Origin of the sequence: Salmonella sp. SAL00653 (assembly GCF_046552515.1) — a bacterium.
Classification (GTDB): Bacteria; Pseudomonadota; Gammaproteobacteria; order Enterobacterales; family Enterobacteriaceae; genus Salmonella; species Salmonella enterica.
This window is the reverse complement of sequence record NZ_JBGDTY010000006.1, coordinates 172,388-229,607: the sequence shown is the minus strand read 5'-3', so window position 1 is coordinate 229,607 and position 57,220 is coordinate 172,388. Positions and strand designations below refer to the sequence as shown.

The 57,220-nt window shown below is 52.8% G+C and carries 47 protein-coding genes, 2 tRNA genes, 1 pseudogene and 1 CRISPR repeat array (1 of these 51 only partly in view); of the genes and pseudogenes, 25 read left to right on the top strand and 25 right to left on the bottom strand.

The features are described from left to right. Window positions 1-184: 184 nt before the first annotated feature. Window positions 185-579: direct repeats of the CRISPR family, unit length 29 nt; unit sequence CGGTTTATCCCCGCTGGCGCGGGGAACAC. 296 nt (window positions 580-875) lie between these two features. From queE to mazG, 4 genes are all read right to left on the bottom strand, one after another. Next, window positions 876-1,547 carry a 7-carboxy-7-deazaguanine synthase QueE gene (gene queE / locus ACLJRU_RS09955; RefSeq protein WP_001540812.1) on the bottom strand — a complete coding sequence of 224 codons (672 nt, stop codon included), beginning with the start codon at window positions 1,545-1,547 and terminating at the stop codon, window positions 876-878. Window positions 1,548-1,682: 135 nt separating this feature from the next. Further along, window positions 1,683-2,981, bottom strand: a complete 1,299-nt coding sequence (gene eno, locus ACLJRU_RS09950; RefSeq protein WP_000036734.1) for a phosphopyruvate hydratase — start codon at window positions 2,979-2,981, stop codon at window positions 1,683-1,685. A gap of 82 nt (window positions 2,982-3,063) precedes the next feature. Next, window positions 3,064-4,701: a glutamine hydrolyzing CTP synthase gene (gene pyrG / locus ACLJRU_RS09945; protein WP_000210863.1), complete on the bottom strand. Its 1,638-nt coding sequence runs from the start codon at window positions 4,699-4,701 to the stop codon at window positions 3,064-3,066. A 227-nt stretch (window positions 4,702-4,928) separates the two neighbouring features. Beyond that, window positions 4,929-5,729 carry a nucleoside triphosphate pyrophosphohydrolase gene (mazG, locus tag ACLJRU_RS09940; protein ID WP_000210451.1) on the bottom strand — a complete coding sequence of 267 codons (801 nt, stop codon included), beginning with the start codon at window positions 5,727-5,729 and terminating at the stop codon, window positions 4,929-4,931. Between the two features lie 607 nt (window positions 5,730-6,336). Between mazG and ACLJRU_RS09935 the strand changes: the two genes are divergently transcribed. From ACLJRU_RS09935 to ACLJRU_RS09905, 7 genes are all read left to right on the top strand, one after another. Then, window positions 6,337-6,924 carry a fimbrial protein gene (locus ACLJRU_RS09935; protein WP_000842512.1) on the top strand — a complete coding sequence of 196 codons (588 nt, stop codon included), beginning with the start codon at window positions 6,337-6,339 and terminating at the stop codon, window positions 6,922-6,924. An 82-nt stretch (window positions 6,925-7,006) separates the two neighbouring features. Further along, complete coding sequence (locus tag ACLJRU_RS09930) at window positions 7,007-9,703, top strand: fimbrial biogenesis outer membrane usher protein (protein ID WP_071841894.1); 2,697 nt, start codon at window positions 7,007-7,009, stop codon at window positions 9,701-9,703. A gap of 12 nt (window positions 9,704-9,715) precedes the next feature. After that, the gene (locus ACLJRU_RS09925) at window positions 9,716-10,489 is read left to right on the top strand and encodes a fimbria/pilus periplasmic chaperone (RefSeq protein ID WP_001044459.1); all 774 of its coding nucleotides are present in this window, start codon (window positions 9,716-9,718) and stop codon (window positions 10,487-10,489) included. A gap of 19 nt (window positions 10,490-10,508) precedes the next feature. Then, window positions 10,509-11,015 carry a fimbrial protein gene (locus ACLJRU_RS09920; protein ID WP_023235211.1) on the top strand — a complete coding sequence of 169 codons (507 nt, stop codon included), beginning with the start codon at window positions 10,509-10,511 and terminating at the stop codon, window positions 11,013-11,015. Window positions 11,016-11,029: 14 nt separating this feature from the next. Further along, window positions 11,030-11,500, top strand: a complete 471-nt coding sequence (locus ACLJRU_RS09915; protein WP_000832396.1) for a fimbrial protein — start codon at window positions 11,030-11,032, stop codon at window positions 11,498-11,500. Continuing rightward, the gene (locus ACLJRU_RS09910) at window positions 11,497-12,033 is read left to right on the top strand and encodes a fimbrial protein (protein ID WP_001079644.1); all 537 of its coding nucleotides are present in this window, start codon (window positions 11,497-11,499) and stop codon (window positions 12,031-12,033) included. Before ACLJRU_RS09915 ends, ACLJRU_RS09910 begins: the two co-directional genes overlap by 4 nt. Window positions 12,034-12,087: 54 nt before the next feature. Then, complete coding sequence (locus tag ACLJRU_RS09905) at window positions 12,088-12,912, top strand: hypothetical protein (RefSeq protein WP_001540817.1); 825 nt, start codon at window positions 12,088-12,090, stop codon at window positions 12,910-12,912. Between the two features lie 556 nt (window positions 12,913-13,468). On the opposite strand, the gene relA is transcribed toward ACLJRU_RS09905, so the two are convergent. Continuing rightward, the gene (relA, locus tag ACLJRU_RS09900) at window positions 13,469-15,703 is read right to left on the bottom strand and encodes a GTP diphosphokinase (RefSeq protein ID WP_000226842.1); all 2,235 of its coding nucleotides are present in this window, start codon (window positions 15,701-15,703) and stop codon (window positions 13,469-13,471) included. A gap of 51 nt (window positions 15,704-15,754) precedes the next feature. Further along, on the bottom strand, window positions 15,755-17,050 hold the full coding sequence (rlmD, locus tag ACLJRU_RS09895; protein ID WP_000046845.1) for a 23S rRNA (uracil(1939)-C(5))-methyltransferase RlmD: 1,296 nt from the start codon (window positions 17,048-17,050) through the stop codon (window positions 15,755-15,757). A 56-nt stretch (window positions 17,051-17,106) separates the two neighbouring features. Here rlmD and barA point away from each other — a divergent pair, with 56 nt between their 5' ends. Next, window positions 17,107-19,863: a two-component sensor histidine kinase BarA gene (gene barA / locus ACLJRU_RS09890; protein ID WP_001540818.1), complete on the top strand. Its 2,757-nt coding sequence runs from the start codon at window positions 17,107-17,109 to the stop codon at window positions 19,861-19,863. A gap of 43 nt (window positions 19,864-19,906) precedes the next feature. Here the strand turns inward: barA and ACLJRU_RS09885 are convergent, their stop codons facing one another. The 4 genes and pseudogenes from ACLJRU_RS09885 to gudP form a co-directional block, all read right to left on the bottom strand. Then, window positions 19,907-21,049, bottom strand: coding sequence for a glycerate kinase (locus tag ACLJRU_RS09885; RefSeq protein WP_000706484.1), 1,143 nt, complete (start codon window positions 21,047-21,049; stop codon window positions 19,907-19,909). Window positions 21,050-21,126: 77 nt separating this feature from the next. Further along, window positions 21,127-22,467, bottom strand: coding sequence for a glucarate dehydratase (gene gudD / locus ACLJRU_RS09880; RefSeq protein ID WP_000107113.1), 1,341 nt, complete (start codon window positions 22,465-22,467; stop codon window positions 21,127-21,129). Between the two features lie 20 nt (window positions 22,468-22,487). Then, a pseudogene (locus ACLJRU_RS09875) lies at window positions 22,488-23,828 on the bottom strand (enolase C-terminal domain-like protein). Beyond that, a complete protein-coding gene (gene gudP / locus ACLJRU_RS09870; protein WP_038394039.1) occupies window positions 23,825-25,183 on the bottom strand; it encodes a galactarate/glucarate/glycerate transporter GudP in 1,359 nt (452 codons plus the stop codon). Before gudP ends, ACLJRU_RS09875 begins: the two are co-directional and overlap by 4 nt. A gap of 79 nt (window positions 25,184-25,262) precedes the next feature. Here gudP and ACLJRU_RS09865 point away from each other — a divergent pair, with 79 nt between their 5' ends. Next, window positions 25,263-25,514 carry a hypothetical protein gene (locus tag ACLJRU_RS09865; RefSeq protein ID WP_001540820.1) on the top strand — a complete coding sequence of 84 codons (252 nt, stop codon included), beginning with the start codon at window positions 25,263-25,265 and terminating at the stop codon, window positions 25,512-25,514. Between the two features lie 149 nt (window positions 25,515-25,663). Here the strand turns inward: ACLJRU_RS09865 and ACLJRU_RS09860 are convergent, their stop codons facing one another. The 4 genes from ACLJRU_RS09860 to syd all read right to left on the bottom strand — a co-directional run bounded on the left by ACLJRU_RS09860 (window position 25,664) and on the right by syd (window position 28,400). Next, window positions 25,664-26,113, bottom strand: a complete 450-nt coding sequence (locus ACLJRU_RS09860; protein WP_000807739.1) for a flavodoxin — start codon at window positions 26,111-26,113, stop codon at window positions 25,664-25,666. A gap of 18 nt (window positions 26,114-26,131) precedes the next feature. Next, window positions 26,132-26,914: a tRNA pseudouridine(65) synthase TruC gene (gene truC / locus ACLJRU_RS09855; protein WP_000890028.1), complete on the bottom strand. Its 783-nt coding sequence runs from the start codon at window positions 26,912-26,914 to the stop codon at window positions 26,132-26,134. Next, entirely contained in the window at window positions 26,914-27,243 is a 330-nt protein-coding gene (locus tag ACLJRU_RS09850; protein ID WP_001522911.1) for a YqcC family protein, read from the bottom strand. The genes truC and ACLJRU_RS09850 overlap by 1 nt, the downstream gene beginning before the upstream one ends. 611 nt (window positions 27,244-27,854) lie before the next feature. Next, entirely contained in the window at window positions 27,855-28,400 is a 546-nt protein-coding gene (syd, locus tag ACLJRU_RS09845; protein ID WP_023235213.1) for a SecY-interacting protein, read from the bottom strand. Between the two features lie 68 nt (window positions 28,401-28,468). Between syd and queF the strand changes: the two genes are divergently transcribed. From queF to xni, 5 genes are all read left to right on the top strand, one after another. After that, complete coding sequence (gene queF, locus ACLJRU_RS09840) at window positions 28,469-29,317, top strand: NADPH-dependent 7-cyano-7-deazaguanine reductase QueF (RefSeq protein ID WP_000100463.1); 849 nt, start codon at window positions 28,469-28,471, stop codon at window positions 29,315-29,317. 112 nt (window positions 29,318-29,429) lie between these two features. Then, complete coding sequence (gene ppnN, locus ACLJRU_RS09835) at window positions 29,430-30,794, top strand: nucleotide 5'-monophosphate nucleosidase PpnN (protein ID WP_000627973.1); 1,365 nt, start codon at window positions 29,430-29,432, stop codon at window positions 30,792-30,794. Window positions 30,795-31,358: 564 nt separating this feature from the next. After that, complete coding sequence (gene sdaC / locus ACLJRU_RS09830) at window positions 31,359-32,648, top strand: HAAAP family serine/threonine permease SdaC (protein ID WP_001540822.1); 1,290 nt, start codon at window positions 31,359-31,361, stop codon at window positions 32,646-32,648. 58 nt (window positions 32,649-32,706) lie between these two features. After that, window positions 32,707-34,074, top strand: a complete 1,368-nt coding sequence (sdaB, locus tag ACLJRU_RS09825; RefSeq protein ID WP_000626384.1) for an L-serine ammonia-lyase II — start codon at window positions 32,707-32,709, stop codon at window positions 34,072-34,074. A gap of 170 nt (window positions 34,075-34,244) precedes the next feature. Beyond that, entirely contained in the window at window positions 34,245-35,000 is a 756-nt protein-coding gene (gene xni / locus ACLJRU_RS09820) for a flap endonuclease Xni (protein WP_023235214.1), read from the top strand. 91 nt (window positions 35,001-35,091) lie between these two features. Here xni and fucO read toward each other — a convergent pair whose 3' ends face one another. Both fucO and fucA read right to left on the bottom strand, forming a co-directional pair. Further along, entirely contained in the window at window positions 35,092-36,234 is a 1,143-nt protein-coding gene (gene fucO, locus ACLJRU_RS09815; RefSeq protein WP_001540823.1) for a lactaldehyde reductase, read from the bottom strand. A gap of 16 nt (window positions 36,235-36,250) precedes the next feature. Beyond that, entirely contained in the window at window positions 36,251-36,898 is a 648-nt protein-coding gene (fucA, locus tag ACLJRU_RS09810) for an L-fuculose-phosphate aldolase (RefSeq protein WP_000440819.1), read from the bottom strand. 555 nt (window positions 36,899-37,453) lie between these two features. On the opposite strand from fucA, the gene fucP reads away from it, so the two are divergent. The 5 genes from fucP (at window position 37,454) to fucR (ending at window position 43,288) form a co-directional block, all read left to right on the top strand. Continuing rightward, on the top strand, window positions 37,454-38,770 hold the full coding sequence (gene fucP / locus ACLJRU_RS09805; protein WP_000528622.1) for an L-fucose:H+ symporter permease: 1,317 nt from the start codon (window positions 37,454-37,456) through the stop codon (window positions 38,768-38,770). A 31-nt stretch (window positions 38,771-38,801) separates the two neighbouring features. After that, window positions 38,802-40,577, top strand: coding sequence for an L-fucose isomerase (fucI, locus tag ACLJRU_RS09800; RefSeq protein WP_187790641.1), 1,776 nt, complete (start codon window positions 38,802-38,804; stop codon window positions 40,575-40,577). 100 nt (window positions 40,578-40,677) lie between these two features. Continuing rightward, the gene (gene fucK / locus ACLJRU_RS09795; protein ID WP_000806780.1) at window positions 40,678-42,096 is read left to right on the top strand and encodes an L-fuculokinase; all 1,419 of its coding nucleotides are present in this window, start codon (window positions 40,678-40,680) and stop codon (window positions 42,094-42,096) included. Between the two features lies 1 nt (window position 42,097). Further along, the gene (gene fucU, locus ACLJRU_RS09790) at window positions 42,098-42,520 is read left to right on the top strand and encodes an L-fucose mutarotase (RefSeq protein ID WP_000920848.1); all 423 of its coding nucleotides are present in this window, start codon (window positions 42,098-42,100) and stop codon (window positions 42,518-42,520) included. Between the two features lie 57 nt (window positions 42,521-42,577). Beyond that, window positions 42,578-43,288: an L-fucose operon activator gene (gene fucR / locus ACLJRU_RS09785; RefSeq protein WP_023235216.1), complete on the top strand. Its 711-nt coding sequence runs from the start codon at window positions 42,578-42,580 to the stop codon at window positions 43,286-43,288. A 58-nt stretch (window positions 43,289-43,346) separates the two neighbouring features. Here fucR and rlmM read toward each other — a convergent pair whose 3' ends face one another. From rlmM to ACLJRU_RS09765, 4 genes are all read right to left on the bottom strand, one after another. After that, window positions 43,347-44,447, bottom strand: coding sequence for a 23S rRNA (cytidine(2498)-2'-O)-methyltransferase RlmM (rlmM, locus tag ACLJRU_RS09780; RefSeq protein ID WP_001045498.1), 1,101 nt, complete (start codon window positions 44,445-44,447; stop codon window positions 43,347-43,349). Beyond that, a complete protein-coding gene (locus tag ACLJRU_RS09775) occupies window positions 44,440-44,835 on the bottom strand; it encodes a DUF423 domain-containing protein (RefSeq protein WP_000203913.1) in 396 nt (131 codons plus the stop codon). The genes rlmM and ACLJRU_RS09775 overlap by 8 nt, the downstream gene beginning before the upstream one ends. An 18-nt stretch (window positions 44,836-44,853) precedes the next feature. After that, on the bottom strand, window positions 44,854-45,771 hold the full coding sequence (gcvA, locus tag ACLJRU_RS09770) for a glycine cleavage system transcriptional regulator GcvA (protein ID WP_000044409.1): 918 nt from the start codon (window positions 45,769-45,771) through the stop codon (window positions 44,854-44,856). 338 nt (window positions 45,772-46,109) lie between these two features. Beyond that, window positions 46,110-46,337 (bottom strand): YgdI/YgdR family lipoprotein, encoded by a 228-nt coding sequence (locus tag ACLJRU_RS09765; protein ID WP_000750393.1) that lies wholly within the window; start codon window positions 46,335-46,337, stop codon window positions 46,110-46,112. Between the two features lie 192 nt (window positions 46,338-46,529). Between ACLJRU_RS09765 and csdA the strand changes: the two genes are divergently transcribed. From csdA to rarD, 3 genes are all read left to right on the top strand, one after another. Next, window positions 46,530-47,735: a cysteine desulfurase CsdA gene (gene csdA / locus ACLJRU_RS09760; RefSeq protein WP_000991056.1), complete on the top strand. Its 1,206-nt coding sequence runs from the start codon at window positions 46,530-46,532 to the stop codon at window positions 47,733-47,735. Beyond that, window positions 47,735-48,178, top strand: a complete 444-nt coding sequence (gene csdE, locus ACLJRU_RS09755; protein WP_000184198.1) for a cysteine desulfurase sulfur acceptor subunit CsdE — start codon at window positions 47,735-47,737, stop codon at window positions 48,176-48,178. The genes csdA and csdE overlap by 1 nt, the downstream gene beginning before the upstream one ends. A gap of 299 nt (window positions 48,179-48,477) precedes the next feature. Next, the gene (gene rarD / locus ACLJRU_RS09750) at window positions 48,478-49,365 is read left to right on the top strand and encodes an EamA family transporter RarD (protein WP_077905930.1); all 888 of its coding nucleotides are present in this window, start codon (window positions 48,478-48,480) and stop codon (window positions 49,363-49,365) included. Between the two features lie 51 nt (window positions 49,366-49,416). On the opposite strand, the gene tcdA is transcribed toward rarD, so the two are convergent. Then, window positions 49,417-50,223: a tRNA cyclic N6-threonylcarbamoyladenosine(37) synthase TcdA gene (tcdA, locus tag ACLJRU_RS09745; protein ID WP_000117748.1), complete on the bottom strand. Its 807-nt coding sequence runs from the start codon at window positions 50,221-50,223 to the stop codon at window positions 49,417-49,419. Between the two features lie 109 nt (window positions 50,224-50,332). Then, window positions 50,333-51,430, bottom strand: coding sequence for a murein transglycosylase A (gene mltA / locus ACLJRU_RS09740; RefSeq protein ID WP_000678621.1), 1,098 nt, complete (start codon window positions 51,428-51,430; stop codon window positions 50,333-50,335). 207 nt (window positions 51,431-51,637) lie between these two features. Here mltA and ACLJRU_RS09735 point away from each other — a divergent pair. Then, window positions 51,638-51,714: transfer RNA gene (locus tag ACLJRU_RS09735), tRNA-Met, on the top strand. Window positions 51,715-51,743: 29 nt separating this feature from the next. After that, window positions 51,744-51,820, top strand: a tRNA-Met gene (locus ACLJRU_RS09730). 109 nt (window positions 51,821-51,929) lie between these two features. Here the strand turns inward: ACLJRU_RS09730 and amiC are convergent. Beyond that, window positions 51,930-53,183, bottom strand: a complete 1,254-nt coding sequence (amiC, locus tag ACLJRU_RS09725; RefSeq protein ID WP_000011919.1) for an N-acetylmuramoyl-L-alanine amidase AmiC — start codon at window positions 53,181-53,183, stop codon at window positions 51,930-51,932. A gap of 232 nt (window positions 53,184-53,415) precedes the next feature. Here amiC and argA point away from each other — a divergent pair, with 232 nt between their 5' ends. Then, a complete protein-coding gene (gene argA / locus ACLJRU_RS09720) occupies window positions 53,416-54,747 on the top strand; it encodes an amino-acid N-acetyltransferase (protein WP_000588964.1) in 1,332 nt (443 codons plus the stop codon). Window positions 54,748-54,849: 102 nt separating this feature from the next. On the opposite strand, the gene recD is transcribed toward argA, so the two are convergent. Next, complete coding sequence (gene recD, locus ACLJRU_RS09715) at window positions 54,850-56,685, bottom strand: exodeoxyribonuclease V subunit alpha (protein WP_001540836.1); 1,836 nt, start codon at window positions 56,683-56,685, stop codon at window positions 54,850-54,852. After that, window positions 56,682-57,220, bottom strand: partial view of an exodeoxyribonuclease V subunit beta gene (gene recB / locus ACLJRU_RS09710; protein ID WP_023235217.1) — the final stretch only. 3,007 nt of this gene lie beyond the right edge of the window; 539 of the gene's 3,546 nt are visible here — the last part of the coding sequence; its start codon lies off the right edge, out of view; it ends in the stop codon at window positions 56,682-56,684. The genes recD and recB overlap by 4 nt, the downstream gene beginning before the upstream one ends.

Below are 57,220 nucleotides of genomic sequence, written 5' to 3'. Positions count from 1 at the left end.
TGAAATACAAAACGCCCGATGATGTTCATCAGGCGTTTTACAGACAAAAAACTGTCAACCTATATCAGGACTAGTCAACAGGTTTGTAGCAGCCATTACTGGTACACAGATTATGATTATGCAACGGCTATCCTTGTTGGCGCGGGGAACACGGCTACACGCAAAAATTCCAGTCGTTGGCGCACGGTTTATCCCCGCTGGCGCGGGGAACACGGCTTTGGCTTCTTCACTCATATTTATTTGACCGGTTTATCCCCGCTAGCGCGGGGAACACACCCGATGACGACAGCAGCTATATCTCCAGTGCGGTTTATCCCCGCTAGCGCGGGGAACACCTCAGCAGGCTGGAGGAGATGATCAAAAATGGCGGTTTATCCCCGCTGGCGCGGGGAACACTATGCCGCCCCGGCGTACAGCGACAGGCGGGCCGGTTTATCCCCGCTGGTGCGGGGAACACGGCCGTCTGCATTGAGCGCAGTTTTAACGCGTCGGTTTATCCCCGCTGGCGCGGGGAACACTGCGCCACGCCTATACCATCCGAGTTTTGAGCCGGTTTATCCCCGCTGGCGCGGGGAACACACTAAACGTATGTCATTGTTTATAAACTACTTTTTATCAGCACCACATTCTACCAACATAATCGCAACAATTTAAATTATTAAAGAACAGCTAATTTGCTGATTTTGATGCAAAAAAGTTCATAGAATGATTTTTTCTTTAAATTTACCAAAATAGCGTGATCCGTGCATCGCTATGGAAAAATTTATCAGCGCTTTTATACACTCATCGAAATTCACATAGAGAAAATAAACAATGCAAGGTAATGGATGAGTCACAGACGGCATCGGCAGGCCGTCTGTAAGATTAGTAATGCATCAGGCAATATTTAAATATTTATGCGTTTGCATAGACAGCCGCCAGTTACGTGCAATACACGTTTCAATACACAGACGCGTCGCGTCTTCTTTCTGGCTAATGGGCTGCAAAGCAATCACGCGCGGTTTATCATCGCTCAACGTGGCTAACAGTTCACCCAGCGCCTCAATATCACGAACTCGCCCAACGGGATGCTTGATTTCATTGGCGCGCTCCAGCGCCTGGGAAAGCACGTCATATCCCCCGCGCATATTCACTTTTGGTGAAACCGTGACCCAGGTGTTAGGCGTACAGCGCACTTCGTGCGTCCCGCTGGTCTCAATCTGACAACTAAAACCACTCTTTTCAAGCAGATCGGTGAGCGGCATGAGGTCGTGAATACAGGGTTCTCCACCGGTGATGACAACGTGACGCGCGGTATAGCCCTGACGATTAATTACTGCCAGCAAGTCTTCACTGCTCGCAGCACCCCATTTGTCGCTCTCTTTGGTTTTTGCCAGAATGCTGAACAGAGACACTTCCCGATCGCTCAGTTTATCCCAGGTGTGTTTGGTATCGCACCAGGCACAGCCGACCGGACATCCCTGTAAACGAATAAAAATAGCGGGGACGCCGGTAAAATAACCCTCGCCTTGTAGGGTCTGGAACATCTCGTTAATCGGGTACTGCATAGCGTTCTCTATTAAGGGGATAATCGTTAATTATTGCAGATTTCGTCTGCCCGGTCATGCACAGCGGCTGCGCTATTGAACAGATACAAAAAAACCCGCCGAAGCGGGTTTTTACATTAAGAGGTAAAAGCAAGATTACGCCTGGCCTTTGATCTCTTTACGACCGTTGTACGGTGCTTTTTCGCCCAGAGCTTCTTCGATACGAATCAGCTGGTTGTATTTAGCAACACGGTCAGAACGGCTCATAGAACCGGTTTTGATCTGGCCTGCAGCGGTACCAACAGCCAGGTCAGCGATGGTAGCATCTTCAGTTTCGCCAGAACGGTGAGAGATGACAGCAGTGTAGCCAGCGTCTTTCGCCATCTTGATTGCAGCCAGAGTTTCGGTCAGAGAACCGATCTGGTTGAATTTGATCAGGATGGAGTTAGCGATGCCTTTCTCGATGCCTTCTTTCAGGATTTTGGTGTTGGTTACGAACAGGTCGTCACCAACCAGCTGGATTTTGTCGCCCAGTACTTTGGTCTGGTATGCAAAACCGTCCCAGTCAGACTCGTCCAGACCATCTTCGATGGAAACGATCGGGTACTGTTTGGTCAGTTCTTCCAGGAAGTGGGTGAATTCTTCGGAGGTGAACGCTTTGTTGCCTTCGCCAGCCAGAACGTATTTACCGTCTTTGTAGAATTCAGATGCTGCACAGTCCATCGCCAAGGTGATGTCTTTACCCAGCTCGTAACCAGCCGCTTTAACCGCTTCAGCGATAACAGCCAGCGCTTCTGCGTTGGAACCCAGGTTCGGCGCATAGCCGCCTTCGTCACCCACAGCGGTATTCATGCCTTTGCCTTTCAGCACTTTTGCCAGGTGATGGAAAACTTCAGAACCCATACGGATGGCTTCTTTAACCGTTTTCGCGCCAACCGGCTGGATCATGAATTCCTGGATGTCGACGTTGTTGTCAGCGTGCTCGCCGCCGTTGATGATGTTCATCATCGGAACCGGCATGGAGTATTTGCCCGGCGTGCCGTTCAGTTCAGCAATGTGCTCGTACAGCGGCATACCTTTAGCGGCAGCAGCAGCTTTGGCGTTAGCCAGAGAGACAGCCAGAATGGCGTTTGCACCGAAGTTAGATTTGTTTTCAGTACCGTCCAGGTCGATCATGATTTTGTCGATGCCAGCCTGGTCTTTAGCGTCTTTGCCAAGAATAGCCTGAGCGATCGGGCCGTTAACCGCGCCAACAGCTTTGGTTACGCCTTTACCCAGGAAACGGGATTTGTCGCCATCGCGCAGTTCCAGCGCTTCGCGGGAACCAGTAGAAGCACCTGACGGAGCCGCCGCCATACCTACGAAACCACCTTCCAGGTGTACTTCAGCTTCAACAGTCGGGTTACCACGGGAGTCGATGATTTCACGACCGATGACTTTAACGATTTTGGACATTAGGTTTTCCTCAAGTCACTAGTTAAACTAAAACTTCAGACAAACGGTGCACCGCTGAGGGTGCACCGCCGTTCTAACTTTTTTACTTCGCCTGACGTTTCTGATGCTCGTTGGCGGCTTTAACAAAGCCAGCGAACAACGGATGTCCATCACGCGGCGTGGAAGTAAATTCCGGATGGAACTGACAGGCCACGAACCACGGATGATTCGGTACCTCAATGATCTCGACTAACTGATCATCACCGGAACGGCCTGCGACACGCAGACCCGCTGCTTCAATTTGTTTCAACAACATATTGTTGACTTCGTAACGATGGCGATGACGTTCAACAATCGTCGACGCGCCGTACAACTGACGTACCAGACTGTCATCGCTAAGCTGGCACTGCTGCGCGCCCAGGCGCATGGTGCCGCCCAGATCGCTTTTCTCGCTACGGACTTCAACGTTACCGTCTTCATCGCGCCACTCGGTAATTAACGCCACAACCGGGTACTTACAGTCTGGCACAAATTCCGTTGAGTTGGCGTTGTCCATGCCGGCCACGTTACGAGCGAACTCAATCAACGCAACCTGCATCCCCAGGCAAATGCCCAGATAAGGAATATTGTTTTCACGCGCATAGCGCGCAGTGGCGATTTTACCTTCAACGCCACGATAGCCGAAGCCGCCGGGGATCAGGATAGCGTCCAAATCTTTCAGAATTTCGACGCCGCGCGTTTCAACATCTTGCGAATCGATCAATTTGATGTTGACGGTAACGCGGTTTTTCAGACCACCGTGTTTCAGCGCTTCGATCACCGACTTATAGGCATCCGGCAGTTCAATATATTTGCCGACCATGCCGATAGTCACTTCGCCTGCCGGGTTCGCTTCTTCGTAAATGACCTGTTCCCATTCAGACAGGTTAGCTTCCGGACAGTTCAAGCTGAATCGTTTACAAATATAATCATCAAGCCCCTGAGATTTCAACAGGCCTGGAATTTTATAAATGGAATCGACATCTTTCATTGAAATAACGGCTTTTTCCGGCACATTACAGAACAATGCAATTTTTGCACGCTCGTTGGCAGGAACCGCACGGTCGGAACGACAAATCAGAATATCGGGCTGAATACCGATAGACAGCAGCTCTTTCACGGAGTGCTGAGTCGGTTTAGTTTTCACTTCGCCCGCAGCCGCCAGGTAAGGTACCAGCGTCAGGTGCATAAACAGCGCGTGTTCACGACCGATATCTACCGCCAATTGACGAATCGCCTCAAGAAACGGCAGCGATTCGATATCACCGACGGTACCGCCGATTTCCACCAGTACCACATCGTGGCCTTCGCCGCCTTCCAGCACGCGCTCTTTAATCGCGTTAGTGATGTGAGGGATTACCTGTACGGTTGCGCCCAGATAGTCGCCACGGCGTTCTTTACGCAGAACGTCGGAGTAGATGCGGCCAGTCGTGAAGTTGTTGCGGCGAGACATCTTGGTGCGGATGAAACGCTCGTAGTGCCCCAGGTCCAGGTCGGTTTCAGCGCCGTCTTCAGTAACGAACACTTCCCCGTGTTGGATTGGGCTCATAGTACCCGGATCGACGTTGATGTACGGATCCAGTTTCATGATGGTCACGTTGAGACCACGGGCTTCCAGAATGGCTGCGAGGGAGGCTGCGGCAATGCCTTTACCCAGAGAGGATACGACCCCGCCGGTCACAAAAATATAGTTCGTTGTCATGCGGAACCTGAGAAGTTAGGTTTAAAAGACGATGGAATAACCAGGACGGGAAAGCAGTATACCCGAACATGACCTACGCCACAAACTTTCATTATTCCTCCTCTTCGTCAGGCTGACATTCACACAGGGAGGGAGAAAATAGCCCCTTTGAGGTAAATGTTTTTGACGTAAATCAAGCGCTTGTTATTTAAAAAATCACACAAATCGCTCTTGACCGCCTAAAACCTTTAGAGATCAATTTCCTGGCGTTTTACTTCCTGCCAAACTTCTTCCATTGTTTCCAGGTCTACCCCGGTCATTTCCAAGCCTCTGGCTGCGACAATACGTTCAACTTCGCGAAAACGACGTTCAAATTTATCGTTCGCTTTTTGCAAAGCGAGCTCCGCTTTCGTACCTAAATGACGCGCCATGTTGACCGTGGCAAAGAGCAAATCGCCCATTTCCTCTTCCAGTTTAGCCTGATCAACAACCGCCTGCCGCGCCTCGAACATCACCTCATCGATCTCTTCATAGACCTTATCGACGACCGGTCCCAGCGTCGTCCAGTCAAAGCCCACGTTTGAACACCGTTTCTGGATTTTTTGCGCGCGCATTAAGGCCGGTAAGCTGCGCGGAATATCGTCCAGCGCGGAATGCTGCGCTTTTTGCGCGCGCTCTTCCGTTTTGATTTGCTCCCAGCGAACTAATGCTTCTTCGCTATTATCCGCGGAAAGCTCGCCAAAAACATGCGGATGGCGGCGCTCCAGCTTGTCGCTGATGGCAGCGCAAATATCATTAAAATCGAAGCGGCCTTCTTCCTGCGCCATCTGCGCGTAAAACACCACCTGGAACAACAGGTCGCCCAGTTCGCCGCGCAAATCGTCAAAATCCTCACGCGCAATCGCATCCAGTACTTCATAGGTTTCTTCCAGCGTATAAGGCGCGATGCTGGCGAAGGTCTGCTCTTTATCCCACGGGCAGCCGTTTTCCGGGTCACGCAGGCGCTGCATGAGGGTGAGAAGACGGTCAATTTGATGGTTAGTTGTCATGGTTTTTAATCGGTTGTAAATACTAGCGACAATTGTAACGTATTATTCTTAACCATTCACGCACAGAGACACTACGGCAACGCCTATATAATAAAATATATTGTTAACAGGTGTTGAATACTACCTTTCCCGTATAACTTTAAAATTATTAATCGATACACAACAATATAATAATCATATAACTAATTTATTAAAAAAAACAGATATTTGCACCAGGCATTATAAATAACATCAATTAAGTAAAAAAATTATGCAAACACTATAAGCACCCCACCCAAAGAGCCTTCCCTTTCAAAAAAAATAAATTATTTCACTTTTACGCAAAAACGAGTAGCATGCACGCCAGTTTAATATTCAAAAAAGACCACTTTTTTTGTTTTTTTCTGGAACATACATGAAATAAATATATTGAAAGTATTACATATAATATTCTATGAGCAGGTACGATTATTCAGCTCATAAGAATATACTCATAAAAATGTAGAAATATAATATTTTTATTATGACCTATTTTTACCCAAAGCCCGCAGCATGGCTCTATGCCGCATATCCCTTGGTATACGCGTACAAAATGTTGCCATAAAACACGTTAATTAAGGATAACACGATGAAGTCATCTCATTTTTGTAAACTGGCAGTAACTGCATCTTTAGTTATGGGAATTGTCTCCGGCGCTCAAGCCGCGGGTAGCAACACAGCGAAGGTCACTTTCCTTGGTAATATTGTTGACTCCCCCTGCTCCGTCACATTGGATACGGAAGATCAAACAGTCAATATGGGTTCAAGTATCGGTAATGGCACGCTGAGTAATGGTAAAACGACCATCAACAATGCCCGTACCTTTCATATCGATCTTGAGGGTTGTACCTGGGCTACCGAGAAAAATATGAATGTGGTATTCACTACAGGTAGTGGAACCACAGCGGCTACAGGCGCCACGGATAATCTCGCGCTGATGAAGACTGACGGCACCGGCGCTATTAGCAATGTAAGCCTGGCAATCGGCGATGCTGGCAAAAACAATATCAAACTGGGCGATACCTATACACAGGCCATTGCGGACCTGGACGGAGATACCATTCTTGATGAGAAGCAAAGCCTGAATTTCACCGCCTGGCTGGTTGGCGCAGCAACCGGCACCGTAGGCACAGGTGAATTCAGCAGCGCCGCCAACGTCACTATCTCTTACCTGTAATTCAGTTAACAGAGTCACGACGATAATACCCTGCCGCTTTAGGTAGGGTACTCCTGTTGAGTTTTATTGCGGAATATATTTGATGAATAACACATGGAAAAGTGTTCTTTGCCCAATAGCGTGCGGAGTGGGAATGCTTCTAAGCGTCTCCCCTTATAGCGCGTCAGGCAAAGACATCGAATTTAATACCGATTTCCTCGATGTAAAAAATCGCGATAACGTTAACATTGCACAGTTTTCTCGTAAGGGTTTTATTCTGCCAGGCGTCTACCTCTTACAAATTAAAATTAACGGACAGACTCTGCCGCAGGAATTTCCTGTTAACTGGGTTATACCAGAACATGATCCACAAGGAAGTGAGGTTTGCGCAGAACCAGAATTAGTTACGCAATTGGGTATAAAACCGGAACTCGCGGAAAAACTCGTCTGGATAACGCACGGTGAACGACAATGTCTGGCGCCAGATTCACTGAAGGGCATGGATTTTCAGGCCGACCTGGGACACTCCACGCTGCTGGTGAATTTACCCCAGGCGTATATGGAATACAGCGATGTCGACTGGGACCCACCCGCCCGCTGGGATAATGGTATTCCCGGCATCATTCTGGATTACAACATTAATAATCAGCTCCGCCACGATCAAGAAAGCGGCAGCGAAGAGCAAAGCATCAGCGGCAACGGGACGTTAGGCGCGAACCTGGGCGCATGGCGACTGCGGGCCGACTGGCAGGCCAGCTACGACCATCGTGACGATGACGAGAACACTTCCACCCTCCACGATCAGAGCTGGAGCCGCTACTACGCCTATCGCGCACTACCGACGCTCGGGGCCAAACTTACGCTGGGCGAAAGCTATCTCCAGTCCGATGTTTTCGACAGCTTTAACTATATCGGTGCCAGCGTCGTTTCTGACGATCAGATGCTGCCGCCGAAACTGCGCGGCTATGCGCCGGAGATCGTGGGCATTGCGCGCTCTAATGCCAAAGTCAAAGTCTCCTGGCAGGGGCGCGTACTGTATGAAACGCAGGTGCCCGCAGGACCGTTCCGTATTCAGGATCTCAACCAGTCCGTTTCCGGTACGTTGCACGTCACCGTGGAAGAGCAGAACGGTCAGACCCAGGAGTTTGACGTTAACACCGCATCGGTTCCCTTCCTGACGCGCCCCGGCATGGTGCGCTACAAGATGGCGCTGGGCCGCCCGCAGGACTGGGATCATCACCCCATTACCGGCACATTCGCCTCGGCGGAAGCTTCGTGGGGGGTCACCAACGGCTGGTCGCTCTATGGCGGCGCAATTGGAGAAAGCAACTATCAGGCCGTGGCGCTGGGAAGCGGTAAGGATCTTGGCGTGGTGGGCGCGGTGGCAGTCGACATTACGCACTCCATCGCCCACATGCCGCAAGACGACGGGTTTGACGGCGAAACGCTGCAGGGTAACTCATATCGCATCAGCTACTCCCGTGACTTTGATGAAATCGACAGCCGACTAACCTTTGCCGGATACCGCTTCTCAGAAAAGAACTTTATGAGCATGAGCGACTATCTGGATGCGAAAACCTATCATCATCTCAATGCCGGTCACGAAAAAGAACGCTATACGGTCACCTATAACCAGAACTTCCGTGAACAAGGCATGAGCGCCTATTTCAGCTACTCACGCAGTACCTTCTGGGACAGCCCGGATCAGAGTAACTATAACCTGTCTCTTTCCTGGTACTTCGACTTAGGGTCGATAAAAAATCTCAGTGCGTCGCTGAACGGCTATCGCAGCGAATATAACGGTGATAAAGATGATGGCGTTTATATCTCGCTGTCTGTTCCCTGGGGCAATGATTCCATCAGCTACAACGGTACGTTTAACGGTAGTCAACACCGTAATCAGCTCGGCTATTCCGGCCACAGCCAGAACGGCGATAACTGGAAGCTTCACGTCGGGCAGGATGAACAAGGCGCACAGGCAGACGGTTATTACAGCCATCAGGGCGCGCTGACGGACATCGATCTAAGCGCGGATTATGAAGAAGGATCGTACCGTTCGCTGGGCATGTCGCTGCGCGGCGGCATGACGCTGACCACCCAGGGCGGCGCGCTACACCGGGGAAGTTTAGCGGGCAGCACACGTTTGCTGGTTGATACCGACGGCATTGCGGACGTCCCCGTTAGCGGTAACGACTCGCCAACCTCAACCAACATTTTCGGCAAGGCCGTGATTGCGGATGTCGGAAGCTATTCGCGCAGCCTGGCGCGTATCGATCTGAACAAATTGCCGGAGAAGGCGGAAGCTACTAAGTCGGTTGTGCAGATCACGCTCACCGAAGGCGCCATCGGCTACCGTCACTTTGACGTGGTCAGCGGCGAGAAAATGATGGCGGTTTTCCGGCTGGCAGACGGCGACTTCCCACCGTTCGGCGCCGAAGTGAAAAACGAGCGCCAGCAGCAGTTGGGCCTGGTGGCCAATGACGGCAACGCCTGGCTGGCGGGCGTAAAAGCCGGGGAAACATTGAAAGTCTTCTGGGATGGCGCGGCGCAGTGTGAAGCATCACTCCCGCCCACGTTTACACCGGAGCTATTGGCCAACGCGCTATTGCTGCCGTGCAAAATTCTGGAAGGTCAGCCCCCCACCGCACCGCAGAAAAGTTCTCCGCTGCCTGCGCAACCGCTGATCCAGGAACATACGCAAACCGATGGCCAACCGGCCGCGCCGGTGGCGACAACCACTCAAACCCCGCCCATACCGCTGGCTGACAACCATGCGGTGAATCGCAAGGATATGGAATAAAGGGAACCTGTAATGAACAAGACCAACCATTTTAAGCGCCAGGCGCTTATCGCTTCGGTATTACTGGCTGCGCCGCTGGTATCGCACAGCGCGATTGTGCCGGATCGTACCCGCGTTATTTTTAACGGCAATGAAAATTCAATCACCGTCACGCTGAAAAACGGCAACGCCACTCTGCCCTACCTCGCACAGGCGTGGCTGGAAGACGATAAGTTCGCCAAAGATACCCGCTATTTTACCGCCCTGCCGCCGCTGCAGCGTATTGAGCCAAAATCCGACGGGCAGGTTAAAGTCCAGCCGTTACCAGCCGCGGCTAGCCTACCGCAGGACCGGGAAAGTCTGTTTTATTTCAACGTGCGGGAAATTCCGCCGAAAAGCGATAAGCCCAATACGCTCCAGCTGGCGCTGCAAACGCGTATTAAGTTTTTCTACCGCCCGGTAGCCGTAGCCCGGCAGGTGGATAAGACGCACCCGTGGCAAACGAAGCTCACGCTGACCTACCAGGGCGATGGTGTGATCTTCGACAACCCCACACCGTTTTACCTCGTCATCAGCAATGCCGGTAGCAAAGAGAACGAAACCGCCTCCGGCTTTAAAAACCTGCTGATTGCCCCGCGTGAAAAAGTGACCTCTCCCATCAAAGGTGCCTCGCTCGGCAGCTCGCCGGTGGTGGGCTACGTCGATGATTACGGCGGCCATCGCCTGCTGGTTTTTACCTGCTCAGGGAATACCTGCAAGGTCAATGAGGAAAAAACCCGTGACGCTGAGAAGAAAGCGAATAAGTAATCCTGTGCGAAAGAGATCCATGACGATGTTGACTCGCTGGAAAATACTGGTGCTGCTGTGCGGTGGATTCGTTACCGGCACCGAGGCTGCCGGCACAAAAATCGTGCAACTGGAGCTGCATCTGGTCGTCACTCAACCACCGCCCTGTACGATAGGCGGCGCTTCCGTAGAGTTTGGCGATGTCCTGACCACCAAAGTTGGCGATGCTTCTCAAACGAAACCTGTGGGCTACAGCCTGAACTGCGATGGCAGAGCGAGCGACTATCTGAAGCTACAAATTCAGGGGACCACTACCACCATCAGCGGGGAGCAGGTTCTGCAAACTTCGGTTCAGGGGTTAGGCATCCGTATTCAGCAGGCGGGCAATAAGCAACTGGTTCCGGTTGGCATAACGGATTGGCTGAACTTCACCCTGAGCGGCAGCAATGGGCCGGAGCTGGAAGCCGTACCGGTTAAAGAGCCCACCACGCAGTTAGCGGGGGGCGATTTTAACGCCAGTGCGACGTTAGTCGTGGATTACCAGTGATGGAGAGATTCATAGTGAAAAGGGTGCTTATCCTGACGCTTTTAATCACCCAGTTTGCCTGCGCCGACAATTTGACCTTTCACGGCAAACTGATAAACCCGCCCGCCTGTACTATCAATAATGGTGAAACGCTGGAGGTCAGTTTTGGTAGCGTGATTATTGATAATATTGACGGCGTCAATTACCTGACCGAGATCCCGTGGACCCTTACCTGCGACAGCAGCTTTCGCGATGACGCATTAACTTTTACGTTGAGCTATCTGGGCACGGCGACGCCTTACTCCGCAAATGCCTTAACCACCAATGTCCCTGAGCTGGGCATTGAACTTCAGCAGAACGGCACGGTGTTTCCTCCCGGCACGTCGCTAACCATCGATGAATCATCGCTTCCCACACTAAAAGCCGTGCCGGTAAAACAGCCAGGTAAAGAGCCTGCCGAAGGCGATTTTGAGGCTTTTGCCACGTTACAGGTGGATTACCAATGAACCGTATTTTTCAAACTGCCGGGCATTTGATCGGAGGCGTAATGTTATGGGCGGTTTGCAATACGCTACCTGCCGCCACGCCTAATGTGCACTACAGCGGTAAGCTGGTTGCCGGCGCCTGTAACCTTGTAGTGGATAATGACACGATGGCGACGGTGGATTTTCATACTATTGGCAGTGACAATTTCGACGCCAGCGGGCAAACGACTCCTGTTCCATTCACACTTAGCCTCCAGGATTGCAAAACAGCGCTAGCCAACGGCGTGCTGGTGACCTTTCAGGGCATTGAAGACAGTACCCTGCCCGGACTGCTGGCGCTGGAGCCCTCGTCGGAGGCCAGTGGTTTTGCGATTGGCGTGGAAATGGCTGCACAGCAACCAGTGAGTATCAATGCAACAGTGGGTACAGCTTTTGTGCTGAAAGAAGGGATTACCACCATCAACTTGCAGGCCAGGCTGCAAAAATACGCTGGTGAAGAGGTTATGCCGGGGGAATTTTCGGGTAGCGCAACAGTGAGTTTTGAATATCAGTAACTTCTCAAGTTATATACTCATTTCTAATATTTTATTTAAATAATGGAAATTTAAATGAATCAAAAAGTATTATTTTTTCTAAGTATAATTGCATATCCTGGGATAACTCAGGCCATTAACCAAAATGTAATGATTGAACCATTAGTAATACGTGACTCAACAAATTATTTAGTACTACCTCAGGCTCAACAGGCTGAATTCTCACAATGCAAAAGCTGGCCGCATGATAGCACTGTTATTCCAGCAAAATATGAGGCAACCCTGCTTAATGGAGGTCTCATATCTATGTTTATTGGTGGCATAACAGTTAATTTATATACAACAGCAGATGTCAAAGTTAATACAGATGCCCAGTGTACATTACTCAATGGTAATTTTCCTGGTTATTACGGCATAACATGCTTTGTTACTGGTTATGACACAGACAAAGCTGTACCTGTAAGGACAGATAATGGCATGTCAATTATCGAAAGTAAATTATATGCTACAGGAACAATGAGATATATAACAGAGATCCCGATGGATGGCAGTGGCTTTCAGGGTATGGCGATTGGTGGTGCAGTAGTAATTAATACAGGCGCAATAACACCAACCCCTAATACGGGTGTTATTTCTAACATAACAATGCCACCACTATATGATCCCGGGTTTATTTTTACGGTACCTGGATGCGGTCAATACAAATATCATTCTGGGACAGGTTCTGTTTTTACGAATAACAATTCAACTTATACGGTTGCATCGCCGATTGGTTTCATAACTGCGTCTTTGGATAAGAACTCCGTGTTAAATTATAATGAACTTCATTATAACGATAAGGCAGAAAATATAGAACTAGGGAAAATTTATTTGATGTATAAGGAGAAAAATGTCACGTGAGGTGAAGGATTCGATTATACATTGGAAAATAGCACGATCAATGTAGTTTGTGCTGATAGCAGGATTAAAACAAATGTAGATTATCAATGTAGGAATGGTGATATGGGGGCATGCAACAATGGCGAACTGGGAAGAATAATCGGCAACTGGGAACGAATAAACGTTGATACTAATTGCAGCGTGACAGTTATTTTGCCCTGGCAATAGTATTTTTCTTAATAGATCTGAGTTTACGATTGCATACTTTTATACTCATATACCCTAAATAATTCGAGTTGCAGGCAGGCGGCGACGCAGTGACAAATTCGTCTGATACGAATTTGAACAGCCGAAGGCTGCCTGCGGTGGGGGACAAGGATGTCCCCCATCAATCCCCGGGGCTTACGCTGGTCAGTGACTGGGGGGAGCGAGGACAAATTGGCAAGGCCGATGTGAACGCCACTTACGGCGGCCCTTTAGGGCGAGGCCCGGAGAGCCGGGCCATGCAAACACACAGGCAACGTAAAGTATAACGGGTAGATATATCAGACTACTTTGTAGATAATAACGTTTCACTTTACCCCCCGTGCAGTCGCCGTGCATCAATCACATCCGGCACCTGGTTCAGCTTACCGAGCACCCGGCCCAGCACCTGCAGGTTGTAGATCTCGATGGTCATATCAATGGTGGCGATCTGCTGTTTAATATCGCTGCGGCTGGCGACGCCCAGCACGTTGACTTTTTCGTTAGCCAGAATGGTGGTGATATCACGTAGCAAGCCGCTGCGATCGTTGGCCTGGACGCGCACCACCAGCGAATATCCCGCCGAATAGCTTTCGCCCCATACCGCCTCTACGATCCGCTCCGGCGCATGGGAGCGCAGTTCCGCCAGCTGTTCGCAGTCGGCCCGGTGCACGGAAATTCCCCGCCCCTGAGTAATGAAGCCGACAATTTCATCGCCAGGAATCGGCTGGCAGCAGCGGGCAATGTGGTGCATCAGGTTACCAACCCCTTCCACCACCACGCGCCCGTCGTCTTTACGACGATTTTGCGGCGCGTATGTTTTTTGCTGAAGCTGTTTCAGCGCCGCTGCATCCTGCTCCTCCGCACTCGGCTTATTGAACTGCGATTGCAGGAAATTCACCATCTGATTAAGACGGATATCGCCGCCGCCTATCGCCGCCAGCAACTCTTCCAGCTCATTAAAGTTGTAGCGCGGCAGCAGATGTTTCTCGGCCTCTTTCAGGCTAATCCCCAAATGCGCCAGCTCATCGTCGAGGATCTGCCGTCCAGCCTGGATATTTTTGTCACGATCCTGCTTGCGGAACCAAGCGTGAATTTTCGAGCGTCCGCGGCTGGTCGTCACATAGCCCAGGTTTGGATTCAGCCAGTCGCGGCTGGGATTCGGCTGCTTCTGAGTGATAATTTCAACCTGATCGCCCATCTGCAACTGATAGGTGAATGGCACAATACGCCCACCAATTTTCGCGCCGATGCAGCGGTGCCCGACATCGCTGTGGATGTGGTAAGCAAAATCGAGCGGCGTAGATCCGGCAGGCAAGTCAACCACGTCGCCTTTTGGCGTAAAAACGTAGACCCGATCGTCAAACACCTGGCTGCGCACTTCATCCAGCATTTCGCCGGAGTCGGCCATCTCTTCCTGCCAGGCGATCAGCTTACGCAGCCACGCAATTCTGTCTTCATGACCGGAACGCACGCCGCCGGACGCGGCGCCTTCTTTATACTTCCAGTGTGCCGCCACGCCCAGTTCGGCGTCTTCATGCATCTGTTTGGTACGGATCTGGATCTCAACGGTTTTACCGCCCGGCCCCAGGACCACGGTGTGGATAGACTGGTAACCGTTCGGTTTCGGGTTAGCGACATAATCATCGAATTCATCCGGCAGGTGGCGATAGTGCGTATGCACTATCCCCAACGCGGCGTAGCAGTCTTGCAGACGTTCAGCGACGATACGCACGGCGCGCACGTCAAAGAGTTCATCAAACGCCAGATGCTTTTTCTGCATTTTGCGCCAGATGCTATAAATATGTTTTGGTCGTCCGTAGACTTCCGCCTGCACGCCTTCGTTTTTCATTTCGGCGCGCAGATGTCCAACAAACTCTTCGATGTAATGTTCGCGATCGAGACGGCGCTCATGCAGCAGTTTGGCGATGCGTTTGTATTCCGCCGGATGCAGGTAGCGGAAACAGTAGTCTTCCAGTTCCCACTTCAGTTGCCCGATGCCCAGACGATTAGCGAGCGGCGCATAGATGTTGGTACATTCTTTCGCCGCCAGCACGCGCTCATCTTCCGGCGCCTCTTTCACTTCGCGCAAATGAGCGATTCGCTCGGCCAGTTTGATCACCACGCAGCGGAAATCATCCACCATCGCCAATAACATTCGACGGACGTTATCAACCTGCTCCGAAGAAACAGAGTCGTTATGAGTGGCGTTTAACTGGCGGATCGCCGCCATATCGCGCACGCCATGAATCAGGGTAACGATAGATTTGCCGACGCTTTCGCGCAGTACATCTTCGCTGACTACGTTGGCGTCGGCCAGAGGGAACAGTAGCGCCGCCCGCAGCGTGTCGATATCCATACTCAGCGTGGAAAGAATTTCTACCATCTCCACGCCACGCCACAGCAACAGATCCGCATCCGGATGTCCTTGTGTCTGTTGCAGGCAATACGCCCAGGTTTCGGCTAAGCGCTCACACGACTGCTGGCTGGAAATTCCCAGGCTTGCGATCCACTTCTTCGGATCAAATTCACCAGCTTTATTAATATGTGCACTTCTTACCGCGACCATCGTCCTCTCCTTAAGGGACCAGGCCTACCGAAGTCGGTAAGCCGGTAATCATTACATGCGCTCGAACAGAACCATTGATTCCAGATGTCCTGTGTGCGGGAACATGTCGAGCATCGCTAAACGCGTAACCTCATATCCCGCATTGACCAGCGCTTCACTATCGCGCGCCAGCGTCGCCGGGTTACAGGATACATAAACAATGCGAATAGGTTTTAATTTTATAATATGTCGCATCACTCCTGTAGCCCCCGCACGCGCAGGATCGAGTAAGACTTTGTCAAAGCCGTTTTTCGCCCACGGCTGCTTCGTGACATCTTCCTCCAGGTTCTCATGGAAGAATGTCACATTATGTAAACCATTGCGGATGGCGTTTTCACGGCCTTTTTCTACCAGCGCCGGAACGCCCTCAACCCCTACCACGCTTGCCGCGCGCGTTGCCAGCGGCAGCGTAAAATTCCCCATTCCGCAGAACAGATCCAGGACACGATCCTCGGCGCGCACATCAAGCCACTCCAGCGCGCGGGCGACCATTTGCTGGTTTACCGCCTCATTAACCTGAATAAAGTCTCGCGGACTGAAGGCTAAACGTAAGCCGTGCGAATCATACCAGGGCGCTTCGCCAGATACCGTTTCCAGTATCTCGCTAAACGGCGCCAGAAACAGAGACAATCCCTCAGAATGCGAAAAGCGTTCCAGTTTTTCTTTATCCGCCGCACTTAATGGCGCGGTATGGCGCAGAATCATCAGCGTACCGCTTCCCGCCTGTACCAGCTCAACATGCCCAAGATGTCGGGTGCCGTGTAAACTCGCCAGACACGCCCTGATTCGGGGCAGCAATGCTGCAAGCTGGGGCGCCAAAACAGGGCACTGTTCGACATTGACGATATCGCTGGAACCCGCTTTGCGAAATCCCATTTGCAGCGGTTTATCCGGCGGGCAATTCAGACTTAACCGCGCACGACGCCGATAACCCCAGGGCGCGCCGGCGATGATGTCCTTCACCTCGTGTTTCATCAAACGCGCCAGCGCCGCGCTTTTGCTGCGTTGTTGCAGGGCGATGCTGACATGCTGTTGCTGACAACCGCCGCAGACGCCAAAATGCGGGCAGCGCGGCGTTTCTCGTTCCGGGCTATCATTCAAACGGCGCGAAACGCGTGCGCGGGCAAATTGCTTTTTATCTTCTGTAATAATGACTTCTGCGCTTTCCTCAGGCAATAAACCGGGGATAAACAGCGCTTTTCCGTTATGACGGGCTACGCCCTGACCAAATGAATCGAGGTCATTGACTTTAACGGTTATGATCTGACGCGTCGTCACGCGCCGTTTTGCAGAGTAGAATTGCGCCATCGACCAGCTTTTCTCAATTTAACAGTGTGACCCTAATTGTCCCATAACGGAACTCCATGACCAACTACAGCCTGCGCGCACGCATGATGATTCTGATCCTGGCCCCGACCGTCCTGATAGGTTTGCTGCTCAGTATCTTTTTTGTAGTGCACCGCTATAACGACCTGCAGCGTCAACTGGAAGATGCCGGCGCCAGTATTATTGAACCGCTCGCCGTCTCCAGCGAATATGGTATGAACTTACAAAACCGAGAGTCTATCGGCCAACTTATCAGCGTCCTGCACCGCAGACACTCTGATATTGTGCGGGCAATTTCCGTTTATGACGATCATAACCGCCTGTTTGTAACGTCTAATTTCCATCTGGACCCCTCACAGATGCAGCTTCCCGCCGGAGCGCCGTTTCCACGTCGTCTGAGCGTCGATCGCCACGGCGATATTATGATTCTGCGCACCCCGATTATCTCGGAGAGCTATTCGCCGGACGAGTCAGCGATTGCCGACGCAAAAAATACCAAAAATATGCTGGGGTATGTGGCGCTTGAACTGGATCTCAAGTCGGTAAGGCTACAGCAATACAAAGAGATTTTTATCTCCAGCGTGATGATGCTTTTTTGTATTGGCATTGCGCTGATCTTTGGCTGGCGGCTTATGCGCGATGTCACCGGGCCTATCCGTAACATGGTGAATACCGTTGACCGCATTCGCCGCGGACAACTGGATAGCCGTGTGGAAGGATTTATGCTGGGCGAACTGGACATGCTGAAAAACGGCATTAATTCCATGGCGATGTCGCTTGCCGCCTATCACGAAGAGATGCAGCATAATATCGATCAGGCCACTTCAGACCTGCGTGAAACCCTTGAGCAGATGGAAATCCAAAACGTTGAGCTGGATCTGGCGAAAAAGCGCGCCCAGGAAGCGGCGCGTATTAAGTCGGAGTTCCTGGCGAACATGTCGCACGAACTGCGAACGCCGCTGAACGGCGTCATTGGCTTTACCCGCCTGACATTAAAAACGGAGCTGAACCCCACCCAGCGTGACCATCTGAACACCATTGAGCGTTCCGCGAATAATCTGCTGGCGATCATTAATGACGTGCTCGACTTCTCCAAGCTGGAAGCCGGTAAGCTCATTCTGGAAAGTATCCCTTTTCCACTGCGCAACACGCTGGATGAAGTGGTTACGCTGCTGGCCCACTCGTCGCATGATAAAGGGCTGGAGTTGACGTTAAATATTAAAAACGACGTCCCGGATAATGTGATTGGCGACCCGCTGCGCCTGCAACAGGTCATTACTAATCTGGTGGGTAATGCCATTAAGTTCACCGAGAGTGGCAATATCGACATTCTGGTAGAAAAGCGGGCACTCAGTAACACCAAAGTACAGATTGAAGTGCAGATCCGCGATACGGGGATCGGCATTCCGGAACGCGACCAGTCGCGACTGTTTCAGGCGTTTCGCCAGGCCGATGCCAGTATTTCTCGCCGTCACGGCGGCACCGGCCTTGGGCTGGTGATTACGCAAAAGCTGGTCAACGAAATGGGCGGGGATATCTCTTTCCACAGCCAGCCTAATCGCGGCTCGACCTTCTGGTTTCATATTAATCTTGATCTTAACCCAAATGTTATTATTGACGGGCCGTCGACCGCATGTCTGGCCGGAAAACGGCTGGCTTATGTCGAACCGAATGCTACCGCCGCGCAATGTACCCTGGATCTACTGAGCGACACGCCGGTGGAGGTGGTTTACAGCCCGACCTTCTCCGCGCTGCCGTTAGCGCACTACGATATTATGATTTTGAGCGTTCCGGTGACCTTCCGCGAGCCGCTCACCATGCAGCATGAACGTCTGGCGAAAGCGGCGTCAATGACGGACTTTCTACTGCTGGCGCTACCTTGCCATGCGCAAATTAACGCCGAAAAGCTGAAACAAGGAGGCGCGGCGGCCTGTCTGTTAAAACCATTGACGTCAACGCGCCTGTTGCCAGCGCTGACAGAATATTGCCAGTTGAATCACCATCCTGAACCGCTGCTAATGGATACCAGTAAAATCACCATGACGGTTATGGCGGTTGATGATAATCCCGCTAATCTGAAGCTTATCGGCGCGTTACTGGAAGATAAAGTCCAGCACGTAGAACTTTGTGATAGCGGACATCAGGCGGTGGATCGGGCGAAACAAATGCAGTTTGATCTGATTTTGATGGATATTCAGATGCCGGATATGGACGGCATACGCGCCTGCGAATTGATTCACCAGCTTCCTCATCAGCAACAAACACCGGTTATTGCCGTTACGGCACATGCGATGGCCGGGCAAAAAGAGAAGTTGCTCAGCGCGGGCATGAACGACTATCTGGCTAAACCGATAGAAGAAGAGAAGTTGCATAATCTGTTGCTGCGCTATAAACCTGGCGCCAACGTAGCAGCGCGCCTGATGGCGCCGGAACCGGCTGAGTTTATCTTCAATCCGAATGTAACGCTCGACTGGCAGCTTGCGCTCCGCCAGGCTGCCGGTAAGCCCGATCTGGCACGGGATATGCTGCAAATGCTGATTGATTTTCTGCCGGAAGTGCGCAACAAAATTGAAGAACAACTGGTGGGAGAAAATCCCAACGGTTTGGTCGATCTGGTCCATAAGCTACACGGGAGCTGCGGCTATAGCGGCGTACCGCGGATGAAGAACCTTTGCCAGCTTATTGAGCAACAGCTTCGCAGCGGCGTCCACGAAGAGGAGCTGGAGCCTGAGTTTCTGGAGCTGCTGGATGAGATGGATAATGTCGCGCGTGAAGCGAAGAAGATATTAGGCTGATATTCGCCGGATGGCGGCGTGACCGCCTTATCCGGCCTACAACTCAGCGTAACTGTTGCCCCGCTTTCAGCGTTGCAGCCACGTTGCGCGCGGTCATTCGTACGTTTTCACTCGCATTCTTCAGCGCGTCCTCCAGCGTGCAGATGGTATAAATCACGCTGAAAACGGCATCAAGCCCATGTTCATGAACCACGCCAACGTCCGCCGTCAGGCTACCCGCAATACCAATTACCGGCTTGTTATACCGTTTGGCGATGTTTGCCACGCCAATAGGGACTTTACCGTGAATGGTCTGGCTGTCGATGCGTCCCTCGCCGGTGATGACTAAATCAGCATCCGCAAGACACGCTTCCAGATGAAGCGCATCGGTGACAATCTCAATGCCACGCCGTAGCTGCGCGCCGCAAAACGCGTATAACGCCGCCCCCATGCCGCCTGCCGCGCCGCCGCCTGCCAGATCCAACACATCGACATGCAGATCGCGAGCAATCAAATGCGCATAGCGAGTCAATGCCGTCTCCAGGCGTTCAATCATTTCCGGCGTCGCCCCTTTTTGCGGACCAAAAACCGCAGACGCGCCCTCTTTGCCGGTAAGGGGATTCGTGACATCGCAGGCGACCTCTATATGGCACGCCGACAAACGCTTATCCAGGCCGCTGATATCAATGCTGGCGAGTGTTTCCAGCCCAATGCCGCCTTGCGCAATATCATTGCCCTGCGCATCCCGTAGCCTGGCCCCCAGCGCCTGTACCATCCCCGCGCCGCCATCGTTGGTGGCGCTACCGCCGATACCAATAATGATATGCTCAACGCCCGCATCCAGCGCATGACGGATCAGCTCGCCGGTTCCCCATGACGTGGTCTTCAACGGATCGCGTTGCGCGGGCGGCACCTGCTCCAGCCCGCTGGCGGCCGCCATTTCAATGAATGCGGAACGCGCATCGCCGGAAAGCCCATAAAACGCATTGACGCGATGCCCCAACGGCCCGGTGACCTCAACATGCACGATTCGACCCGCCGTCGCTTCAACCATCGCTTCGACAGTACCCTCTCCGCCATCAGCCAGCGGCAATTTCAGGTAATCGGCGTCAGGCCAGATCTCGCGAAATCCTTGTTCAATGGCGGTCGCTACCTCAAGAGCACTCAAACTTTCCTTATACGAGTCTGGTGCGATCACTATTTTCATAAGTCGTCCTTACGCATGTTGATCCTGTTAAGCATACACCCAGAGAAGCACCGGTTCCTTACGGAACCGGTTCTGACTTAACGCACCATGCAAGGACGCTTATTATCAAACGTCCAGCCAGGAATTAAGTACTGCATTCCCATCGCGTCGTCACGCGCGCCTAAGCCATGTTTTTGATAGAGCTCATGCGCTTTCATCACCTGATCCATATCGAGCTCAACGCCCAGCCCCGGTTTGGTCGGTACTTGCACCATGCCGCCTTTAATTTCAAACGGTTCTTTAGTCAGACGTTGGTTGCCTTCCTGCCAGATCCAGTGGGTATCGATCGCGGTGATCTTGCCCGGCGCCGCCGCGGCAACATGGGTAAACATCGCCAACGAAATATCAAAGTGGTTGTTAGAGTGCGAGCCCCAGGTCAGACCGAACTCATGACACATTTGCGCCACGCGTACAGAGCCTTGCATAGTCCAGAAGTGCGGGTCCGCCAGCGGGATATCGACGGATTGCAGCGACAGCGTATGCCCCATTTGACGCCAGTCGGTCGCTATCATATTGGTGGCCGTCGGTAATCCGGTCGCGCGACGGAATTCCGCCATCACTTCACGTCCGGAAAAACCCTGCTCCGCGCCGCACGGATCTTCTGCATAGGCCAGAGAACCTTTCAGGTATTTACCAATGCTGATCGCTTCGTTCAGCGACCAGGCACCGTTTGGATCGAGCGTAACGCGCGCTTGTGGGAAACGTTTCGCCAGCGCCACGATTGACTCGGCCTCTTCTTCGCCCGCCAGCACGCCGCCTTTCAGTTTGAAGTCGTTGAAGCCGTATTTTTCATAGGCGGCTTCCGCCAGACGCACTACCGTTTCCGGCGTCATCGCCTCTTCATGGCGCAAACGATACCAGTCGCATTGCTCATCCGGCTGGCTCTGATACGGCAGCGGCGTAGCCTTGCGATTGCCGACAAAGAACAGATAACCCAGCATTTCGACTTCGCTGCGCTGCTGACCGTCGCCTAACAGCGAAGCGACGTTGACGCCCAGATGTTGGCCCAAAAGGTCAAGCATTGCCGCTTCAATGCCCGTCACCACATGGATAGTGGTACGGAGATCGAACGTTTGTAAACCGCGTCCGCCCGCATCGCGATCGGCAAACTGGTTGCGAACGGCGGTCAGGACATTTTTATATTCACCCAGCGTTTTTCCCACCACCAGTGGGATCGCATCTTCCAGCGTTTTGCGAATTTTTTCGCCGCCAGGAATCTCGCCGACCCCGGTATGACCGGAGTTATCTTTAATAATGACGATGTTGCGCGTGAAGAACGGGGCGTGCGCGCCGCTCAGGTTCATCAGCATACTGTCATGACCCGCAACCGGGATAACCTGCATTTCAGTCACTACAGGCGTCGTAAATTGAGTACTCATAACTGTGTCCTTATTCAGAATTAGTGACGACCAAAAACAGGGCGTTTGCGGTCAAAAGTCCAGCCGGGGATCAGGTATTGCATCGGGCCTGCATCATTACGCGCGCCGCCTGGCAGCTTTTTATACGCGTCATGCGCTTTTCGCACCTGTTCCCAGTCAAGCTCCACGCCCAGTCCTGGCGCATCCGGAACGGCAATTTTGCCGTTTTTAATTTCCAGCGGATTTTTAGTCAGGCGGCAATCGCCCTCCTGCCAGATCCAGTGCGTATCAATAGCGGTGGGTTTGCCTGGCGCCGCCGCGCCGACATGGGTAAACATCGCCAGTGAAATATCAAAATGGTTATTCGAATGGCAGCCCCAGGTTAGCCCCCAGTCATCGCACAGTTGCGCCACGCGAACGGCGCCGGTGAGGGTCCAGAAATGCGGGTCGGCAAGAGGAATATCTACCGCGTTGAGCATCACTGCATGTCCCATTTCACGCCAGTTGGTGGCAATCATATTGGTCGCCACCGGCAGTCCTGTCGCGCGGCGGAACTCCGCCATGACTTCGCGACCAGAGAATCCTTGCTCCGCGCCGCACGGATCTTCCGCGTAGGTCAGTACATCATTCAGCCCTTTGCACAACGCAATGGCTTCATCCAGTAGCCAGGCGCCGTTCGGATCCACGGTAATACGTGCGTCCGGGAAGCGTTTTTTTAGCGCGCGAACGGTATCAATCTCTTGTTCGCCCGGCAGCACGCCGCCCTTGAGTTTAAAATCTTTAAAGCCGTAGCGATCCTGAGACGCTTCCGCCAGCCGCACGACCGCGTCGCTGTTCAGCGCTTCCTGATGGCGCAGGCGATACCATTCATGACTGCCCGGCGTGCTTTCCAGATACGGCAGATCGGTTTTAGTGCGATCGCCAATATAGAAGAGATAGCCCAACACGGTGACGGCATCGCGCTGTTTACCGGGTCCTAACAGTTCACAGACCGGCACATTAAGCGCCTGCCCCAGTAGATCAAGCAGCGCCGCTTCCAAAGCTGCCACCGCGTTAACCCGCAGTTCAAACGTCCATGCGCCTTTACCAAAGGTGTCAAAATCAGCAGCCTAGTTGCCTTTATGCACCTGCTGCACCACTTTGTTCAGGCGGGCGACTTCCTGGCCTAATACCATCGGAATAGCATCGACCAGCGTCTGATAAATCACTTCTCCGCCCGGCGCCTCGCCGACGCCAGTATGCCCGGCGTTATCGGTGAGGACGACGATGTTACGGGTGAAGTACGCGTTATGCGCGCCGCCGATGTTGAGTAGCATACTGTCATGTCCGGCAACCGGAATGACCTTCATGTCCGTAATAACGGGACTGGATTGCGTTGTCATGATAATTGTCCTGCGACAGGTTTCAGTTCAATACGCTTAATATCACCTACCAGCACCAGATAGCTGATGATGGCCACCAGGGCATGTACGCCGACATAGATCAACGCGCCGTTGAAGGAACCGGTGGTGCCAACGATGTAACCAATCGCGATTGGCGTCACAATACCGGAGATATTGCCGAACATATTAAACAAGCCGCCGGAAAGACCGCTGATCTCTTTCGGCGCGGTATCCGCCATTACTGCCCAGCCCAACGCGCCGATACCTTTACCGAAGAAGGCCAACGCCATAAAGCCGATGATCATCCATTCCACGTTCACATAGTTACAGAACACCATAACCATTGACAGCAACATTCCCAGCACAATCGGCGTCTTGCGCGCGATATTCAGGAAGCCAGTACGACGCATCAGCCAGTCGGAAATGATGCCGCCCAACACGCCGCCGATAAAGCCGCAGATTGCAGGAACCGAGGCGACAAAGCCCGCTTTGAGAATCGACATGCCGCGCGCCTGGACCAAATAGACCGGGAACCAGGTAATAAAGAAATAGGTCAATGCGTTAATACAGTACTGACCGATGTAAACGCCAATCATCATACGAGAGCCCAGCAGCTGTTTGATCTGGCCCCATTTGACGCTAAACGGTACTTTCGCTTTGGTGTCTTTCTGATCCATATTGATCAGCGCGCCGCCTTCTGCGATGTACTCCAACTCTTTCTTATTTACGCCCGGATGGTTATTCGGTTCATGGATAACTTTCAACCAGATAAAGCTGATGATGATCCCTAACCCGCCCATAAAGAAGAAGACATGCGACCAGCCCACTTCGTGCGTCAGCCAGCCCATAATCGGCGCGAAAATAACCGTGGCAAAGTATTGCGCGGAGTTAAAGATGGCCACCGCCGTTCCCCTCTCCTGCGCCGGGAACCAGGCCGCAACGATGCGACTGTTGCCCGGGAAAGAAGGCGATTCCGCCAGACCAACCAGGAAACGAAGCGTAAAGAGGGCGACAATAATGCCGAAACCACTAAAGATATCGACAAAACCCTGCAACAGGGTGAAGACTGACCAAATGAAAATAGACCAGAAATAGACACGTTTGGAACCAAAGCGGTCCAGCAGCCAGCCGCCCGGGATCTGCCCGATAACATAGGCCCATGAAAAAGCAGAAAAAACATAGCCCATGCCTACCGGATCAAGACCGATATCTTTGGCCATTTCTGAGCCGGCAATGGACAATGTGGCGCGGTCGCCGTAGTTGAAGGATGTGACGATAAACAGCATCACCACTATCCAGTAGCGGGCGTTCGTGCGTTTCTCCGCACTGCTCGCCGCGTGACTTAATGAACTCATTGTTGCACTCCTGAAATTTCGCGTTAGCTACGCTCACTCTGAACTGCACAACCGGTAGGGAATCAGAGATAACGTTTCCTTGTTGCAGCTTTTATTAGGTCGTTTGCTTTGCACGCTGCATGCTTTTATTCACTGGCAGGAGAAGTATAAAAAGCGCGCCACACACACTCACCGTGCAACAACACAGTATTTTGGCGATGAATTACGCCTGTTTATGGCAAAAGCCCAGGACAGTGGAAGCCACTTCACGGAAATGAAATCAGAAGGCGTCGGCGTCGACGCAGGAGGAATAAAAAGAGAAGAATGTGAAACAGGTCGCTTGATTACATGAAAACGCCCGTAAAAAACTGCCGCTTTTGCGGGCATATGCCCAAAGCTAACACGATTCAGTTACTTTACACTGTGTACAGGTCGTGATTTTGCTTACTGGCAACGCAAGCAAACGAAAAGGTACCCTCCCGTAGGGGGGAGGGATTTACCTCAGGAAAGTAAAGTTCCCCAGTTTTCAACCCAGGGATTGGATTGGCTCTCCGGCTCCGGATGTTCGCTGGCGTCAATGAATAGCATCTCCCCCACCCGCTGCGCGCTTTGCTCCTGCAACAGGGCATCAAACTGTTTGCCGCCATTACAGAAATTGGGGTAGCTGCTATCACCTAGCGCAATCACCCCGTAACGCAGGTTTGGTTGAAAACCGACTGTATCTTTAATGCCGTGAAAGAGCGGCGCAATGCTATCCGGTAGATCGCCCTGCCCGGTCGTCGAGGTAACGACCAGCGCAACCTTATCCTGATATTGCTGCCAGTCAGACAGTTCAGGATCTTCAAACACGGTCGCGCTGTGGCCCTGTCTGGCGAGGATCGCTTCCGCTTCTTCCGCCACCAGCAGTGAGTTGCCATACATGGTCCCGACAAAAATACCAATTTCTGCCATTATGCGTATCTCCCTGAATTATGCCTGATGAGTCTCATCCTGCCGGGACGCCGCCGTAAACTCAACCCTTTCATTGTCAGGGAGAAGTCCACGCCAGCCAAACTGTGTCAGCGCCTGCATCCAGGTTTCATCCAACCCGGCCTGAATTATCAACGGCTGTCCGGTGAAGGGGTGCGTCAGTTCAAGCCGACTGGCATGAAGCATCAGGCGACGACAGGCAAAATGCTCTGCGGCGCTGCGGTTTTGTCGCAAATCGCCATGCTTGCTGTCGCCGATGATAGGATGACGCAGATGCGCCAGATGACGACGAAGCTGGTGCTTGCGTCCCGTTTTTGGTTCCAGCTCAACCAGGCCATAACGCGTGGTGGGATAACGCCCGGTCGGCACCGCCATTTCGACCGTCGCCAGCCCGCGATACTGCGTTACAGCCGGCTGGGGCGCTTTATCTTCGCGGGCGAATTTATCGGCAATTTTATCGCGCTCTTCCACCAGCGGATAATCCAGTACCGCGTCATCCATCAGCCAGCCGCGCACAATGGCATGGTAGCGTTTACGGATGTGGTGCTGCTCGAACTGCTGCGCCAGACGGCGTCCCGCTTCGCTGGACAGCCCCATTAACAGTACGCCCGACGTGGGTCTGTCGAGACGGTGGGCGGTAAAAACATGCTGGCCGATTTGGTCGCGCACCGTTTGCATGACCACGACTTTTTCGTCGCGATCCAGCCAGCTCCGGTGAACAAGCCAGCCTGCGGGTTTATTCACGGCAACCAGCCACGGGTCTTGATAGAGGATCTCCAGCATCAGGATTTATCGCGGGCGAATAGCGCATCCAGATCCTGCAAAACCGCCAGGATCGCCTCCCGCTGCGGATGATCCGCCGCCAGCGCCATTTCATAATAAGGGGCGACGGCAAACGCCTCGGGCAGCGGCTGCGCATTATCAAGTAGGGTATGCATACGTGGGATCAATACCCATTGCAGCCATTCCAGCGGTTCCATGGTATCCATAAAAAATGGTTGGGTGCTGGTAAACAGGTGCGCCTGCGGCGCATCCTGCCGCCAGTGGCGATGCTCGCGCAGCAGCGTTTCAAGCGTATGTAACTGCTGACGCACACGGTCATGAGTCGTCATGTTAAAAACCTCAATGATGAAAATCTGGCGCGAAGAATAACAAAAAAAAGGGAGCACTGTATAAACAGTGCTCCCGGTTCGTTTCGCAGCATTCCAGCTACTTTTCGTGCTCCCTGCTCATCCGTGACAACTTTTCCTGTGACCTTACGGCCTGTTCATCCTGAACGTTTGCATCCTGCGCACATCGCCCGATGTGATAGCTTCTTCCTGAAGCGTCCCTGGTCATCCAGACCCGCCGAACATCCTGATCGGCTCTCGTTCTCCGTCCTGGAGGTGTCCTTTAACGCATCCTGCGCTTTCCACTTTGCTTCATCCTGAAGCCTTTCCTTGTAACACCATCCTGGCGTGTCCTGCTGAAGCGTCATCATCCTGACGTTCTCTTCGTTGTACGACTCCCTGTCGACGAAGATAGAATCGCCTGTTTCACCTTGTCTTACAAGACGCTTACAGACAATACCTTAAGTAAATTTTCATATGAAAGTGCGCAAAAACATTTTAATTAGTTGTTTTATATAGACTTACATAAGAAAACGGAACTCAGTATCCGCTGATATCCTGGCGATCTCCTACAGACTTTGTAAGAGATCTCTCACACCCGTTAGGGCAAACGATTACAGAAGAGGATTAAGTTGCGTAAGGAATTCCGCAAGCGTTGCGGCAAGAACGGTGCGATTACGGGTGCCCAGCGTTTCTTTAATCACCTCGCCGGACAGGTTACAGACCGAAATGACCTCAAGCTCATTTTCCTGCGTCGCAATAAAAAGCGTGGGAGGAAGCTTGAACCGCTTTTGCGTGACCAGGTGGCCTATCAGATTTTCCTGCACGCGCCGAAAGTCATCCTGACTCCAGGTTTGCAGTAGCGTAAGCTTTTCATCCGCAAACTGCGCGGGCATGTCGCCAGCAAACTGCGTGGTGTAAAACGCGTGGAGCGCAGGTTGTACCATAATATCAAAGGCGCGTTCAACCGCGTTTACATTTTCTTCGCCTTCAAAAGGTTGCGGCTGCCAGTAAACGGCATCGCGGGTTGAAGAAATAATGCACGGAGAAGGTACGCCATACAGTTCTTCGCTCAACGGCCAGCTACCGTGTTTTTCTTGCCACGCGTCGCAGTAACGCGTCGTAAAGGCTTTCAATGCCTGCGCTGTCAGTTCGTCCACCAGTTTCTCTCTTCATAAAAGCCAGGATACACTTGACGCATAGTGTATCTGGTTTATGACGGTGAAACATGTCTTCTTATGAAAACCATCAGGCTCTTGATGGACTGACTCTCGGAAAATCAACGGATTACCGGGACAATTATGACGCCAGCCTGCTGCAGGGCGTACCGCGCAGTTTGAATCGCGACCCGCTCGGATTAACAGCCGATAATTTGCCGTTCCACGGCGCGGATATCTGGACGTTGTATGAACTTTCCTGGCTTAACAGCCAGGGTCTTCCGCAGGTCGCCGTCGGGCATGTCGAACTGGATTACACCAGCGTTAATTTAATCGAATCCAAAAGTTTTAAACTGTATCTGAACAGCTTTAACCAGACGCGCTTTGACACCTGGGAGACGGTGCGCCAGACGCTGGAGCGCGATCTGCGCGCCTGCGCGCAGGGCAACGTTAGCGTGAGGCTTCATCGTCTTGATGAGCTGGAAGGACAGCCTGTCGCCCATTTCCACGGCACCTGTATTGACGATCAGGATATCAGTATCGACAACTACCAGTTTACTACCGACTATCTGCAACATGCGGTCAGCGGCGAGAAGCAAGTAGAGGAGACGCTGGTCAGTCATCTGTTGAAATCCAACTGCCTGATCACCCACCAACCGGACTGGGGCTCGATACAAATTCAGTATCGCGGGCGCAAAATCGACAGGGAAAAACTGCTGCGTTATCTGGTCTCCTTCCGTCACCATAATGAATTTCACGAGCAGTGTGTAGAGCGTATTTTTAATGACATTCTGCGCTTCTGCCAGCCGGAAACGTTAAGCGTTTATGCGCGCTATACTCGCCGCGGCGGGCTGGACATTAATCCCTGGCGCAGCAATACCGATTTCGTGCCCGCCACAGGCAGGCTGGCGCGACAGTAATTTTTTTGTCAATTTTGCGTGCCGGATTGCGCATGTAAGGTTGTGAAAGGTCATCAGCCAGGGCTATTGTAATCAACAGGGAATGGCGTGTTGCGTCCCATAAGGAGTTTACTTGATTACACATATTAGCCCGCTTGGCTCAATGGATATGTTGTCGCAACTGGAAGTGGACATGCTGAAACGCACGGCCAGTAGCGACCTGTATCAACTGTTTCGTAACTGTTCACTTGCCGTTCTTAACTCCGGCAGCCTGACCGACAACAGCAAAGAGCTGCTGTCCCGCTTTGAAAATTTCGATATTAACGTACTGCGCCGCGAGCGCGGCGTGAAGCTGGAATTGATTAACCCGCCTGAAGACGCTTTTGTTGACGGGCGGATTATTCGTGCGCTACAGGCTAACCTGTTCGCGGTGCTGCGCGACATTCTCTTTGTGAATGGGCAGATCCACAATGCCGGCCGTTTCCAGCATCTGGATCTTGAAAGCTCAACACATATCACCAATCTGGTGTTCTCTATTTTGCGCAACGCCCGGGCGCTGCACGTCGGCGAAGCGCCAAACATGGTGGTATGCTGGGGCGGCCACTCAATTAACGAAAACGAGTACCTGTATGCCCGTCGCGTCGGCACGCAGTTGGGATTACGCGAGCTGAACATCTGCACCGGCTGCGGCCCTGGGGCGATGGAAGCCCCCATGAAGGGCGCGGCGGTCGGTCACGCGCAACAGCGTTATAAAGACAGCCGCTTTATCGGCATGACTGAACCTTCCATTATTGCGGCTGAACCGCCTAACCCGCTGGTGAATGAACTGATCATCATGCCGGATATCGAAAAACGCCTGGAAGCGTTCGTCCGTATCGCACACGGTATCATCATCTTCCCGGGCGGCGTGGGTACGGCGGAAGAGCTGCTTTATTTGCTGGGGATTCTGATGAATCCAGCCAATAAAAATCAGGTGTTGCCGCTGATCCTGACCGGACCAAAAGAGAGCGCCGATTACTTCCGCGTGCTGGATGAGTTTATTACCCATACGCTGGGCGAAGCGGCCCGCCGTCATTACCGCATCATCATTGACGATGCGGCGGAGGTAGCGCGACTGATGAAGAAAGCGATGCCGCAAGTGAAAGAGAATCGCCGCGATACCGGCGACGCCTATAGTTTTAACTGGTCGATGCGTATTGCACCGGATCTGCAGGTGCCGTTTGAGCCGTCGCATGAGAATATGGCCAACCTGAAACTGTACCCGGATCAGCCGGTTGAGATTCTGGCGGCAGATCTGCGACGCGCCTTCTCCGGTATTGTCGCGGGGAACGTGAAGGAGGTCGGGATACGCGCCATTGAAGCTAATGGTCCGTATAAAATCCACGGCGATCGAGAGATGATGCGTCGCATGGACGATCTGCTGCAGGGATTCGTCGCGCAGCATCGTATGAAATTGCCAGGTTCCGCCTACATCCCCTGTTACGAGATCTGCGCTTAGCGCTTATGCCCGGTTGCCGCCAGCAGCCGGGCGCTTCTCCCATTCCTTTCATTGCGGTATGGCAATTAACGTATGCCTTCATTTTTTATGATGATCATCAGAGGCATAGCCCGCATTGTTTTATAAACACCATTTATAATTCATCATAAATAGATTGCCAGGCAAACGTTTACTTCACTCTTCTTACCGTGATTTATCGGTTCAAACTCTTATTCTTCGCCAGAATCCACTAAAAACCTTGATTTTTATAGTCAAACCTCCGTATCTTGCGCCCCAATCTTTCCGGCCTTATATCGTTAATGGTAGCCTTCGCGCCCGGAAATTCGTTATGACGTTTTTTTAATAGATTAATGGTCCAAATTTATCCATGTAAGAAGCGGATTATTGCATTTGAGATCGGGATCACTGATAGATTCATCACTTAAATGTATCTTTCCGCCCGAAAATTATTACGGCGAAAAATTATATAAAAAGCGTCCCTAAGCAGATTTCATTTTACGATCAGGTCTTTTTTCATTGGATTAGACCAGCAACCTGATTTTTAGCATCCTCCAGGAGAAATAGATGGAAACCACTCAGACCAGCACTATTGCTTCGATTGACTCTCGAAGCGCATGGCGCAAAACGGATACCATGTGGATGCTGGGCCTTTACGGCACGGCTATCGGCGCGGGCGTTCTGTTCCTGCCGATCAACGCAGGCGTCGGCGGCATGATTCCGCTCATCATCATGGCGATTCTCGCTTTCCCGATGACCTTTTTCGCACACCGTGGTTTAACCCGCTTCGTGCTGTCCGGTAAAAACCCGGGTGAAGACATCACTGAAGTCGTTGAGGAACACTTCGGTATCGGCGCAGGTAAACTGATTACCCTGCTTTACTTCTTCGCGATTTACCCCATCCTGCTGGTTTACAGCGTGGCGATTACTAATACCGTGGAAAGCTTCCTGACCCACCAGTTAGCGATTAATCCGCCGCCGCGGGCGATTCTTTCCCTGATCCTGATTGTTGGCATGATGACCATCGTGCGCTTCGGCGAGCAAATGATCGTTAAGGCGATGAGTATCCTGGTATTCCCGTTCGTCGCTGCGCTGATGCTGCTGGCCTTGTACCTGATCCCGCAGTGGAACGGCGCGGCGCTGGAAACTCTGTCCTTTGATTCCGCCACGTCTACCGGTAACGGTCTGTGGATGACGCTGTGGCTGGCGATTCCGGTGATGGTTTTCTCTTTCAACCACTCCCCGATCATCTCCTCCTTCGCGGTTGCGAAGCGTGAAGAGTACGGTGAAGGCGCTGAGAAGAAATGTTCTAAAATTCTGGCCTTCGCCCACATCATGATGGTGCTGACCGTGATGTTCTTCGTCTTCAGCTGCGTGCTGAGCCTGACGCCGGCAGATCTGGCAGCGGCAAAAGAGCAGAACATCTCTATTCTGTCTTACCTGGCGAACCACTTTAACGCGCCGATCATCGCCTGGATGGCGCCGATCATTGCGATGATTGCTATCACCAAATCCTTCCTCGGCCACTACTTGGGCGCGCGTGAAGGCTTTAACGGGATGGTGATTAAATCGCTGCGTGGTAAAGGTAAATCCATCGAAATCAACAAACTGAATAAAATTACCGCGCTGTTCATGCTGGTCACCACCTGGATTGTGGCGACGCTGAACCCCAGCATCCTGGGTATGATTGAAACCCTGGGCGGCCCGATCATCGCGATGATTCTGTTCCTGATGCCGATGTATGCCATCCAGAAAGTACCGGCAATGCGTAAGTACAGCGGTCATATCAGCAACGTATTCGTTGTGATTATGGGCCTGATTGCCATCTCCGCTATTTTCTACTCACTGTTCAGCTAAGTCCTTTAGCGCCGCTTACCGCGGCGCTTCTCTATGATACAACCGCAATGGATGCCCTATGATTAGCGTATTCGATATTTTTAAAATCGGCATTGGCCCTTCCAGTTCTCACACCGTCGGACCAATGAAAGCAGGCAAGCAGTTCACGGACGATCTGATTGCCCGCCATATTCTTACAGATGTCACCCGCGTCGTGGTGGATGTCTACGGCTCTCTGTCATTGACGGGTAAAGGCCACCACACTGATATCGCCATTATTATGGGCCTGGCGGGGAATCTGCCGGACACCGTCGATATCGACGCCATTCCGTCCTTTATCCAGGATGTGAACACCCATGGGCGTTTACTACTGGCCAATGGGCAGCATGAAGTCGAATTTCCGGTCGATAAGTGCATGAATTTCCACGCCGACAACCTGTCTCTGCATGAGAACGGGATGCGTATTACCGCGCTGGCGGGCGATAAAGTGCTCTACAGCCAAACCTACTACTCCATCGGCGGCGGCTTTATCGTCGATGAAGAGCACTTTGGTTTGACGAATAGCGAACCCGTTAACGTACCGTACCCTTACAAAACCGCCGCGGATTTACAGCGCCACTGCCAGGAGACGGGTTTGTCGCTCTCCGGTCTGATGATGCAAAACGAACTGGCTCTGCACAGTAAAGAAGCGCTGGAGCAGCACTTCGCCAGGGTCTGGGAGGTAATGCGCAGCGGTATTGAGCGCGGTATCACCACCGAGGGCGTATTGCCGGGCAAACTGCGCGTTCCGCGTCGCGCGGCGGCGCTGCGTCGGGTGCTGGTCAGTCAGGATAAGACCACCACCGATCCGATGGCGGTCGTCGACTGGATCAATATGTTCGCGCTGGCAGTGAACGAAGAGAATGCCGCAGGCGGACGAGTAGTCACTGCCCCGACTAACGGCGCATGTGGTATTGTGCCGGCGGTGCTGGCGTACTATGACAAGTTTATCCGCGAAGTAAATGCTAACTCACTTGCTCGCTATATGCTGGTCGCCAGCGCGATTGGCTCGCTGTATAAGATGAACGCCTCTATTTCCGGCGCCGAAGTGGGTTGTCAGGGAGAGGTCGGCGTGGCCTGTTCCATGGCGGCAGCGGGTCTGGCCGAGCTGCTGGGCGGTAGTCCGGCGCAGGTGTGTATCGCCGCAGAAATCGCCATGGAGCATAATCTGGGGTTAACTTGCGATCCGGTTGCCGGTCAGGTACAGGTTCCCTGCATTGAGCGTAACGCAATTGCTTCAGTCAAAGCGGTCAACGCCGCGCGTATGGCGCTGCGCCGTACCAGCGAACCGCGCGTATGCCTCGATAAAGTGATTGAGACCATGTACGAAACCGGTAAAGACATGAACGCTAAGTACCGCGAAACTTCGCGCGGCGGCCTGGCGATGAAGATCGTTACCTGCGATTAATTCTCAGCACATTTTAGGATCTGTAAGCCGGATAAGGCGCTCGCCGCCATCCGGCTTTTGTTGCCTGATGGCGCTTCGCTTATCAGGCCTACGGATAGCGCTATTTCGCAATGCTCGCCTCCCCCCGCCGTGAATGTTACCCTACGCGCAGGTTTGTAAGGGAGAACACCGTGGCTGCTCATCTGCTTATCGTCGACGCGCTCAATTTGATTCGCCGTATTCACGCCGTTCAGGGATCGCCCTGTGTGGAAACCTGCCAACACGCGCTCGATCAATTGATTATTCACAGCCAGCCAACCCATGCCGTAGCGGTATTTGATGACGACGCGCGCAGCAGCGGCTGGCGTCATCAGCGTTTGCCGGACTACAAAGCAGGACGTCCGCCGATGCCTGACGATTTACATAATGAAATGCCCGCCCTACGCGCCGCGTTTGAACAGCGCGGCGTACGCTGTTGGGCATCAGATGGTAACGAAGCGGACGATCTGGCGGCGACGCTGGCGCTAAAAGTTACCGAAGCCGGACACCAGGCAACCATTGTGTCAACCGATAAAGGCTATTGCCAGTTGCTCTCTCCGGGATTGCGCATTCGCGACTACTTCCAGAAACGCTGGCTGGACGCGCCGTTTATTGAAAAAGAGTTTGGCGTACTCCCCCGGCAGTTGCCGGATTACTGGGGGCTGGCAGGAATCAGCAGTTCGAAAGTCCCCGGCGTTGCCGGTATCGGCCCCAAAAGCGCGCCCCAGCTATTGATTCAGTTTCAAAATCTGGAGGGAATTTACGCCCATCTGGACAAGGTGCCGGAAAAGTGGCGCAAAAAGCTTGAGACGCATAAAGAAATGGCATTTCTTTGCCGCGATATTGCACGTCTGCAAACCGATTTACATATCGACGGAAACTTACAGCAGCTACGGCTGGCGCGGTAGTTTTGTTGCCGGATGGCGGCGTGAACGCCTTATCCGGCCTACAGAACTGCACGAAATGTAGAGCGGATAAGCGCTGCGCCATCCGGCAAAATTACCAAGCGGTATGATACAGTTCGACAATGTCCGCCAGACTCGCTTCACGCGGATTGCCGCCCGTACAGACATCATCGAACGCCGCCTGCGCCAGCGCCGGGATATCCTCTTTTCGAACGCCGACATCACGCAAATGCAGCGGAATTCCCACATCGCGATTTAGCGTAAATACGGCTTCCACTGCGGCATTACGCGCCTCTTCAAGACTCAATCCTTCTACCTTCACCCCCATCGCCCGGGCGATATCACGGAATTTCTCGTTGGTATACCCGGCATTAAAACGCATCACATGCGGAAGCAAAATAGCATTCGCGACGCCGTGCGGCGTGTTGTAAAACGCGCCCAGCGGATGCGCCATCCCATGCACCAGCCCCACATTGGAAAACCCCATCCCGGCAACATATTGCCCCAGCGCCATTGCCTCACCGGCCTCTTTTTCTCCGGCCACGGCGCCGCGCAGCGCACCCGCAATAATCTCAATGGCTTTGATATGTAATGCATCCGTCAGCGCCCATGCGGCCCGGGTAATATAGCCTTCAATAGCATGGGTTAGCGCATCCACGCCCGTTGCCGCTTTCAGCGCGGGTGGCATACCGTCCATCATATCGGCATCGATAAATGCCGCCTGCGGAATATCATGCGGATCGACACAAACGAATTTGCGCCGTTTCTCTTCATCGGTAATCACATAATTGATAGTGACTTCCGCCGCGGTTCCCGCCGTTGTCGGGATCGCCATAATCGGCACGCTGGGTTTACGGGTCGGCGATAGCCCTTCCAGACTGCGCACATCGGCAAATTCCGGATTGTTACTGATAATACCGATCGCTTTGCAGGTATCCTGCGGAGAACCGCCGCCAATGGCGATGAGATAGTCCACGCCACTTTGGGTAAAGACCTTAAGCCCTTCCTGGACAACGGAAATCGTAGGATTAGGGATCACGCCAGCATAAATCTCCCACGCCAGCCCTGCGGCATCCATTCTGCTTGTCACTTTATCGACCACACCGCATTGCACCAGCGTTTTATCGGTAACAATCAGCGCGTTATGATAACCGCGGCGCGTCACCTCATCGGTTAATGCGTCCACCGCTCCCCGGCCAAACCATGCCGTTTCATTCAGAATCATTCTGTTCGCCATCGCCTGTCTCCTGACATCACTCTTCAATACGTAATCCGTAAGTTTTAAATTTCTCCAGTACGATAGCGATCGCCTCGTCATCCAGTACCGGTACCGGATCGACAATGGCCAGCGTACTTAAATAGAGCTGCGCCAGCACTTCCACTTCATGCGCCAGCCACAACGCTTTGTCTAAATTTTCTTCACAAGCGATAAGCCCGTGATGCTGTAACAGCGTCGCTTTACGATTTTTAAGCGCCACGGCAACATGGTCAGAAAGTTCGCGGGTGCCAAAAGTGGCGTAGGGCGCGCAGGGAATAGAGTTTCCTCCTGCGGCGGCAATCATGTAGTGAATCGCCGGAATCGGGCGATTCAGGATCGAGACTGCCGTACAATGGACAGCGTGGTTATGTACCACGGCATTGGCGTCAGGGCGCGTCTGGTATGCCGCCATATGAAAACGCCACTCGCTGGAAGGCAGCTTGCCCTGCTCATGCTGACCGTCTGCATCAATAAAGACAATGTGCGACTCTGTCAGCTTCTCGTAGGGGATCCCCGTCGGCGTAATCAGCAATCCGCCCTGATAACGTACGCTCACGTTACCTGCCGTCCCCTGATTTAACCCTAACCGCGTCATTTCCAGACAGGTATCAATAATCTGCCGCGCCAGTCTATTTCGTTCCATTATTTACCTCTCTCTGTGATTCAAAATGAGACAACAAAACCGCCTTTCGCATCGCGCTGCTGTCCTGTTGAAATAATCGAATAGTTAGCAACTATCATCATACTGAATAAAGAGAAGGGAATTTAAATAACGATATTTTGTGATTCACATCAATTAATTCGCCACGATAAACCAGACGACTACCGTTTCTCTCGCCGATAAATGCCCGCTCTTAATAATATTTTTTAAAACGGGCAAAAATGAAGAATAAGCTACTACTGCCCGTTTCCGTGGCAATAATTTAATTCGGGCATTCAGTCTGTGGTTTTTTAAATTAAACATCTCAAACGGTCATTTTTTTATGAAAATTAAAGTGATGATAATCACAGAACGCTCTGCTCTCAGGTATAAATGTGACCGCCATCATATTAAAAGGCCTTTTTTATTTGAAAATGACTCCATGAGTTCATTCCGGACGCCAATTTATTACCGGAAAGAAAAGCGAACTCACCTAATTTAACGGTCTGGTGACCAGAACCGACCGCACGCAAAAGCTTCTGAACCGATGAGGATGCTATGGGAAACACAACAATACAAACGCAGAGTTTTCGTGCTGTGGATGCAGAGCAAAGCAAGAGCAAGCGCTACATTATTCCATTCGCCTTACTTTGCTCGCTATTTTTTCTGTGGGCCGTCGCCAATAATCTGAATGACATTTTATTACCGCAGTTTCAACAAGCTTTTACGCTAACTAACTTTCAGGCCGGGCTTATTCAGTCAGCCTTTTATTTCGGTTATTTCGTCATTCCAATTCCCGCTGGGATTTTGATGAAAAAACTCAGTTATAAAGCAGGGATTATCACCGGGCTTTTTTTGTATGCTGTTGGCGCCGCATTATTCTGGCCTGCCGCCGAGATAATGAATTACACATTATTTTTAATTGGCCTGTTTATCATCGCCGCCGGTTTAGGCTGCCTTGAAACTGCGGCCAACCCTTTTGTTACGGTATTAGGTCCAGAAAGCGGCGGACATTTCCGGCTTAATCTGGCGCAAACTTTTAACTCCTTTGGCGCTATTATCGCCGTTGTGTTTGGGCAAAGCCTTATTTTGTCTAACGTGCCGCATCAATCGCAAGAAGCGCTTGATAAAATGACGCCGGATCAGCTTAGCGCCTATAAACACAGCCTGGTGTTATCGGTACAAACGCCATACATGATTATCGTCGCCATCGTATTAGTAGTTGCGCTGCTGATTATGCTGACCAAATTTCCGGCCCTGCAAAGTGACGATCATAGCGATGCTAAACAAAGCTCTTTCTTATCTTCTCTCTCCCGACTCATCCGTATCCGCCACTGGCGCTGGGCGGTGCTGGCGCAGTTCTGCTACGTGGGGGCGCAAACCGCCTGCTGGAGCTATCTGATCCGCTACGCCATTGAGGAGATCCCTGGAATGACGCCCGGTTTCGCCGCCAACTACCTGACCGGCACGATGGTGTGCTTCTTTATCGGCCGTTTCACCGGGACCTGGCTTATCAGCCGCTTCGCGCCGCATAAAGTGCTGGCCGCCTACGCCCTGTTTGCCATGCTCCTGTGTCTGATTTCCGCCTTTAGCGGCGGACATATCGGCCTGCTGGCGCTGACGTTGTGTAGCGCATTTATGTCAATCCAGTACCCGACCATCTTCTCGCTGGGTATCAAAAATCTGGGACAGGACACTAAGTACGGCTCGTCTTTTATCGTCATGACCATTATTGGCGGCGGTATTGTCACGCCAGTAATGGGCTTCGTTAGCGACGCCGCAGGCAAAATCCCGACCGCCGAACTGGTTCCGGCATTGTGCTTTGCCGTCATCTTCATTTTTGCCCGTTTCCGTTCACAAGCGGCGACAAACTGAACATTTATCCGAATAACGTGAGGAATCTGTCATGAAAAAAATCAGCTTACCGAAAATCGGTATCCGCCCGGTGATTGATGGACGTCGTATGGGCGTACGCGAGTCGCTCGAAGAGCAAACCATGAACATGGCGAAAGCGACGGCGGCGCTCATCACCGAGAGAATCCGCCACGCCTGCGGGGCTCAGGTGGAGTGCGTCATTGCGGATACCTGTATTGCCGGAATGGCGGAATCCGCCGCCTGTGAAGAAAAATTCAGCAGCCAGAACGTGGGCGTGACCATTACCGTTACGCCGTGCTGGTGCTATGGCAGCGAAACCATTGATATGGACCCGATGCGTCCGAAAGCCATCTGGGGCTTTAACGGCACAGAGCGTCCCGGGGCGGTTTACCTTGCCGCAGCGCTGGCGGCGCACAGCCAGAAAGGCATTCCGGCGTTCTCCATTTATGGCCATGACGTGCAGGATGCCGACGATACCTCCATTCCTGCCGACGTCGAAGAAAAACTGCTGCGTTTTGCGCGGGCAGGGTTAGCGGTAGCCAGCATGAAAGGCAAAAGCTACCTCTCCGTCGGCGGCGTGTCGATGGGGATCGCGGGTTCCATTGTCGATCATAACCTCTTTGAGTCCTGGCTGGGCATGAAGGTGCAAGCGGTAGATATGACCGAACTGCGCCGCCGTATCGATCAAAAAATTTATGATGAGGCCGAACTGGAGATGGCGCTGGCGTGGGCGGATAAAAACTTCCGCTACGGCGAAGATCAGAACGCCTCGCAGTATAAGCGCAATGAAGCCCAGAACCGCGCGGTGCTAAAAGAGAGCCTGCTGATGGCGATGTGTATTCGCGATATGATGCAGGGCAACAAGACGCTGGCGGACAAAGGGTTAGTTGAAGAATCGCTGGGCTACAACGCCATTGCCGCCGGCTTTCAGGGCCAGCGCCACTGGACCGATCAATACCCGAATGGCGATACCGCCGAAGCGCTGCTCAATAGCTCTTTTGACTGGAACGGCGTACGCGAACCGTTTGTCGTCGCCACCGAAAATGACAGTCTGAACGGCGTAGCGATGCTGTTTGGCCATCAACTCACTGGTACCGCGCAGATATTCGCCGACGTGCGAACCTACTGGTCGCCGGAAGCCGTAGAACGCATCACCGGCCAGGCGCTCAGCGGCCTGGCGGAACACGGCATTATTCACCTGATTAATTCCGGTTCTGCCGCTCTGGACGGTGCCTGTAAACAGCGCGACAGCGAAGGCAAGCCGACCATGAAACCACACTGGGAAATCAGCCAACAAGAGGCGGATGCGTGTCTGGCGGCCACCGAATGGTGCCCGGCGATTCACGAATACTTCCGCGGCGGCGGCTACTCATCCCGTTTCCTGACCGAAGGCGGCGTGCCATTCACCATGACCCGCGTGAATATCATCAAAGGCCTGGGACCAGTACTGCAAATCGCCGAGGGCTGGAGCGTCGAACTGCCGAAAGCGATGCACGATCAGCTTGATGCCCGCACCAACTCTACCTGGCCTACCACCTGGTTTGCGCCGCGTCTTACCGGCAAAGGCCCGTTTACCGATGTCTATTCGGTGATGGCGAACTGGGGCGCTAACCACGGCGTACTCACCATCGGCCATGTAGGGGCGGATTTTATTACTCTCGCCGCAATGCTGCGTATCCCGGTATGTATGCACAACGTGGAGGAGGCGAAGATCTACCGTCCTTCCGCCTGGGCGGCTCACGGTATGGATATCGAAGGCCAGGATTATCGCGCCTGCCAGAATTATGGCCCGCTGTATAAACGTTAATGCGGCTTAGCCCGGTGGCGCAGGCTTACCGGGCCTACGGGCGCGTGAACCGTAGGCCGGATAAGCGTAGCGCCATCAGGCGGCGTTTATGGAGTTATCTATGAAACAAGACGTTATCCTGGTTCTCGACTGCGGTGCGACTAACGTTCGGGCGATCGCCGTTGATCGCCAGGGGAAAATTGTCGCCCGCGCCTCAACCGCTAACGCCAGCGACATTGCCGCAGAAAATAGCGCCTGGCATCAGTGGTCGCTGGACGCCATCCTGCAACGTTTCGCCGACTGCTGCAGGTCACTCTCCAGCGCCCTGTCGGAGTGTGTTGTTCGCGGTATTACGGTGACTACTTTCGGCGTCGATGGCGCGCTGGTCGATGCGCAGGGTAAGCTGCTCTACCCGGTCATCAGTTGGAAATGCCCGCGAACCGCTGCCGTGATGGAAACGATTGAGCGCTTTATCTCGCCCCGGCAATTGCAGACGCTCTCCGGCGTCGGCGCGTTCAGCTTTAACACGCTGTATAAACTGGTCTGGCTTAAAGAGAATCATCCGCGCCTGCTGGAACAAGCTCACTGCTGGCTGTTTATCTCGTCGCTGATTAACCACCGTCTGACCGGCGAGTTTACGACCGATATCACTATGGCAGGCACCAGCCAGCTCCTGGATATCCATCAGCGCGACTTTAGTCCGGAAATCCTGCAGGCGACGGGCCTGGCGCGCCGCCTGTTCCCGCGTATCGTGGAAGCGGGCGCCCCGATAGGCACGCTACAGACAGACGCGGCCAGGCTACTCGGTCTCCCGGCGGGTGTGCCGGTGATCTCTGCCGGACACGATACTCAGTTCGCGTTATTCGGCGCTGGCGCGCAGCAAGGTGAACCAGTGCTCTCCTCCGGAACCTGGGAGATTCTGATGGTGCGCAGCGGTCAGGTGGATACCTCGCTGCTCAGTCAGTATCCGGGCTCGACCTGTGAACTGGACAGTCAGTCGGGGCTTTATAACCCCGGAATGCAGTGGCTGGCCTCCGGCGTACTCGAATGGGTACGAAAACTGCTGTGGACGCCGGAAACGCCATGGCAAACGCTGATCGACGAAGCGCGCGCTATTCCCGCTGGCGCGGAAGGCGTACGGATGCAGTGCGATCTGCTCGCCTGCCAAAATGCAGGCTGGCAGGGCGTGACGCTCAATACCACCCGCGGCCATTTCTATCGCGCCGCGCTGGAAGGCCTGACGGCGCAACTTCAGCGTAATCTGCGCACGCTGGAGAAAATCGGCCATTTTAACGCCACAGAACTGTTACTGGTTGGCGGCGGCAGTCGCAACGCTTTGTGGAATCAAATTAAAGCGAATCAACTTGATATCCCTATCAAAGTGCTGGACGACGCGGAAACCACCGTGGCCGGCGCTGCCATGTTTGGCTGGTACGGCGTAGGCGAATTTAGTAGCCCGGAACAGGCGCGCGCGCAGGTCAATTATCAGTATCGCTATTTCTGGCCGCAAACCGAACCTGAAATTATTGAGGGAGTATGAAATGCTAAAAACCATTTCACCGTTAATTTCCCCGACACTGCTCAAAGTGCTGGCCGAGATGGGCCACGGGGACGAAATCATTTTTTCTGACGCTCACTTTCCCGCGCATAGCCTGGGCCCGCAGGTGATTCGCGCCGATGGTCTTAGCGTCAGCGATCTACTGCGGGCAATTATTCCGCTCTTTGAGCTGGATAGCTACGCCCCGCCGCTGGTGATGATGGCCGCCGTGGAAGGCGACACGCTCGATCCCAGCGTTGAAGCGCGCTATCGCGATGCCTTGTCATTAGAAGCGCCGTGCCCGGATATCGTTCGTATCGACCGCTATGCGTTTTATGAGCGGGCGCAAAAAGCGTTTGCGATCGTTATCACAGGAGAGTGCGCGAAGTACGGAAATATTCTTTTAAAAAAAGGGGTAACGCCGTAATCTCTTGCCGGTGCGCCCGCATGACGCGGGCGTTCATCGAATGATGGGGTGAGAAAAATGAAAGCGGCACGCCAACAAGCGATAGTCGATCTGCTGATCAATCATAAAAGTCTGACCACCGAAGCGCTGGCCACCCGGCTTAACGTCAGTAAAGAGACCATCCGCCGCGATCTCAGTGAACTACAGACGCAGGGAAAAGTGCTGCGTAATCACGGACGAGCTAAATATATTCATCGTGAAAATCAGGACAGCGGCGATCCATTCCATATCCGCCTGAAAAGCCATTATGCGCATAAAGCCGATATTGCCCGTGAAGCGTTAGCGTGGATAGAAGAAGGAATGACGATTGCGTTGGATGCCAGTTCAACCTGCTGGTATCTGGCCCGCCAGTTGCCGGATATTCCCATTCAGGTTTTTACCAATAGCCATCCTGTCTGTCAGGAGCTGGGAAAACGCGAACGCATTGCGCTGATAAGTTCCGGCGGCCAGCTTGAACGTAAATATGGCTGTTACGTTAATCCGTCGCTTATCTCACAGCTAAAATCGCTTGATATCGATCTGTTCATCTTTTCCTGTGAGGGGATCGACGGCGGCGGCGATCTGTGGGACTCCAATGCGATCAACGCCGATTTTAAATCTATCCTGCTCAGGCGTGCCTCGCAGTCTTTATTATTGATTGATAAAAGTAAATTTAATCGTTCAGGAGAGGCGCGCATCGGCCATCTGGATGACGTGACGCATATTGTTTCAGATGCGCCGCAGTCATAGGCCGGATAAGCGTGCGCCATCCGGCGCTGATGACGCGCCGGATGACGGCAGCGCGTTTTTATCGCTCGTCGCGACGCCCGCCAACAGCCGCCCACAACCGACGCACGTGTACCGTCACTTCTTCGCGATCGTGATAAAGCTGACGCGCCTGGATCTGCGCATTAACGCCATGCTCATCCAACTGCGCCTGAAGATACGCCAGGTTATGCGACACCTCTTCATAGCGTTTTTTCATCGGCAGTTTAAGGTTAAAAATCGTCTCCCGACACCAGCCGTTCACCAGCCACTGCGCCATTAACGCGGTGACTTTGGCCGGCTTCTCCACCATATCGCAGACCATCCATGAAATATTATTCCGGTTCGGACGGTACCTGAAGCCATCCTCACGCAACCAGGTCACCTGTCCGGTGTCCATCAGACTTTGCGCCATCGGGCCGTTATCTACGGAGTAGACCCACATATTGCGCTTCACTAACTGGTACGTCCATCCGCCGGGACAGGCGCCCAAATCCACCGCATACATGCCGTTCGCCAGACGTTCATCCCACTCATCTTCCGGGATGAAAACGTGGAGCGCCTCTTCCAGTTTCAGCGTTGAGCGGCTCGGCGCATCAGACGGAAACTTCAAACGCGGGATGCCCATATAAAACGGTGAATTGTTATGCGCGAACGAATAGCCGGTATAGCAGCATCCTGGCGCGATAAAAAAGACATGAACGACCGGACGCTTCGGCGTTTCATAATTCGTCAATACGCCCACATCACGCAAAGCCGCGCGCAGCGGCACCGTAAATTTGCGGCAGAACTTCATCAGTTCTTTACTTTCATTGGTGTCGGCGACTTCAACCCGCAGCTCGCCGCCCTTTTCCACTACGCCCTGCAACATGCCGACAATCGGCGTGATTCTGTCTTCCGGCGGTAAATGTTGCAGCAGTTCACCCACCACAAACCACTGGCGGGCGAAAATCAACGAACTGAACGGCAGTTCTGAAATCAGCTTTTCGCCATCTTCCGGCTGATAGCATTCATAAATGACATAGCCTGCGTTCTCTTTTACGCGTGCAAAACCAAATATTTCCCGTTTTCCCGCTTTATCGGTAATTTCTGCAGCGCACTCTTTTTCAAACCCCGGACGGCAGAGCAAGACAACTTTATTCATGGCTCGCGCCCTTACGTTTCATACGAATGGCGCCAATCAGCAATAGCGCCCAGCCCACCAGGAAACTGACGCCGCCGACAGGCGTGATATACGCCCACAGGCGCAGATGCGAAAGCGCAAGGCAGTACAGACTGCCGCTAAACAGCACCGTGCCCAGCGCCAGAAAAACGCTGCTCCAGTAAAACCAGATGCTGATACGGCGCTGCATCGCCACCGCCAGGCCAAAGATCGCCAGCGTATGGAACGCCTGATATTGCAGGCCGGTCTGAATCCAGCCCATTTCAACCACGCCCAGGGTTTTACTCAAAACATGCGCCCCGAACGCGCCCAGAGCAACGTAAATAAAACCGCTGATAGCGGCGACAATCAGCATAAAACGGCTGGTCATGGTCATACCCTAAGTTAATTATTGTTCGTAACGAAAACGGAATTTTTCTTGCTCCGTCGCCGCCTTCGCCAAAATCCACTGACGGAAGGCGGCTATTTTACCCAGTTCTGCCTGGCTGTCATGACAAACCAGATAAAAAGCATTCTTACTCACCAGAACATCGTTAAATGGACACACCAGTCGCCCGGCTTCAATTTCCGACTGCGCCATAACATTATTCGCCAGCGCGATCCCCTGTCCGTGAATAGCGGCCTGTAGCACCATCGCGCTGTGGCTAAATATCGGCCCTTGCTGAACGTTAATATGGTTGAGCCCTAACTGACGAGTATAGGCCTGCCAGTCACGCCGGGAGGCGTCGTGCAATAGCGTGTGTTTCGCCAGATCTTCCGGCGTTTTTAACGGTTTTTCGCCTGTGAGTAATAAAGGAGAACAGACGGGCAGTAAATATTCTGCGTATAATTTTTCGACGCGCAAGCCCGGCCAGTTTCCCCGGCCATAAAAAATCGCGACATCGACATCGTCTGCCAGTTTATCTTCCTGACGGTCAACGGCTTGTATCCGAACGTCAATTCCCGGATAAGCTGAGTTAAAGCTGGAGAGCCTGGGCACCAGCCACTGGATGGCAAAACTGGGTGGTAAACTCACCGTCAGCGCCCCTTTAGCACTGCGCGCCTGGAGCTTACGCGTTGCTTCCGTGAGCTGGGAAAATATCTCTTTAATGTCGAGAAAATAGCTTTGGCCTTCTTCCGTCAGCAGCAGCGAACGATTGCGGCGGCGGAACAGTTTTAGCCCCAAAAAATCCTCAAGTGACTTAATTTGGTGGCTTACTGCGGCCTGCGTCACAAAAAGTTCTTCCGCTGCTCGCGTAAAGCTCAAATGGCGCGCGGCAGCATCAAAAACGCGTAACGCATTTAAAGGAGGTAATCGTTTTGACATGGCCTCTGGACTTAATGTCGAATGAATTTAACAAATAGGTAACAACATGTAACCTATTAGTTTTTTTAATCTGAGACATTATAAATTGTCCGTTGAGGTTCTACCAGCAAATACCTATAGTGGCGGCACTTCCTGAGCCGGAACGAAAAGTTTTATCGGAATGCGTGTTCTGATGGGCTTTTGGCTTACGGTTGTGATGTTGTGTTTGCAATTGGTCTGCGATTCAGACCACGGTAGCGAGACTACCCTTTTTCACTTCCTGTACATTTACCCTGTCTGTCCATAGTGATTAATGTAGCACCGCCATATTGCGGTGCTTTTTTTTGTATAACAAACGGTTAGTTTTCCAGAGCCACCATCTCTTTCACGTCAGTACGATTGATCTGCTGTTTGTTGCCATTAGCGTCTTTATACGAAATCATACCGGTATCGTTATCGGTCTGGGGTTTACCGTCGGTCACAATGCTACGTCCATCATTGGTGTGCATAACGTAATTAGGACCGGAACAGGCGCTCAGGGCAAAAGTCAGCATACATGCAGAGATAATTGCGGCAGTCTTTTTCATCTTCTTCTCCTTAAAGCTGTTTGTGCTATTTAAAGCGGACTCCGTAACAGGCTTAAACATTCGCCTAACATTATTCAGCATAACCTCCTTTACATAATTCGCCAGGATATACAGACGATTCCGATGGTTAGGACAAACCTTGTATCAGCCGCGCTTTTACGCCACGATCGGTAAACTGAACCGAGGAATATCATGAACGCTTTTAATCCCACGCAGTTTCGCGCGCAGTTTCCCGCGCTAGCCGATGCGGGTGTTTATCTCGATAGCGCCGCCACGGCATTAAAGCCACAGGCAGTCATTGACGCCACGCACCAGTTTTATTGTTTGAGCGCCGGTAACGTTCATCGTAGCCAGTTTGCGCAGGCGCAGCGCCTGACGGCGCAATATGAAGCGGCCAGAGCAAAAGCAGCGCGGCTGTTAAACGCGCCCGATGAAAAAAGTATCGTCTGGACACGCGGCACCACCGAAGCGATCAACATGGTGGCGCAGTGTTACGCCCGTCCTCGTCTGCGCCCCGGCGATGAAATTATCGTTAGCGTCGCCGAGCATCACGCCAACCTTGTGCCCTGGCTGATGGTGGCGCAACAAACCGGCGCGCAGGTCATAAAACTGCCGCTTAATGACCGGCGTCTTCCTGATGTTGAGCGTCTGCCGGAACTGATCACGTCGCGCAGCCGGATTCTGGCGCTGGGGCAAATGTCGAACGTAACGGGCGGCTGCCCGGATCTCGCAAGCGCTATCAGCACCGCTCACGCAGCGGGAATGGTCGTGATGGTAGATGGCGCGCAAGGCGCGGTACACTTCCCGGCGGATGTCCAGCAGCTTGATATCGATTTTTATGCTTTTTCCGCTCACAAACTGTATGGCCCGACCGGTATCGGCGTGCTGTACGGTAAGCCGGAGCTTCTTGAGGCGATGTCGCCCTGGCTCGGCGGCGGCAAGATGATCCGTGACGTTAGCTTTGAAGGCTTCACCACTCAAAGCGCTCCCTGGAAGCTGGAAGCGGGGACGCCGAACGTCGCCGGGGTCATCGGCCTGAGCGCTGCGCTGGAATGGCTGTCCGATATCGATATTGAACAGGCCGAAAACTGGAGCCGGGGGCTGGCGACGCTGGCGGAAGACGCACTGGCGAAACGCCCGGGCTTTCGTTCGTTCCGCTGCCAGGACTCCAGCCTGCTGGCCTTTGATTTTGTCGGCGTGCACCACGGCGATATGGTGACGCTGCTGGCGGAATACGGTATTGCGCTCCGGGCCGGGCAACATTGCGCCCAGCCATTGCTGGCGGAACTTGGCGTCACAGGGACTCTGCGCGCCTCTTTTGCGCCGTATAATACCCAACATGATGTGGATGCGTTGGTTAACGCCGTTGACCGCGCGCTGGAACTGCTGGTGGATTAATGACAAACCCTCTTTATACCGGACACCCGTTCGGCACAACGGTAACGGAAGAGACGTTACGCGCTATCTTTCTCCCGCTGACCCAGTGGGAGGATAAATATCGTCAGTTGATTCTGTTAGGAAAACAGCTCCCCGCTCTGCCGGATGAATGCAAAGCGCAGGCGAAAGAGATAGCCGGCTGCGAGAACCGCGTCTGGCTGGGCTTTACCCGATCAGATAACGGAACGATGCACTTTTTCGGCGACAGTGAGGGGCGGATTGTCCGCGGCCTGCTGGCGGTATTGCTCACCGCGGTGGAAGGAAAAAACGCCGCCGAGTTGCAGGCTCGTTCACCGCTGGCGCTGTTTGACGAGCTGGGTTTACGCGCCCAGCTTAGCGCCTCACGTAGTCAGGGGCTGAACGCGCTGAGCGAAGCGATTGTTGCCGCAACGCATAAGGGTTGAAATAGCGTAAATATTCTGTCGCCTGACAGCGCCGCCCGCGGCGGTCAGGCGATGCAGATAAAATAATCCAGTCACTTTATTAGTTTCGGCGTCAGATTTCCCTGATAAGCATTCTTTTGATTTTTATCAGCTATCACAATGAAATTACAATGTTAGAATCCATGTTAAAACGGCGTGAAGATTTTAGAGTAAATAAAGCCACTCGATGTAGCGTAGCAGGTGAGCTGGAAAATTCATACGCATCGGGTGAAGTTATAACAGGATATGGATAAGTGGAAAAATATCTGCGTAGCGGTACCATGTTTGTGGTACTGGCATTTATATTATGGGGGTTAACACCTTTATATTATCAATATTTATCAGGGGGAAATCTCGCACAAATATTGATATACCGGGTATTCTGGTCAATTCCATTATTACTGGCAGTAAGGTTCTTATTTCGGCAGCGAACGCGATTTCATGATGTCTGGAAAGATAAAAAATCCTTTTTCTTCTGCATGATCGCCGGACTTTTGATGATTGTATCATGGTCATCTTTTATTTATGCGCTAACCCATCATCTGGTGCTTGATGCCAGCCTCGGCTATTTTATCAACCCGCTATTTGTTATTGCGCTGGGATGCATTTTTCTTAAAGAAAAACTGTCGTTGTTTCAGGCCATCGCCGTTTTTTCTGGTATCTGTGGCCTGACTTTTCAAATTATCATGTTACGGCATTTCCCGGCGCTGGCGCTAACCATGGGATTATCATTTGCGCTATATGGCCTGGCGCGAAAGTTTATACATTATGATGTGATGACATCGATAACGATTGAAACATTATGGGCATTGCCTGTCTCACTATTAATTTTTCTCTTTAGCGATAGCGGACCAATTATATCCGCTAATACTCCTTTCTTTTTGTATGTCATGACGGCGCCAGTGACGATCATTCCACTGGTATTATTTGCCATCGCGTTAAATCACACCTCGTTGATTGTCACCGGACTGGCGCAATATATAGAGCCGTCTTTACAGTTCTTACTTACCATTATGATATTTGGCGAGCACATTAATTACGCGGAACTGCTCTGCTTTTGTGCAGTATGGTTCGGGTTGTTTCTATGCATATCTGAAAATTTATATTCCCATTATCTCCGCGCCCGTCTGAAACCGGTGTTCGGCAGGGTACAGCGCTTCTTTCGCTAACGAAGGGCGCAGGGCCGGATACGCGTCTGCGTGACACTCCGCCCCGTCCTTTTATTCTTGTCGCGCCGCTTTAGCCATGATCTTCTTCAGCGCATGGGAAACGGCGACAAAACCGAACGTTGCCGTCACCATCGTCGCCGCGCCGAAGCCAGAGGCGCAATCCATCCGTTTTGGCCCTTCTGCGGTAGCTTTCATCGCGCATACGGAACCGTCCGCCTGTGGGTAAACCAGCGCTTCGGTGGAAAAAACGCAGTCCACGCCCAGCTTACCTTTACTGTTCTTCACTACGCCAAAATTATGTTTCAATCTCTCGCGCAGTTTTGCCGCCAGCGGATCCTGGATGGTTTTCGCCAAATCAGCGACCTGGATTTGCGTCGGATCGATCTGCCCGCCCGCGCCGCCAGTGGTCACTAAAGGAACCTTATATCGGCGACAGTACGCAATCAGCGCGGCTTTTGGACGAACGCTGTCAATGGCGTCAATGACATAGGTAAAACCCGCGTTCATATAACCCGCCACATTATCCGGCGTGATGAAATCATCGATAACCGTTACCCGGCACTCCGGGTTAATTTGCCGAATCCGTTCGGCCATCACTTCCGCTTTCGCCAACCCGACGTTATCACGCAACGCATGGATCTGACGGTTCGTATTGGTCACGCAGACATCGTCCATATCAATCAGCGTAATCGCGCCGATGCCCGTACGCGCCAGCGCCTCTGCCGCCCATGATCCCACCCCGCCGATTCCCACGACGCAGATATGCGCCTCAGCAAACCGCTGCAGCGCTTTTTCACCGTACAGACGCGCGGTGCCGCCAAAGCGTTGGCGCCAGGCATCACTTATCACCACTGACATATGACCTCAGAATAAAAAAAGGTGAGGTTATTCCTCACCCCTGCTCACTATTTTCAGGCCCGATAGCGATCGCGTTATCGGGCAATCCGGTTGTCGCAGAATACCACAATCAGCCGCTAAACACGTTACCGGCGCCCGGAGCGCTTTTTAACACCCAGACGCGACCATAGTGATTATACCATCCGGCACGATGCCCGGCATCCGGGCCAATCCCCTGGTAAATATCAAAGTGCTGGCCTTTAATCGCTCCACCGACATCCAGCGCGACCATCAAACGTAGCTCATACTGACCGCTAAATTTACCGTTGTTATCCAGCAACGGTACTTCCGCCAACAAGGTCGTGCCAGGCGGAATGATGCTGCGGTCGGAAGCGACGGATGCTCGCCCAATCAGCGGTACGGCGCTGGCGCCTTTGACCGGCGCAAAAGATTGCGGCTTAAAGAAGACGAACGACGGGTTCTGCTCCAGTAATTCACGCACTTCCGCTTCGCTGTGCTTCTCTCCCCATTCGCGTATGGCCTGCATCGACATATCTTCTTTTTTCACTTCACCGCGATCGATAAGCACTTTACCAATACTGCGATAAGGCCAGCCGTTTTTACCGGCATAACTAAAGAAGTTCAGCGGACTACCGTCACCGAAGTCAATATAACCGCTGCCCTGGACATCCATAATAAAGTTATCCATCAGCGAATTACTCCAGGCCAGGATGTACTTATCGCTCAGCGCGCCTGCGTAGATCTGAGCGCGGGACGGTAAGCGTCCGCGTTTTGGCGGCATACTATAGATAGGATACTGGAACGCGCCCTGGCGCGTATGGCGAGCCTGAACGACGGGCGTATAGTAGCCCGTGAACTGGACGTTACCGTAGTTGTCGGTGCCTTCCATCTGCCAGGCATCGATACCAAACTGGCGCATAGTGCGCGTATCGCCTCCGGAACGTAACCAGTTCTGGACAGCGTTATAGACGTTGCTTTGATTGGTGTATAAACGCGGCGACGCGGAACGGATCTGGTCGACCTGCTCGGCAAAGTCACCAGCATTAATCGGCGCGCCCACCGCGTCCGGCTGGTTTACCAGGGAGAAGGGCTGGGTAAATTTCCCGTCCTTATATTGCTGACCGCGATCGGTCGGTTTTGATGAACAGGCAGCCAGCATTGCCAGCATTACGCCTGTCGCCACATATTTTGCCCAACGTCCTTTCATGGTGTCTCGTCTTCTGCGTAATCGAAAGTGCCCGGTGAAGATAACAAACCGTCCGAAGTAATGAAATGCGATCGCGATCTCATTATGTAAATTCGTTTAAAAATCGCGCTATCTGCGGTGTATTTGCGCAATTCATGAGAAATTAGCGATTTATATGAAAAAAGGGTTGCAACAAAAGCTCAGCGGAGTATAGTGCGCATCCACGGACGCGGGGTGGAGCAGCCTGGTAGCTCGTCGGGCTCATAACCCGAAGGTCGTCGGTTCAAATCCGGCCCCCGCAACCAATTACAATGAGAATGCAAGTTTAGACGGACGCGGGGTGGAGCAGCCTGGTAGCTCGTCGGGCTCATAACCCGAAGGTCGTCGGTTCAAATCCGGCCCCCGCAACCAATTGAATGAACACCCTTACGGGTGTTTTTTTGTATCTGTCGTCTGGTCCGCAACGACAGTGCGGGCAGCATCCTACTTACCCGCGCAATAAACTCGCCGTCATCTCAGGTTAACTTCTTCTCGCCAGCGTCGCCCCATCGGCAAAATACGCTTTAATGCCCGCCAGAATCGACTCTGCGACCTGTTGCTGGAACGTCGCGGTCTTGAGCTTGCGTTCTTCTTCAATGTTACTGATAAACGCCGTCTCGACCAGAATAGACGGAATATCGGGCGCCTTTAACACCGCAAACCCCGCCTGCTCGACCTTGTTTTTATGCAGGTCATTAATTTTACCAAGCTGCTTCAACACCGCTTTACCGAATTTCAAACTATCGGCAATGGTCAGCGATTGCACCATATCGAACATCGTATGGTCGACATAACGGTCACCGCTTTTGCTCACGCCGCCAATTAAGTCCGAGGCGTTCTGCGTTTGCGCCAGATATTTCGCCGCGGTACTGGTGGCGCCTTTGGTCGATAGTGCGAATACGGATGAACCGCTAGGCTGCCGGCTGGTGAAGGCATCCGCATGAATAGAGACAAACAGGTCGGCGCGCTGTTTCTGCGCTTTCGCCACCCGGACTTTTAACGGAATGAAGATGTCTTCATTGCGCGTCATATAGACCTTCATGTTGCCTTCTTTTTCGATCAACGCGCGCAGGCGGCGGGCTATCTGGAGCACCACGTCTTTTTCACGTGTTTTGTATTTGCCTATCGCGCCGGGGTCTTCGCCGCCGTGTCCCGGATCAAGCATAATGACAATGGGACGATCGCGCCCCGCTTTACCGGGCTGCGGCCCGCTTTGCGAAGGCGGCACCTGTTTATCCAGATCGCCTTTATTGTAGTCTTCCAGCAGCGCCAGCAGCGGATCCTGCATATCCTGCGCATTGGCAGGATAAAGATCCATCACCAGACGTTCTTTAAAGCCTGCCACAGGCGCCAGCGCAAATAGCTGCGGCTTCACGTTTTGTTTTAGCTCAAAGACCATACGCACAGTCTTAGGATCAAACTGCCCTACCCTTGCGGATTTGATATACGGATCGTCGCTGCGAATCTGCGCGCCAATGCCTTTAAGCACCGAGTTCAGATTCACATCCTCAATATCTACTACCACGCGGTCCGGGTTACTTAAGGCAAATTGTTTATATTTCAGCAGACGATTCGACTCTACCGTGACGCGGGTATAGCTGGACGCAGGCCAGATACGCACCGCAACGACCTGGCTTACGGCAGCCAGCCCGACCTGGCTCACGCTTAATAGCCACATGGCGCCCGCGCCTTGTAGTAAACGGCGACGGCTGATTGCTGAATTGGCTCCCGACATGCTTCTCCCGAGCAAAAACTAAATAGAGATCATACAAAGTTCATCCAAATTGACCAGAAACTTTAGCGAATGACGCATAATCTGTCATCTATAAAAGGGTAAACATTCTTTTTATATTCACGGCATTACTAAGAAAAGCGATCGGACCGCATAAAATTTACGCTTGCACAGAGGGCAAAAACAGAATAAAAATACACTAATTTCGAATAATAATTCACTAGTGGGGCGCGCAATGATAAAGGAACGTAAAACCGAACTGGTAGAAGGGTTTCGCCATTCAGTTCCCTATATCAACACCCATCGCGGAAAAACCTTTGTCATTATGCTCGGCGGCGAAGCCATTGAGCATGACAATTTTTCCAGCATCGTTAGCGATATCGGGCTACTGCATAGCCTCGGTATTCGCCTTGTCGTGGTGTATGGCGCGCGACCGCAAATCGACGCCAATCTGGCCGCGCATCATCATGAACCGATTTACCACAAAAACACGCGGGTGACGGACGCCAAAGCACTGGAGCTGGTGAAACAGGCCGCCGGTTTACTCCAGCTTGATATTACCGCCCGTCTGTCGATGAGTCTGAACAATACGCCGTTGCAGGGCGCGCACATTAATGTCGTCAGTGGCAATTTCACCATTGCGCAGCCGCTGGGCGTTGATGATGGCGTGGACTACTGTCATAGCGGCCGTATCCGGCGCATTGATGAAGATGCGATCAACCGCCAGTTGGATAACGGCGCGATCGTTCTGATGGGGCCGGTCGCCGTCTCAGTGACCGGCGAAAGTTTTAATCTGACCTCAGAAGAGATTGCCACTCAACTCGCCGTTAAACTGAAAGCGGAAAAAATGATCGGTTTCTGTTCTTCTCAGGGCGTTACCAATAGCGAGGGCGGCATCATTTCTGAACTCTTCCCGAATGAAGCACAGGCGCGGGTGGAAGAGTTGGAAGCGCAGGGCGATTACAACTCCGGAACCGTACGTTTTTTGCGCGGCGCGGTAAAAGCCTGTCGTAGCGGCGTTCGTCGTTGCCATCTGATCAGCTATCAGGAAGATGGCTCGCTATTACAGGAATTGTTCTCGCGTGATGGTATCGGTACGCAGATCGTCATGGAGAGCGCCGAGCAGATCCGCCGCGCCACCATCAACGATATTGGCGGTATTCTGGAGCTTATCCGCCCACTGGAGCAGCAGGGCATTCTGGTACGCCGTTCCCGTGAACAACTGGAGATGGAGATCGATAAATTTACCATTATTCAGCGCGATAATATGACTATCGCCTGCGCGGCGCTGTATCCTTTTGTGGAAGAGAAAATAGGCGAAATGGCCTGCGTAGCGGTACATCCGGATTACCGCAGCTCATCGCGTGGAGAAGTGCTTCTGGAGCGGGTTGCCGCCCAGGCGCGGCAAATGGGGCTGCGTAAATTGTTTGTGCTGACGACGCGCAGTATTCACTGGTTCCAGGAGCGCGGTTTTACGCCTGTCGATATAGAGTTACTGCCTGAGAGCAAGAAAAAAATGTATAACTATCAGCGACGTTCAAAGGTGCTGATGGCAGATTTAGGATAACAAGGGGGGCCTGATGGCGCTGCGCTTATCAGGCCTACGCTCGAAAGCATCATTTGGAGGCCGGATAAGACGCTACGCGTCGCCATCCGGCGAGAACTCGTCTTATCCGGTACGACTGACTTCATCAAATAAGGTGGCTAGCCCGCTGCGCCGCTCCGTACGCGTCACAATCGCGCCTGCCAGGATCCGTTCATCGGCATACAGCGATAACCGCCGCCGCGCTCGCGTAACAGCGGTATACACCAGCTCCCGCGTCACGACCGGCGAACGCTGGCTGGGTAAAATCAGCGCGGCGTGATCAAATTCAGACCCCTGTGATTTATGTACCGTCATCGCCCAGGTTGTATCATGTTCCGGCAGACGGCTGGGCTGAACGGACTTGATCGTGCCGTCCGGCATCACAAACCAGACGCGTAACCCCTGCCCGCGATCGAGCGCAATACCAATATCGCCGTTAAATAGCCCCAACGCGCTATCGTTGCGCGCAATCATTACCGGACGCCCTTCGTACCAGCGAGAATGCGGGTGCCGCTGAATTTTTCGTTGCTGCACCATCGCCTGCTCAATGCGGTCATTCAATCCCCTCACGCCAAATGGGCCTTCGCGCAGCGCACAAAGCAGTTGATACTCATTGAAAGCCTGAAGGATTGCCTCCGGCGTCGCTTTTTCATGCAGCAACCGCAGGTAGCGACCATAGCCCGCCAGCGCTTCATCCAGCATCCCGGCATAATCGTCGCTGCTTTGCAATGTACGCTTCTCTATATCGCTAAACCCCTGCTGAAAAACAGCCTGGATTGCCGACCTGTCGCCGCAGTTAATTGCCGCCGCCAGCTTGCCGATGCCAGAATCGCTGCCGAAACGATAGCTCTTTTGCAACAAACAGAGGCTATCGCGTAAAGATGCGGCTTGCGTTCCGGCCCCCGCCGGAATGGCGCTACCAGTGAGTCGACTTAGCTGTCGGGCGCGTTCCGCCGTAAACCCTGCGTTGACATAGGCGCAAATATCGCCCAACACAGCGCCCGCCTCAACGGATGCCAACTGATCGCGATCGCCAAGAAAAATGACCCGCCCGTGCGGCGGCAGAGCGTCAATCAAACGTGACATCATCGGCAAATCAATCATTGATGCTTCATCGACCACCAGCACGTCCAGATGTAGCGGGTTGCCCGCATGATGGCGTAATCGCTGGCTGCCGGGCTGTGCGCCTAGCAGTCGGTGCAGCGTACTGGCGTCCTCCGGTATACGCTTTTTCTGCGCATCGGTAAGTGGAAGCTGACGCAACGCCGCGCCGAGCGACTCCGTCAGGCGTGCGGCCGCTTTCCCGGTCGGCGCTGCCAGCCGGATACGGCAACGTTCGCCATCCGCCATTTGAATTAATGCCGCCAGCAGCTTCGCGACGGTGGTGGTTTTACCGGTACCGGGACCGCCTGAAATCACGGAGATACGGCGAGTTAGCGCTACGGCGGCGGCCACCTTTTGCCAGTTCACCTCCTCTGTCGGAGGGAATAGCGCGTCCAGAATACGGGATAACTGATCTTCATCTACGGCGATGGCCTGGTTAACCTCGTTAAAAAAGCGCGCAACCGTACGCTCGTTGCACCACATGCGATTCAGGTAGAGGCGATCGCCGCACAGAATTAACGGCGCGGGCCTATCGCCGCAGCTAACCGCCGCAGACTCCAGTAACCGCTTTTTCCAGTCGATTGGCGTAGCCGTTTCGCTTATCCAGGCGACCAGTAAGGGATGCGCCTCCTCCGTTAACGTTAAACGCGACAACGGCAGACACACGTGACCTTCACCTGCGTCATGACTAAGCAGCGCTGCCGCCAGCGTCACGGCGGGATCGTCGTTACCGGCGACGGTTAAAGCAAACTGGGCATCAATGGGCCGTAAGAGTTTTTGTTCAACGGCCTCCAGCAACCGCTCCTGGATTGTCATTGCGCCTCCTCACTCATTTCACCTGCAAACATATCATCCAGTTGGTTAATTAACGCCGCCGCAGGACGAGTGGTAAAAATACCCTGCTGCGGACGTTCGCTATCCACCCCGCGTAAAAAGAGATAGATGACGCCGCCGAAATGGCGTTCATAGTCGTAATTCGCCATTCGATGACGAAGGTAACGGTGCAATGCCAGCGTATAAAGCTGGTACTGCAAATCATAGCGATGCGCCTGCATCACCGCAGCCATCGCCGTCTGGGTATAGGCGGCGCTATCCTCGCCCAGCCAGTTAGATTTATAGTCGAGCAGGTAATAGCGCCCCTCATAACGGAACACCAGGTCGATAAAGCCCTTTAACATGCCGCGAACCTGCATGAAATCCAGCGCAGGGCAACCTGCTGAAAGCGGGTCGTATCGACGAATCAACGCATCCAGCTCTCCGGCGGTAAGCGGCTGGGCAATCGGCAGATAAAACTCCATTTCGACCTGTTTTTCACGCTCGGTCAGCACGCTCAGACTAACGCCCGTCTCGT

Excerpts from the sequence above, each read along its gene's own strand:
- queE (WP_001540812.1), bottom strand. The coding sequence starts at position 1,547 with ATGCAGTACCCGATTAACGAGATGTTCCAGACCCTACAAGGCGAGGGT.
- eno (WP_000036734.1), bottom strand. The coding sequence starts at position 2,981 with ATGTCCAAAATCGTTAAAGTCATCGGTCGTGAAATCATCGACTCCCGT.
- pyrG (WP_000210863.1), bottom strand. The coding sequence starts at position 4,701 with ATGACAACGAACTATATTTTTGTGACCGGCGGGGTCGTATCCTCTCTG.
- mazG (WP_000210451.1), bottom strand. The coding sequence starts at position 5,729 with ATGACAACTAACCATCAAATTGACCGTCTTCTCACCCTCATGCAGCGC.
- ACLJRU_RS09935 (WP_000842512.1), top strand. The coding sequence starts at position 6,337 with ATGAAGTCATCTCATTTTTGTAAACTGGCAGTAACTGCATCTTTAGTT.
- ACLJRU_RS09930 (WP_071841894.1), top strand. The coding sequence starts at position 7,007 with ATGAATAACACATGGAAAAGTGTTCTTTGCCCAATAGCGTGCGGAGTG.
- ACLJRU_RS09925 (WP_001044459.1), top strand. The coding sequence starts at position 9,716 with ATGAACAAGACCAACCATTTTAAGCGCCAGGCGCTTATCGCTTCGGTA.
- ACLJRU_RS09920 (WP_023235211.1), top strand. The coding sequence starts at position 10,509 with ATGACGATGTTGACTCGCTGGAAAATACTGGTGCTGCTGTGCGGTGGA.
- ACLJRU_RS09910 (WP_001079644.1), top strand. The coding sequence starts at position 11,497 with ATGAACCGTATTTTTCAAACTGCCGGGCATTTGATCGGAGGCGTAATG.
- ACLJRU_RS09905 (WP_001540817.1), top strand. The coding sequence starts at position 12,088 with ATGAATCAAAAAGTATTATTTTTTCTAAGTATAATTGCATATCCTGGG.
- relA (WP_000226842.1), bottom strand. The coding sequence starts at position 15,703 with ATGGTCGCGGTAAGAAGTGCACATATTAATAAAGCTGGTGAATTTGAT.
- rlmD (WP_000046845.1), bottom strand. The coding sequence starts at position 17,050 with ATGGCGCAATTCTACTCTGCAAAACGGCGCGTGACGACGCGTCAGATC.
- barA (WP_001540818.1), top strand. The coding sequence starts at position 17,107 with ATGACCAACTACAGCCTGCGCGCACGCATGATGATTCTGATCCTGGCC.
- ACLJRU_RS09885 (WP_000706484.1), bottom strand. The coding sequence starts at position 21,049 with ATGAAAATAGTGATCGCACCAGACTCGTATAAGGAAAGTTTGAGTGCT.
- gudD (WP_000107113.1), bottom strand. The coding sequence starts at position 22,467 with ATGAGTACTCAATTTACGACGCCTGTAGTGACTGAAATGCAGGTTATC.
- gudP (WP_038394039.1), bottom strand. The coding sequence starts at position 25,183 with ATGAGTTCATTAAGTCACGCGGCGAGCAGTGCGGAGAAACGCACGAAC.
- ACLJRU_RS09860 (WP_000807739.1), bottom strand. The coding sequence starts at position 26,113 with ATGGCAGAAATTGGTATTTTTGTCGGGACCATGTATGGCAACTCACTG.
- truC (WP_000890028.1), bottom strand. The coding sequence starts at position 26,914 with ATGCTGGAGATCCTCTATCAAGACCCGTGGCTGGTTGCCGTGAATAAA.
- ACLJRU_RS09850 (WP_001522911.1), bottom strand. The coding sequence starts at position 27,243 with ATGACGACTCATGACCGTGTGCGTCAGCAGTTACATACGCTTGAAACG.
- queF (WP_000100463.1), top strand. The coding sequence starts at position 28,469 with ATGTCTTCTTATGAAAACCATCAGGCTCTTGATGGACTGACTCTCGGA.
- sdaC (WP_001540822.1), top strand. The coding sequence starts at position 31,359 with ATGGAAACCACTCAGACCAGCACTATTGCTTCGATTGACTCTCGAAGC.
- sdaB (WP_000626384.1), top strand. The coding sequence starts at position 32,707 with ATGATTAGCGTATTCGATATTTTTAAAATCGGCATTGGCCCTTCCAGT.
- fucO (WP_001540823.1), bottom strand. The coding sequence starts at position 36,234 with ATGGCGAACAGAATGATTCTGAATGAAACGGCATGGTTTGGCCGGGGA.
- fucA (WP_000440819.1), bottom strand. The coding sequence starts at position 36,898 with ATGGAACGAAATAGACTGGCGCGGCAGATTATTGATACCTGTCTGGAA.
- fucP (WP_000528622.1), top strand. The coding sequence starts at position 37,454 with ATGGGAAACACAACAATACAAACGCAGAGTTTTCGTGCTGTGGATGCA.
- fucI (WP_187790641.1), top strand. The coding sequence starts at position 38,802 with ATGAAAAAAATCAGCTTACCGAAAATCGGTATCCGCCCGGTGATTGAT.
- fucK (WP_000806780.1), top strand. The coding sequence starts at position 40,678 with ATGAAACAAGACGTTATCCTGGTTCTCGACTGCGGTGCGACTAACGTT.
- fucU (WP_000920848.1), top strand. The coding sequence starts at position 42,098 with ATGCTAAAAACCATTTCACCGTTAATTTCCCCGACACTGCTCAAAGTG.
- fucR (WP_023235216.1), top strand. The coding sequence starts at position 42,578 with ATGAAAGCGGCACGCCAACAAGCGATAGTCGATCTGCTGATCAATCAT.
- rlmM (WP_001045498.1), bottom strand. The coding sequence starts at position 44,447 with ATGAATAAAGTTGTCTTGCTCTGCCGTCCGGGGTTTGAAAAAGAGTGC.
- ACLJRU_RS09775 (WP_000203913.1), bottom strand. The coding sequence starts at position 44,835 with ATGACCAGCCGTTTTATGCTGATTGTCGCCGCTATCAGCGGTTTTATT.
- gcvA (WP_000044409.1), bottom strand. The coding sequence starts at position 45,771 with ATGTCAAAACGATTACCTCCTTTAAATGCGTTACGCGTTTTTGATGCT.
- ACLJRU_RS09765 (WP_000750393.1), bottom strand. The coding sequence starts at position 46,337 with ATGAAAAAGACTGCCGCAATTATCTCTGCATGTATGCTGACTTTTGCC.
- csdA (WP_000991056.1), top strand. The coding sequence starts at position 46,530 with ATGAACGCTTTTAATCCCACGCAGTTTCGCGCGCAGTTTCCCGCGCTA.
- csdE (WP_000184198.1), top strand. The coding sequence starts at position 47,735 with ATGACAAACCCTCTTTATACCGGACACCCGTTCGGCACAACGGTAACG.
- rarD (WP_077905930.1), top strand. The coding sequence starts at position 48,478 with ATGTTTGTGGTACTGGCATTTATATTATGGGGGTTAACACCTTTATAT.
- tcdA (WP_000117748.1), bottom strand. The coding sequence starts at position 50,223 with ATGTCAGTGGTGATAAGTGATGCCTGGCGCCAACGCTTTGGCGGCACC.
- mltA (WP_000678621.1), bottom strand. The coding sequence starts at position 51,430 with ATGAAAGGACGTTGGGCAAAATATGTGGCGACAGGCGTAATGCTGGCA.
- amiC (WP_000011919.1), bottom strand. The coding sequence starts at position 53,183 with ATGTCGGGAGCCAATTCAGCAATCAGCCGTCGCCGTTTACTACAAGGC.
- argA (WP_000588964.1), top strand. The coding sequence starts at position 53,416 with ATGATAAAGGAACGTAAAACCGAACTGGTAGAAGGGTTTCGCCATTCA.
- recD (WP_001540836.1), bottom strand. The coding sequence starts at position 56,685 with ATGACAATCCAGGAGCGGTTGCTGGAGGCCGTTGAACAAAAACTCTTA.